Origin of the sequence: Terrimonas ginsenosidimutans (genome assembly GCF_022012415.1) — a bacterium.
In the GTDB taxonomy this organism is placed as follows: domain Bacteria; phylum Bacteroidota; class Bacteroidia; order Chitinophagales; family Chitinophagaceae; genus Terrimonas_A; species Terrimonas_A ginsenosidimutans.
In genome coordinates this window covers 1-41061 of the sequence record NZ_JAKLTR010000030.1, presented here as the reverse complement: position 1 = coordinate 41061, position 41061 = coordinate 1, and the positions used below count along the sequence as shown (strand labels likewise).

Below are 41061 nucleotides of genomic sequence, written 5' to 3'. Positions count from 1 at the left end.
TATTGTATAAGCGCATGGCCATTGATAGCGCATCCCGGCTTTAAGCCGGGAGGGTCGCAGGTTCGAATCCTGTCTTCCCGACTGAAAGAAAAAGACTCTTGATTTATCAAGGGTCTTTTTTTATTGTATAAGCGCATGGCCATTGATAGCGCATCCTGGCTTTAAGCCGGGAGGGTCGCAGGTTCGAATCCTGTCTTCCCGACTGAAAAAAAAGACTCTTGATTTATCAAGGGTCTTTTTTTATTGTATAAGCGTATGGCTATTGATAGCGCATCCCGGCTTTAGGCCGGGAGGGTCGCAGGTTCGAATCCTGTCTTCCCGACTGAAAGAAAAAGACTCTTGATTTATCAAGGGTCTTTTTTTATTGTATAAGCGTATGGCCATTGATAGCGCCTCCCGGCTTTAAGCCGGGAGGGTCGCAGGTTCGAATCCTGTCTTCCCGACAACTGGAATGTCAAAAACAATCAGTCCTTGTAAGTCTTAATGATTTGCAAGAAAATGGATCAAAGAAAATCAATGCAAAAAATATAGCTGTCTTCTGAAGAAGACCAAACGTAAAAAATTTGATATTCATGAACTCGTCAACGACTATGCGGCTGTATTGGAAATGATGGAACAAATAATGCGTACGCAATTCAAGGCGATCCCGTTGCCATTGAGAGAGCTTGTAGCCGAGATTGATTTACCGGCAGATATGCCAAAAGAAATGAAAAGGTTACTTACTGAGCCAGGTAATATGTATGAATTCGTGAAAGAAATGATACAGTTTACGGAAAGTCTGACAATAGATCAGAAAAAATTCAAGGAACATCTAAAATAGTTGCACAATGTTGTTGATATGGATGGAATGTATAAGGGTGTTGGGATCGAATGATTTGACGGTAGTTCTGTCACCGATAAAGAAAGATTTTTGATTACTTACGCAAACAAGTTTATCGTGAAGGACCAAGAGAAATTGCGGTATGAGCTATTTATAGACATGTATCATCTTTTTCCGGTCATTGTGCGCAGGACACGAATTTGATAGAGTCAATAACAGACCAACACATTATTTTACCTGAGGTCCTCGCAGGATGCCAGATAAGCAAGATGATCTTTGGTTGCGCCCTTATGTGGCTGGCCTTAAGTACTCTTAGCCGAATACGCTTTTCAATCTATGATCTCCAGTTGATACCGGTGACCGGATATCAGTAGCCGACTGATGAGCTACCTTTCTTACTATCCGGCGAAGTCGTGCTGCCCGCATTTTCATAATTTTGAATATCTTAGCCAATACGCCATCTACTGCACAAACCAACTGACCATGAGAAAACTTATCCTGGCTGTTTTGAGCCTTTTCCCTGTGTTGAACGCATCTTCGCAGCAATCGGAGATCGACAGTCTCAATCAATTACTTTCTAAAGAAAGAAAAGATTCCGCCCGCTTCGAGCTGATCAACGAACTCGGATTGATCTATGCTTTAAGCCGGCCTGATACTGCGTTGAAGCTGGCACAGCAGGCGCTGGATATGGGCAGGAAAGCCGGCAACCGCTTACAGGAAGCAAAGGCTCTCAATACGATCGGCAATATTTTCTGGACGATTGGCGATAATGCAAAATCCCTTGACTATTACCTGCAAGCGTTGAAAATGGCGGAAGAGATTCCAGACGACCTGTTGCAAGGGAGGGCGACGAGCAATCTTGGCAATGTTTATGCGGCACTGGGCGACGAAATGAAGTCGGTAGAGTATACCAAGAAATCCCTGGTAATCTGGGAAAAGACCAACAACCTCAATGGCCGCTGCATCAGCCAACTGAATCTTGGTGATAGTTATGAAAAACTAAACATCCTGGATTCTGCCCGCATTTATACAACCCTTGCAAATGACCTTTCGGTTAAAATCAAGAGACTCGATGTCGCTGCCTTGTCCCTGTGTAACCTTGGGAACATTTATATGAAAATGAAACAGCCCGATATTGCAATCAGCTATTTCCGGGCCAGCATGCCTCTTTGTAAACAGATAGATCATGTTGGCGGTATCAGTGCGGTGGCAATTGGCATGGCTGATTATTTTAAACTGAAAGGACAACATGATTCTACTGAATACTACGCCAAACTTTCGCTGAATGTGGCAAAGAATGGAGGTTTTATGCCTGAGGTACTGGACGCAAGCAGTTTTCTTGCGAACTATTACAAAGAGCAACGCATTATTGATAGCGCTTTTGTTTATATGCAACAAATGATCGCTGTAAAAGACACTCTTTTCAACGAAGAAAAAGCGCGGCGGGTGCAGTTGCTGAACTTTGAAGAAGCCGTTCGTCAACAGCAACTGGAATCAGAGCGACTCGCTTCAGACCAGGAAAGAAAGGCCAATATACAATATGCAATTATCGGCATTGGCGTTGTCAGTTTTTTGTTGATCTTTTTATTGCTGAGCCGTTCTGTTATTGTTACCGAAAAATGGATCAGGTTCCTTGGCATCCTGGGTTTATTACTCTTCTTCGAGTTCATTAATTTATATCTCCATCCTTTTCTTGGTAACCTTACTCATCATTCCCCATTGCTGATGTTGTTGATCATGGTGGCCATCGCGTCCCTGCTGATCCCGCTTCACCATAGGATCGAGCATTATATCACCCACAAGATGACCGCAAAGAACCGGTTGTTGCGATTGGCAGCTGCACAAAAAACAATCGCAGAATTGCAGGTAGACGAAGAGCCTGAGCATAAGGAGTGATCCATTACTTTGTTTGACATGGCTCAATCCTACAGCACAGGTGGTACCGTTTGGGTATCTTTGAAAACAGCGTTCATGTATGAACTTGAAGGCATCCGAACAAGAATGGCGCCGGTAGTGGAGTTGGAAACCTTATTGATCGAATTAGAAGCAAATACACTTTCTGATCACTTTTGGATGAAATAGACTCTGATCAAACCAATTATGAGATATATCATGTTAATGAGTCCGAAAGTGGGCGTGAGGTATTTGTAGGTTTGAAGAAACGTTATTTTATGTATTTTGATGTGATGGGGTATGTGGTTGATGAATTCGGCGGGTATCGCTCTGTAACCTGGGGTGGTGGCACCTATGCACGAGGAACTCTGATAAAGCAGATCGCATATGTGATTAGACGCCTGCTTATAGACCTAGGCCCTGACATAGACAACCAGGGAGAACCAGACCTTCAGGCGAAGGTGGAGAAAAAACGGTACTCCGATCTTGGTGTTTGAAATAGTTTTTAAGACAAAAAGACAATTAATTTCATTCAGTCAGACGCTGGCTTTTTTTCGTTGTCCAACAGCGAAGATGTATCCTTTATGCCTGTTTCTGCTACCAGGGGGATGAAGAATTTGTTGGCGATGGCGAGCCTCAAAAAGATTTTAGTTTTTCATTCATTTCCGCAAGCCCTGCGGTTTTTAACAACTCGCTTGAAATATCTCCAAGCTCAGCCAACGCTTCTTTGGGAATTATTTCCAAAATATTCGCAGACTTATCGGCTGAGCACAGATTAGAGCGGCTTAGGAAAAGAAATGTAGACATTGGACACTTCCATTTTGTAGATGCTTTTTGTGAAAAAGCCGGATGCGAATAATCCTGATGCTGTCTGGAAAGATCGGAATCTCGGATTTGAAAGAGTCATGAATGCCTCATTCATGTCAGTAGGTGAGGAAGGGAATTGCCTAATGATGCAAAACGGCGGGATCATGATCGAATTATACCAATTGCCAGCGAGCCCAATAATTGAAATTCGTGAAAGGGAAGATGGACATATTGATCACATTGCTTTTGACGTCGAAAACATAGACGAAGCTTTTTCTCAATTTAGCGTCGCAAGAATACCTGTTATGGAAGAACAACCTTTATTCCTGAATTTTGGTCTCACGGATGCAAATACTTTCATATACCAGGATCGGACGGCGAGGGGTTGGAGTTTAACCAGATACTGAGCCAGCAAGAGAATACCATTGTAAATTGAAACTAAAAAAGGCCAAAAAATCTACGCTAAGGAACGTTCTTTTTTGGCCTTACTTTCAGCCATATCATTTATAGGTTTTGATCATATTCCACCACCAGGATTTTCAGGCACAGGCGTGTTCAGTAATTGTTGTTCCCAAATAAAAGTTGTTCCAACATTACCGAAATGATTGCTGACGATTTCAGCGAAGGCTTCAACAGTTTCAAGTCTTGCCCAGTCACGCTGGAGTTCAGCACCCACCACTCGTGATGTAATGGGAGTTACACCCGCCTGAACCATACGAAGTACAGCCATATCATGCGATTCGCGAGTGACGCCGCCTGAAGCATCTGTTACAGCGTAGACTTCATATCCTTCACCAGCTGCTTGTATAGCAGGGAAGGCGAGGCATATCTCGGTCCACAAACCAGCCATGATGATCTTTTTCTTTCCCTGAGCTTTGACCCACTCGATCACTCTTGTATCTTCCCAAGTGTTAAGGGTAGTGCGATCGATAGGCTGCTGATCGGGAAATACGGCCTGTAATTGTGGGATGATATGCCCCCCGCGATCTGCTATGACAGTTGTAAGCAGCGTAGGTACGCCAAAAGCTTTGGCTGTTTTTGCCAATGTTACCACATTGTTTATCAGGCTCTGTGAATCATGACTACGAAGACCCGCAAACTGAAAGGGTTGGTGATCGATCAGGATCAATATAGAATTGTTTGGGGTCAGGAGGGCTCCGAGGCCGGCTTTGGAGTTGTTGTTAAGTTGCATGATGTTATTGTTGTGTTTGTTTGTCAGATTGACAACACAAAAATGCACCAGCAACTTCGGGCTGGAAATGAGGTTTGGTAAGAATTTTACTTGACATTTGTCAAGCCTCCAATAATCGATTATTTCTCCATTAATTGTTTTCGCACTCGACTGAGCGTTTCCGGAGTGAGGCCAAGATAAGAAGCTATCATATTCTGAGGCAGGCGAAGCAGAAACTGTGGATAGGTATTCATCAGGTCACGGAGCCGTTCTTCGCCAGTATAGCTGATGTATGCCTGTATCCGCCTGTGGGTAGCAGCATAATGCCGTTCATCCAGGATTGAAGTGAACTTCATATACGTTGGCGATAACTGTTTCATCTGGTTCAACTGTTCGTTCGTGGAAACCAATAGGTCGCAATCCTCGATCGCATCTATATTATATTGCGATGGCGTCAGTTGTGAAAAGCTTTCCCGGTCACAGATCCACCAACCCTCCAATGCAAACCGAACAATGTGTTCGTTTCCTTTGTCGTCGATGGAATATATGCGTAAAGCTCCGCGAGTGACAAACGCCATATACTTGCATATGGTTCCCTCGTGTAGCAGAAATTGCCTACGACGTAAGCTTTTTTGTACGAAAGCATTTTTTATAATCAGTGCCTCCTCTTCAGATAGAGTAGAAGAAGTGATATTTTCGATGTGTTGGCGTAGTATGTCAAACATAATCTCAGACAGGAGTGAAAGTTTTTTCTTACAGGTGACTTAAATATAGTAATTTTTTAGACATACGCAGCAGTCTTTATTATACGCGTTACCGCTGGATTACATACTACCTGGACGCTTCATGCGTTCGTAAAATTATCGTTTATATGAACTCAGACTGGTTCTTGTGGTAGTTATGATTGTTTGGAGTGTTATAGATTTCAAAAAAACCTTTAATAGGTTATTGATCACTTAAAAATGGTCACCGGCGCGTCGAACAGGGAATTATTTAGATATAGGACATAAAATTTTGGGGTAGGTTGTTTGTAAAAGCAAAATATAATAACAATCCCTACTAACTACTGTATTTTGAAATTGGAGTAGAGAATTCTGAATGCTGTCAGGTTTGAAGATAGATAATTGAAATCTTTTTTGGATGGGGTTTTCATGGCATCCATAAGTACTGATATTCTTTTATAATCCTATTACGATTCTTAATTTTGAATAAGCTCTTTACTTTAAAGGTGAGTAAATCGGTGGGTATCTATTCCATGGGCTATCAAATGTTCGATTTATAGTAATTTAGTAAGCGTTTTCAAATCGTGTCTTCCCGACTCAAAGAAAAAGACTCTTGATTTATCAAGGGTCTTTTTTTATTTTACAGGTGGCATTGTCCTCTCCTGCCGCCACCTGTGCATTATGCCCGTATATTCCATCAAATAGAGATGATAGACAGCGCATTCATTTTTGTTGCGTGTTCCGATGTAACAGTACTCCAGTACCATTAAAATTGTTTTTGTTTGAAGAGGCCCATTCGCGAGCCTTTATAGTTCTTAAATAATGCCGAAAACAAAAAGTAGATGGTATGTGACATTGCAGTTGTGTTTCTTTGTTTAGCAAAATTCCGTAGATTGGCTTTGCGGTGTGCGTCGGTAATGGCCGACGGTCGCGATTCTTATGGAGATAACCATTGCCATTTTTAGTTTGCTGATTGCCTGGTTCACCTACCGGAAGACGTTTCACGCGAAGTCCAGGGAGGAGATCGAAAATTTTGTGACGCACTATCGTGCTACCCAGGCCATGTCAAGGAAGGTGCAACAGAAACTGAAGGATTATGCCAACAATACCCCTGGTGGCTGGGACCGGCAGATTTTTAATGACGTTACCTTCCGGCAATATCTGTCAATGATCGAGCGGTCCTATGAAAGCAATCTTTCGGATAAGCTTTTGCAGGATGCGCTGGAAGGGAAGCCGTCCAAAAACTTGTTGGTATCCATGACCAAAGATTTGGAAACACAGTTGTCCGAACTGACAAAACTGTATATAGAGTTTGACCGGTGAAAAGACCAGTTACCAGTTTTCTTCATCCGGCGTCTTGTCTGAACTTTCGCACATCGGAATTAGTGTTAGTTGTCCGTAAAAACGAGTAATAAGGCATAATAGCGCAAAAAAGCCGTCTATATTTTTGAGACGGCTTATTTTTCTGATACTAATATCCCTGTTCCAGTAAATTTCTGATGTCATCTTTATTGTAGTAAACTGTACCGCCTATTTTTTTGTTCGTAGTTTTCGGCTAATTCTTAAAGACACCAGCTTGTTGACAGAACACCCAGTGTCTTCCGAACATCTGAAGTTTTGTAACCTTCCGGGCTCTCTCCGTGAACCTTTAGCTGGGATTGAAGGAATATTTAATGAGGCTTTTTCGCTCGCGAGAAAAGCAACCACCGCTGGAATTTCTTCGGCTTGACATATCTGCCGAGCGCTAATCCAGGTTTGATTCTTGTCGGAAAATTCAGTGCCATCAGGATTCATTTCTGTGTCTATAGAGCCTGGTTGAACAGTATTCACGGATACTCCTTTTTACCCAGATCCCCATGACCAACCACGCGTATATGCGGCTACTGCTGCTTTGGATGCGGCATAATCTGCGAAACCTGTTTATCTGGAACAGGCGGTTTCAAGTCATCGGAATCAGGGTTTTAAAATCCGCAATTCTATCCAGTTACCTTTAATCCATCAATGAGGTCATCTTTCAGTGTTAAATGAAACTTCAGTACTATAGGGCTTCCAGGAAATGTACCAGATACTTCTGCGGTAAGCACTCCGGTTGCCCCTGTCTCCTCATACTTCAGAGGCTTCATCGAAGATCGATACTCCTCATTCGAATGTTCAATCCATTTTCCAATTTCTTCTTTACCCTTATGGGTTTTGCCTTCGTCATGAACAATGGCCGATCTTGTGAAACAGTCTACGAAACTTTTGCTATCGTAGCTGTTGTGAGCCGCAATAAAGCGATCTACTAATTGGGGTAATTTCATAATTGTCTGTATTTATTGTTTAAAAATGTTGGTACGGCGCCTTTGGTAACTCTCGTTACCAGAGCGATTTCCCGGATAACTCGTTGTTGTAACTAACTGTCTGTTTCATAGCTTATGTTGTTTGTTAAAGAACAAATCTCGTGAAGTGGGAACCTCCGGAGAATGGCCGGATACGACTGAAATATGTTCAGATTTCCTCACCGGGGCTATTACACAAGCACCATTCATTTGACAAACTGCGTCTATGTCTTTATATTTGAGTGAGTTGTATTTTGATAAATATCAGCAAGCATCCTGGTTCAGTCAATGAAGAAAATAAAACAGCATATTCAACAGTTGACCATAGATCTTTTAAGATCCAGGTTGGATATAAATACCACGAGCAACGGCTTGTACGTGTTCGATACCGATGCAGAAGAAATGGACATTTCTTATCTCTCTCCTTACAGGTCGGATCATAACTCGATCCATTTAATAACGGAAGGAGAGGTGAAGGTGAAGATCAATTTGATAGACTATACCTTGAAAAAAAATGATCTTGTGTTGTTCACGTCGAATACGATACGTCATTTTGAAAGCGTAACCCGGGATTGCAGAGCAAAAAACCTATTGTTTTCGGATGACTACCTGCTAGGATCAGCAATACCATCGAAGACTGCGGGTGGTTTCGATTATCTATCAGGGATCATTAACCCGGTGGCGACACTCCAGCAACATCAGGCTGAATTGATCGTGGCACAACTTACTTCACTTGGATTAAAGGCGCGATTCGCGCAAACAAATTCATTCTATGCCAATGATATTTTACGATTCCTTTTTTCTGCACTCATTTTAGAAGTTGGCTCATTATATCAAATAGAGAGCAATCCATACGTTGTATCCGGTTCGCGAAAGGAATCGATTGTGCATCAATTTCTCAAACTTGTAATGAAAAAGTTCAAAGAAGAAAAAAGTGTTCAGGCTTATGCTGACATGTTACATATCACCCCAAAATATCTGACCACGGCAACGCGTGAACTGACGGGTAAGTCGGCGGGGAACCTTATTGATGACATGGTAATAGTAGAGGCAAAACTGCTCCTCAATGAGTCGGGAATGCCTATCGCCCACATAGCTGAAACTTTAAACTTCAGCGATCAGTTCGTATTTAGCAAGTTCTTCAAAAAACATACTGGCCAAAACCCAAGTGGCTTCCGCCGGTCTGTTTAATTCTGAAACGAATCAAATTCTTTTTGCAAATTCAAAATGACCTTAGCGTTTTCCAACTCAGCCCAGCCTGATTTATTTACATTGCTAAACGACAGAGCAATTCATTGTCGTCATGAATAGGAAAACCGTATTGGGTGTCGTGATAGTTTCTATGCCATGCTTTTTTCTTCAGATTACAGACTTTCTATCGCTGCACAATAACCCATAACATCAGGGGTGTTTTAAAGAGAGTGTACAAAGATTATACACTCTCTCTGGTTTCTCATCCTGTTACTTTTAGATGCTGTATTTGCCCATCAACAATAACAAAATGAAATTTTAGTACAGCAGGGCTTCCTGGAAATGTACCTGAACATTCTGCAGACAAGACACTTGAGTTGCCGTCCTCTATATAACCCACAGGTTTCATTACAGACCGATATTTCTTATTGGTTTCTTCGATCAGCTCCTGGATCTGAATTCTTCCAGTATACGGCATCCCTTCTTCAATCATAACTCCTGTTTCAGAAAAACAATTTGCAAAGTCTTCGCTGACCAAATTGTTTTGCGCCTTTATCAGATCTGTAACTACTTTAGGTAAATTCATTTTTATACTCTTTTATAATGTTTAAATTGTTGGGACTGTTCCTCCGTCAATAACGTACTCAGTGCCACTCAGGTAATTTGCTCGCGGTGACACTAAGAACCCGACAAGTTCAGCGACTTCTTCGGGCTCAGCGGGTCTACCGTACGGTATTCCACCCAAAGCCTGCATGACACCTTGCTGAGCTTCTTCAACTGTACTATTTGCATTTCTTGCAATCTCGCCTAACCATGCAACTGATGCTGTTGTATTTATCCATCCTGGCGAAACAGTTAGCACACGAACACCTTTTGGTGTAACTTCATTTGATAAACTTTTACTGTAGTTTCTTAATGCTGCTTTTGCAGCAGCATAGGGTAAAGTAGAATCATACAGGGGTAATATGCCCTGGATTGAAGCAATGTGAATAATAACCCCGCTTTTTTGATTGATCATTTGCGGTAAAAATTCTCTATCCATTCGGACAGGAGCAAGTAAATTAGACTGCAGAGTTGATTCCCAATCTTTATCAGTTAGTGCATTAAAGCCACCTGAAGGAGTTGTCGAAGAACCCAGGTTATTCACCAGAATGTCCAGCCTCCCATATTTATCCAGAATTTCCTTTGCGACATTGGCTGCTCCTTCGGGCTGGCTCAGATCAGCAGCAATGAAATGCAGGTCAGTATCTGGGTGATCAGGTTTGTTCCTTGCGGTGATGACCACAGTTGCACCTGCGGCCTTTAAGCGTGTAGCGATGGCTTGTCCGGCACCTTTGGTGCCACCTGTCACCAGTGCAATTTTACCAGATAACTCGTTGTTGTAATTAATTTGTTGTTTCATATTGATTTTTTATTGTGCAAATCTCAGGTGTACATAAACATCAAACAATTACGGACTTACGAATCGTATAGGGATAAATTTATCCCTATACCGCAAGTATCAGACTTGATGTATTTTTGTAATCATGTACGAAAAAAAGACTCTCCCTACTCTTAACTGCGGACTTGACCTTGTCGGTGAAGTACTCTATGGCAAATGGAAAATCCGTATACTATGGTTCATTCACCAGGGCAACCTCCGTCCCAGCGAATTGCAACGGAAAATCCCTGACGTTACAAGACGAGTGCTAAATGTTCAACTGAAAGAACTCGAAGACCATGAAATGGTCACTAAGAAAATTTATCCGGTCGTGCCACCCAAGGTAGAATACAGACTCACAGACTTCGGTAAATCAATCATTCCCTTAATTCAAGCCATCGGTTCCTGGGGCGATGAAAATCAAGAGCGATTGCGCCGGGTCATTTTAAAACACGCAGCATCTCTTTCCGACAAGCCCAAAAAACCATTTGAGGAGGATGCACCGGTTATCATTGCGCGATCATCTTAACTTTCGAATGAATCACACCGAGGGTTCTCAAATGTTTGTCGTAGTTCTTATACTCCTGTTGATCATTCCACAAATCTCGGTAATGGAAGTGCTCAGGAAAATGGCCAGACAGGACCTAAATATGTTTAAACTTCTTCATTAAGACGGCCTGAGAGACCATTTTGTAATTTGATCTTGATAGTCTTTACCTGAAAGTATTTGGTGCGTATGAATTAATCTCTTCAGCGTCGCTAAAGCGACCATACTATCTTTTTGAGAGTAAGATGTGTAAGGTCAATTTTTCTGGTGCAGAAGCGATTTCGAAGTGTCAGTTTGAAAATCCCGTATAGACAAAATGAACCGGTATTAAATCCCAGAATGAGAGAAAGCGCCAACTGTTTAGAAGTTTGAATATTTACTGAGCTCTTTCACTCTTCCGCCATATCCATATTTCTGTAGCATCCTTATCGGAGGTAGCAAGTATCACTATTCGACCACTTAGAAGATGATTGTTCATCAAAAATGATACTTCGTAATCCCATCTACGGGGAGTAAATACATTACCAATCTTCAAGTATTTATTATCAATTTTGAACTTTAATTTCTAAATCTTTTCGGGATCCGAACCTGTATGTTGAAGCAGAAAATACAAAGCTATTGTAGTTATCTGCACGATTTCATAACTCAGTTCTAGCAGGGGCCGAATATGGTACATCCAATCTGCGAGCGTTCAGTGTTTTGCTAATACCAATTTGTAGATTTATAATTGTATAACATCCGCTTCCCGCTCCCGCATGATCGTTACTGTATCAAGGACAAACTGATCAGGATTTTTTTACCCACTTACTTTTACTTGCGGAACTCGATTGGTTTATTAGTCAAAGTGTTTTTGCGGAGGTTGCCTTGGAGAAGGACTGCGATGTCAATGGCAATGAAAGACCCCTCGGTGAAAGTATTGATGCTCGTGTGCTTAAAAAAGTAATAGAATTAATTTTTGCGACTAAAGTTCTTGTGATGATAATTTCCCAGAATTGCTCTTTCTCTTAATGGGAGGCAGTTTCTTTTTGTATATACTAAGAAGTTTTAATAAGATGCTTATCCAGGTTCTATCCGTCATATTTACCAGGCACAGACGTAACCACGGATTTTTATTAGTGTGGTCTGGCGATATAATTGGCAGTGCTGGCCAGAAATGACGTTTCGCAATTTTGTATCCGTAGCTAATGATGACCGCTGGTAAAATCTATTGGTGTAGATGGAAATACACTTTTATTACGGATTTGTGAACGATGTTCATATCTGTATTTTTCTTGGATTCTACTAACTCATTTGAATGAAAAATTTGCTATCTGTAAATTTTATGAGGCAAAGATGACTGTAGAGCCTGTTTGATAAAAGTTATTTCAATGTAATACATAACAAGAATAAAACCAATTGTAAAGGAAATTTTCTATAGAAAATTGCCAAGCCGGTGCATCAAGCATCTGAATTATCAATAGGTGAAAAGGTGGCATCTTCCAAACCATAAAGTCGTTCCGTGATAATTTTGGAATAGCAATTTTTATTCGAGACAAAATTGGAATATTTGTTTATATTTGAACATCGTTCAGTTCTGATTTTTTTGAGTTTTTAAGGGAGCACATTTAAGGATACAGTAGGAAGACTGTTGACCGGGAGGATTTGAATTAGGGAAGAAGCTGCCATGGTCGTTTCAAACACCATAATTCAGAGTTGGACTACGTGAGGTCTGCGAACCCCCAGGATTATTATGATTCTTCAAGCCGCCTTGAATACCCTTAATCATGGAATATTCCAGGCATGAAAACCAGAGAAGTGGGAAAGTACAATAGTAATTGTCTAGGTGATATAAGAGACTGATAGGGAACTGGTAAACAAGGCCAGCTCGACTTGGAAGGCGTTACAAAGTGTATATAACCGAAAAGAGATTAAGAAGGGTATATGATAAAGAATATTCAGGTTGCCAAGCGGATGTTACCGGAGGAAACGGGGAATAAAATATTACGACGTGAACTAATTAAACAAGGCGGGCTGGCTTTATCAGGTTTGGCTCTATCCTTTCCATTAACATCATTTTTAAATTTTAACGAAATGAGAGATGACAAAAACTTCGATGTAATCATCGTTGGTGGAAGCTACGCAGGACTTTCTGCAGCAATGGCTTTGGGACGAGCATTAAAAAGAGTTTTAATTATTGATAGCGGTTTGCCCTGTAACCGACAAACTCCTCATTCACACAACTTCATTACCCAAGACGGAGAAAAGCCAAGTGTTATTGCGGATAAAGCAAGAGGGCAGGTGTTGAAATACGAAACCGTAAAATTCTTAACTGACCTTGCCGTTAATGGAACAAGGAAGGATGATGGCTTTGAGATTTCTACTCGTTCAGGAAAAGTATTCTCGGCAAACAAACTGGTTTTTGCGACAGGATTGGAAGATACAATGCCAGACATTAAAGGGTTTTCTGAATGTTGGGGAATTACTGTACTTCATTGTCCCTATTGCCACGGATATGAAGTAAGGAATCAAAAAACGGGTATTTTGGCAAATGGATATGCTGCATTTCATTTGGCCCGACTCATAGGTAATTGGACAAAAGATTTGACAATATTTACCAATGGGAAATCTCAACTGACGCAAGAGCAAACTGATGAAATCCGAAGACATGATATTTCAATAGTTGAAAGAGAGATTATCTCATTTCAACACACAGACGGAGTGATTGAAGAAATAATCTTTTCAGATAGTTCGACTTTTCAATTAAAAACTATCTATTCAAGACCTCCCTTTAGGCAACATTGTAGAATCCCGGAATTATTGGGCTGTGAATTGACGGAACAAGGTCTTATCAAGGTAGATGCGTTTCAGAAAACAACTGTAGATAATATCTTTGCCTGTGGAGATAGTACCAATCCTCTTCGATCTGTACCTTTTGCTATATCATCAGGGAGTAATACCGGAGTGTTCTTAAATAACGCGATGATAGAAGAAGACTTTTTAAAATAGCAATATAAGGTACATATAACATTGGTCTGCCGCTATGGCTCTTGTTGGTAATAATTGAGCGAGCGTCTCATTGCTCGCCGATGCCGGGGATTGATGTTTTATAATCTAACGAGCAACTGCTCTGTAGTCCGTCAGTATAGTTTAACATAGCTATTATCCTTGGCGAAGATGTTCAGCCAGGAGCGGAATCCCATGTGTATTATAATTTACAAATTCAACTCAGAAGTTCCTTCGCTTTGCATTCCGGGCAATACAGCGGTTACGTTGGTATCGCAAGGAAAGAGGAGAGTCAGGATCAATCCTGGAGAATATATTGTCTGGCCAGCCGATTTGATCATTTTTTCATTGCAGGTGCTACTTATATTTCGAAGTGCTGGGCCGGTAAAGACAGTTCGGCTCGTATTTACGGATGAGTTTGCTCTTAGGAATGTGATGAATGCTAGGAGCCCGTAACTTCCTGATAGATTCTTCTTTTCCCTGGAGCAGAACACGGAAAATTGACTTCCACTCCTCGTAAAGAATTTCGATCACTTTTTGAGAAAATGAGGATATATCCTTTTCCTGGAAGAAACGGCATCATTTGCTCAACGTTACTAAATATTGAGTTTAGAAAAATGGTTCATCTTGAGAAAAGGTATAACCGCAACTGTCCCCGGGAGACAGGCTAGGGGCTTACTCTAAAGTCAACCCCTATTTCTGCTGGCTTGCCAGTTTTTTTTTGACCCTCATCATTATAGTTCCAGGAACTAATCGAGGCAGAAATGAAAGTAGACGATTCATGAATCCTACAACCTTACTACCTTTCCCTTCTAAAAGAAGTTTAACCCCCTGCTCCGCAACAGCACGTGCCGGCATCGGCTTATTGGCTCTAAAAGCATTAGTTGTGCGCATGGCTTCGCTATTGAAACCTGTGTCTACCGGACCGGGACAAAGTGCCGTCACGACAACCCCTGTATGTTCCAGTTCTGCAGCAACAGTGTCCGAAAACGCAAGGATAAAGGCTTTAGTTGCGGAGTAAACAGCGTAATAAGGAAAGGGTAGGAATGCCAGTAAGGAGGATACATTCATTATCCTCCCGGTCCCATACTCTGCCATTTCTCTTGCAAACAACTTGGTCAATACAACTACGCTGGAAACATTCAATTCGATCATCTTAAGCTCATCCGCTGCTTCTATCTCAATAAATCTACCATAATGCCCTACGCCTGCATTATTGATCAGGGCTGTTACCAGCAATTCTTGCCGTTTTATATCCTGATACAGCTCAGTCGCGGCACGTGCATCGGTTAAATCTTTGACGATATAATAGACCGACACGCCATATTTTTGGATGAGTTCTTCCCGCATTTGATTAAGTTTTTCATGGGATCGGGAGACCAGTATCAGATTCTTGTTTTTTTGGGCCAACAGGAAAGCCATTTCATAGCCGATTCCTGAGGAAGCACCTGTTAGCAATATATACTCTTTCATGTAGTATTTTTTAGTGGATAAGGATGGTTGTTTTTATCTATTCCAGTGGGCATTTATTCTTTGTCATCGATTCGCGGAGGAATCAACTTGTACATCACCGGCGTTACAATTCTGGCAAGCACGGTCGAACTGATCAATCCGCCAATCAGTACAATTGCCAGGGGAGATACAAGTGGGTTGGGGTTTAATGCGATCGGAAGAAGCCCGCAGATGGCGGTGATCGAAGTAAGAACCACGGGCAGGAAACGTGTTTCACCCGCTATATTAATTGCTTCATCAATACTATGACCTTCTGCCCGAAGCTGGTTGGTAAAGTCGACAAGTAACAATGAATTTTTTACCTGGATGCCAGAAAGCCCGATAAAGCCGATGATCGATACGAGTGACATGGGATTGCCGGTTATCAATAAGAATATCACGCCGCCTAAAATACCCAGCGGAATGATGGATAAAACGATGATAATTCCTTTGAATGTTTTGAACTGCAACAGTAGAACGCCGATAAACAGAAACCCACTCAAGAGTATTACTGCCAGAAAATTTCCACCGAGTGCGTCGCCTTCGGATTCCGCTTCGCCTGATAATTTGTAATAGTACCCCGGCGGAAGTTTGAGCTGATCCAGTTTTGGTACTATATCCTTTAAAATGTCGTTTGCGTAAACATTGTCTTTTGTAAGAGAAGTGACTTTAGCAAATCTCGCTTTGTTGAAGTGATTGATCGCTGTTGGAGAAGACTCAAATGCAATGCTGGCGATCTGGTCTAGTTGTATCGGTATACCTTGGATATTATTTACATATAGATTCTTCAACACATCAAGGGTTGAAAACTTTTCCCGTGGAAGGGTGATTACGACATTTCGTGCATCACCTTTATCGTCGATATAATCGCCGACATTGAGCCCGGCGACAGCCATTCGCACAACTTTATCTATATCGCTGGTGAGTACCCCTAATGTTCTTGCCTTTTCTCTGTTGATCACGATCTTTACATCAGATTTATTTACATTCAGTTCATTATTGATGTAAAACGTTCCCGGGTGTTTGCGAAGGATGTCTTCTATCTTAAAAGATAATGCCTGTAATGTGTCCTGATTTTCACCAAACACGCGGACTACGATGTTTGCTTCAATGGGAGAGCCCTGTTCGAAATCTTTCACCTCCACTTTAGCGTAAGGGAAATCTTTGAATTGCTGACGTAGTTTCCTGATCAGGTCTGTTTTGAGTTTAGGTGTTGCTTCGTCTTCCAATTGAACGAATATCTGTGCAAAGTCAGACTTGATATCTTGCTGGTGCACGTTATAATAGATCTGCGGATTTCCTTTGCCGACATTGGCTGTATAGTATACGATCTCCTTGTGATTTTTAAGTTCTCTTTCGATCAGTTTAGTCACACGGTCACTTTCGGGGATATCCGCTTGCAGTGGCAACTTCACATTGATTAGGAACATTGGTTTTTCTGATGTGGGAAAGAGTTTAAAGCCAGCGAGGGGAAATAACAGAAAGGCCAGCACACTCAGGGCGAGTGAAATAGCGATCGACACTTTTGGCCATTTCAGAGCCTTCGGCATGATCCTGCGGTAAGAGAAATTCAGGAACTTTTGTAAGTTTCTCAGGAAGAAGTTTCCTTCTCCATGAGTGTGTGTTTTCAGCAATCTGCTTCCGATGAAAGGAACTAGCGTAAGGGCAACGAGCATGGAAGCCAGCACGCTGGTGATAACGGCCATCGGCAGGCTACGGAGAAATTCACCGGCTACATCCGGCAGGAAGGCGAGAGGAAGAAAAGCGATCACTAGTGTAGCCGTACAACCCACAACGGCCATTCCTATCTGCTTCGTTCCTTTCAGGATTGCATCCTTTTTGGAGTGGCCTTCTCGCAGCCATCTTTCAATGTTTTCCACCACAACAATGCTGTCATCTACCAGCAGACCCAAAGCTACCACGAGGCCAACGATACTTAACTGGTTAAGGGAGTAGCCCAGCAAATTCAGGGTGATCAAACCGAGTGCAAGCGACAGGGGGATGGAGATCATCACGATCAGGGAAGCTCTGAATCCCAGGGGTAGAAGGGTGATCACAACCAACGCGATGGCCAGTATGAAATCAAATCCGAGATGTCCTAGACGCTGTGATACCATGTCCGCCTGATCAAAATTTTTCACCAGGTTTATATTTTCCGGCAGATCTTTCACAAATTCATCCAGTACGGGCATGTATTCGTCTTTTACGTTACTGATGTTGACATTATCTTTCATCGCAGCAGTAACAAGTACACATCGGTTTCCATTGATACGAGTGATGTGATTGACCGTGCCATCTTTATAACTCACCTCGGCCACATCTTTCAGGTAAATAATCTTACCGTTTGCATTATAAATAACTGTGTTGGCGACATCATCGACGTTTTTTAATTTTCCGCTTGTCTTTACGTTGAAGACTTTACTGTCGAGATTTATACTTCCCCCGGGAATATTGGCCGCTTCACTCTGCAGGCTTCCAATCACGACGTTTAGTGGAATTCTCAGCTGGGCCAGTTTATCCAGTTGCATATCTATACGGATCTCTTGTTCCGGAATGCCGGCATATTTGACTTCCTTGAGATTGGTGATTTTCTCCAACCTGCTTTTCAACAGATCAGCTTCGTCGCGTAGGGCTTTGGCCGAAGCGGTATTGGAGACAAGGGCAACCTGGAGAATTTTAACGTCGGCCGAAGAAACCTTTTCTGTTTTGATGAGATAAATGTCTTTGGGAAGTTCGCTGTTTTTCAGGGAGTTGATTTCTGTGGAAATCTCCTGGTATTTATTATCTACATCTACTCCATATTTGAATTTGGGTTGGATTACTGCAACACCATCCTCAACATAGGTCAGTATCTTATCGATATTCTCCAGCCCGTATATCTTGTTTTCTATCGACTTCACCACCTGCTCCTCCATATCTTTAGGGCTGGTACCAGGGTAGATCACGGTAATGATGTACTGGGGTGGATGCGTGGTAGGATCTTCCGATCTCGGCATCGTGAAAAGGGTCAATACACCTACGACCGCCACGAGTAGAAAGATGATCAGCGTGAACTGATAATTCTTTACAGAAAAGTTTGTGATTTTCATGTCGCGGTTTATTGAATGATTTTGATGGAAGATTGCTCATTGAGGTAAGCGCTGTTTGACACGACAATCTGTTCGTCGTTGGAAAACTTGTCTTTCAGGTACACTTTATTGTTGTCAAACTTCAGTATGGTGACCGGTATCTTTTTAACCTTGTTAAGCCCCTGCGTTGTAAACACGTACCCTTTATTTCCGTCGGCTTCGACAAGGGAAGCATATGGGATGACCATCATATCCCCGGTATTTTTCGTTTCGATCTCGGCTTTGCCGAATAATCCGACAGCAGGTGTTATAGCTCCGAGTGCCATCTTTAACTCTATCTGGAAAGAACTGCTGGCAATATCAGCCGCCTGTGACTTCCGGAATACTTTAGCCGGGAAGACTTGCTCGGGGAAGGCGTCCAACGTGACTGAGGCTTTATCGCCGATCTGGATAGTGGCCCATTCTTTATCCGTTACGCCTACTCTGAGGATCCAGTCGGAAGCTCCCGAACTTTCATTGATGGCGAGTACCGGCATTCCAGCATTGACTACCTCTCCTTCGTTGGCCAATTTCTTCGCAACGAAGCCGTTTGCGTCAGCATAGATATATGCGTACCTCTTGTTAAATTCAACTGCATCTACCGTCTTTCGCGCAATATCCAAATTGGTCTTTGCATTCTGCAATTGTTCGAGTGTGGCAACGCTATCGCGATAAAGGTTATCTGCCCTGGTAAAATCTCTTTTTGCTTTTTCATAGCCGAGACTGGCCTGCGTTGCCTGAGCGTCTATTTCTGTTATTTTAAGCGTGGCCAACAACTGTCCGCGTTTGAAAAACTGGCCTTCAGACACTTTTATACTTTCGATGATCCCGCCGATTTTGAAAGAATAATTTACTTCATTCTCCGTGGTTAGTAAGCCGGTTGAAGCGATTGAGAAAGAAGATGTCAACCGCTCAACGGCTATGGTCTTTACAGGAATCGTTTCATTGGCAAAGGTTGTCGCTTGCTGCTGATCTTTTTTTTCTACGCAAGAAGAAAGCAATGTTGTACCGGCTAGAAGCCAGAAAACAATTTTAGTTGTATACATAAGTTTTTTTTTATTTGATGAGCAATCCGGCATTGGCCCTTTCGATCTCTGATTGCCTGATCCATGTGTCATACAGGGAAATATTTGCCTGCAGTTGTGCTGAAACGAGTTGATTTTGCGCATCGAGCAATTCGATGAAGAGGGCCGAGCCTTCTTTGTATAGTCGTAACATATCTCTGTAATATTTCTCGGATGCATCAACCTGAGAGAGTGCTGCCTGGTAATTGATCACAGCGGCTTTGAACGTATTGGCGGATATTTTTACCTGTAATGCCAATTGCTGTGATACATAGCTGGTTTGAGCTTTGATATTATTCAAGTCGGCCTCCGCCTGTTTTACTTTATGTTTGTTTTTGCCACCAGAAAAAATGTTATATTCAAGAGAAAGGCCCAGAAAATAATACCTGGTGTTACTGTTGACCTTGAAATCAAAGCCCTGCGAACCGACGTCAAGGAAGGAATTCAGCTTTGGTCTTTTGTAAGAGTTGGCGAGCCCTACCAGGTTTTCGCTGATCGCTGAAGCGGTATTTAATTTGAGTAACTCTTCTCTGCGATTTACAGCTGTATCGCTTAGAATATTTATATCAGGAATGGCAGCGAGTGAGTCGGCAAGGATTGCGGAATTGAGGGGTTGATTAAGGAGAAAATTGAAATAGGCTTTCGCATTTTCCTGTGTCTGTTTTTCGGTATTAAGTTGAGCATTTATCTTAGTTACCTCATTTGTGCTCCTGATAACAGAAGTACGGTTTACTTTTTCATTGTTGAAAAGCGAAGTATTGATACGCTCATTTTCTTTCACCAGCGAGAGGGCGCTTTCATAGATACGGATTGCCTGCGTTGCTTTTAGATAATTATAATATGCGATCTTGATGTCTTTTGCGAGTTCTCTTTTGTAAATGCCGATTTCTGTTTTTTGCAGATCATATTGTTGTCCCTTTATCTTTTTATTATAATTCAGTTCAGCATTTATTATGGGGTAGATGGTATGAAGCCTGGCATCATAAAAATTATCCGGATTCAATAGGACGCTTTGGTTTTTAACCTGCGGAAAATTATTGCTTGCAGTCAGTTGGTTAAGTGTGGCGTAGACAGGATTCATCAGATCACCAATGGGGATATCCACTGTTCGCCCGCCACCAGCAAGCGTATAGGTGCTGTTGAAACTCACAGTCGGAAAAAATAGTGATTTTGCCTCCTTCAATGCATAAAGATTCTTTTCAAGAATGAATTGTTGCTGCTTTACGCTTTCGTTGTTACCCAATCCGAACTCTACATATCGTTCCAGATGGGTTTGGGAGGAAGCGGCATAGGGAACTGCCACAGCGAATGATACAGCCGTGATAAAACGTCTCATTGATCGTTGTTTTTATAATGAACATTGTTCAGTAAAGGCGCAAAAAAAACTTATAGTCTGGTAATTAGTTTTGCAAACTCTGCAAAGCCTTCGGACACGATGGTCTCAGGGTTCTTTATGTTTACGCCGATACATCGTTTGCTGATCTCCAGGCTGCACATGCCGTGCACAAGGCTCCAGACCATGAATGCCAGCGGTTCAGACTTATGGCCAGTGAAATGACCTTCGGAAATACATTGTTTTACTGTAGTATGCAACACATCAAACGCGCCCTTCCCTTCATTCCATTCGCCTTCATTAATGGCATCGAGGAACTCCATGGGCGCTTTCAGGTTAAACATTAGGTCATACATATCCGGATTATCACCTGCGAATTGAATATATACCTTGCAAAGGGCTTTTAGCCGTTCCAGAGGATCGCTTACGTTATATAAAACTTTAAAGTCACCGCTGAGCTGAGAAAACCCCTGGCTATGCAAGGCATACAATATGGCATTCTTATCTTTAAAATACAGATAAACAGTCCCTACGCTGTAATCGATGCTTTCAGCGATGCTGCGAATGGTAGTTTGCTCGACGCCCTTCTCAACAAACAGCTTCTTAGCTGACTTCAATATCAGGTTTCTCAAATCTTCTTTTTCCCTGGCTTTTCGATCTGCAATCCCCATATCATTCAATTATGGCACAAAATAAATGAACATTGTTCATTTATCAAAATTTATTTTTCAGATGAGTCTTTCGGAATTACTGATTTGACCGCAATATTGAATGCAGCTACAGGGCGGTTTTATTTAAATACACGACCTCCGTGTTATGTCAAACTTAATTTTCTTCGGGCAGGCCCACTGCTTCACCGTATAAACGTGAAGACTGTTTTTTACACGTCTTGCAGTCTGAAGAGTGCGGGCGTTGAGATGCGCAAAGCGGGGCATACTTCTGTGACCTATTTCTCTTTCCAATTGTTCGATATAAGTTTGTGCGACAGTCTTGTTCGGATGTCAATGACGACCAATAACACCGGGCAACAGCTGTTGCTATCTGAATCATTAACCGAAATTATGAGCGCGCATATGGGAAGCTATAAACGAAGGGACTTGAATGACCGTTATTACCAATTGGAAATTTTTGAATGTCCTAAGGAAATCATACTCTTTGCAGCGGGGTTAGGGAGCGATAACGTCACTATCGAAAATTTCTCGCACTATGGCAGAAAGCGTGCTGACTTTCGATTTGAGATACTCACAGGAGAGTTATCGTTGAATCCATTATTGAAAAAGTTTGATGTCGATATATCAATTACCAGGATTGATTTTTTAAGGTTTATTGATGTGTGGGACGAACAAGGCTGTTATGCGGTTTTTCATGACATCACTCCACTGAAATTCAAGGCAACTGATTTACCGGAAAGTCAACGGTACCCCGCGTTACTGAATTTTGGTTGGACGGTTGAAGTAGCGGTTCCCGGTGCGGCTTCAGATGGATGGGCCAAGATCACCTCTCCCAATAAGAAAATCATAGAGCAGATAGAACAGGAACTGAATATCTTCCGTTAGCAATGCGGCTGTAAACGGCATTTCATCATATTTCTGTGTCGTTCATTTTTTCTTGTTACATTTTCATCAGTAAAGAATCAGTATGAAACAGATTATTCTCGTGGAAGACGATCCCGCCATCACCGATACGCTCAGGCTCTTCATTCAGGCAATGGGTTTTGAACTTACCGCTTATCGTGACGGCAATGCTATTCTTTCCGGATTGAAAACCTTACCTGATCTATTCCTGCTCGATAAACAATTGCCCGGCATAGATGGTCTTGATATTTGTCGTTTCCTGAAGTCAAAAAAAGAAACACAAAACATCCCGGTTGTCATAATGTCAGCAAGTCCGTCAGTTATCCCCCTCTCAAAACTTGCAGGTGCGGACGAAGTTATAATCAAGCCCTACGAGTTGATTGAAATGCGTGAACTGCTCTTTAAATTTATTCAATAGCCTTTATTTTTAGTGACTGGTATTTTTTTGCTCATTTATCTTTTTGTTATTTTCTGTTCTTTAACTGTTATACTCTCTAAAGGATTTTTGATACACGAATATCTTTTTTCGGCTAACTGACATGAATTATTTACGGCCCATTTATTGCAATAGAATTTTCACTTTTGTGAATGATAAGCCTGCACAATGGTGATGGGGCTGTTGCTTTTGATGATAATGTGTGGTGGAATGCTTTACTGGTTGATCAGGCTTTTTCTTACATCAAACAGGGTATACATGAAATCACCATTCATCGACATTATTGAGGGCATTACGCCAGATCCTAATCTGCTGATGTGGAAACATGAAGATGCGGATAAGGAGATCAAGAACGGAGCGAAGCTTACTGTACGTGAATCGCAGGTTGCTGTTTTCCTGAACGAAGGTCAACTCGCAGATACGTTTCTGCCGGGTCTTCATACGCTCGCAACCGAGAATATTCCGATCTTAAGCCGGCTCAAAGGATGGAAGTATGGATTCAACAGTCCATTTAAAGCCGACGTCTACTTTATCAATACTCGCCAGTTCGTTAATCTTAAATGGGGAACGCCGGCACCGGTGCTGATGCGTGATCCGGAATTCGGCCAGGTCCGGATCAGGGCGTTTGGTACGTTTGATATACAGGTAAAAGATATCGCCGCTTTTTTCCGGCAGTATGCGGGTTCTTATAAGACATTCTCCATTTTTGAATTGCAACATGAGTTGCGTGATTTTATTGCGCCAAAATTCGGAGAAGTACTGGCTCAACAGAATATTTCGGTGAAGGATGTGGCAGGTAATGTGACAGAACTTGGCCGTAAAGTAGAGCCCTATCTGCGGCCATATTTTGCACAGTTCGGAATTGAGCTGGTCACGTTTACTATCACCTGCGTTACTCTTCCCGAAGAAGTTTCTGCGCATTACGATAGGATCACCAATATGAATATGGTGAGTGATATGGATAAGTATACCCGGTTCAATACGGCACAGGCCATCGGGGAAAAAGGTACGGCACTGAACGAGGCCACTGCAAATACGGTAGCAATGGGGATAATGATGAATCAGGTTCAGCAGGGTCAATCGTCCACTCCGTCCTTCACGGATAATATCGCCGGAAGACTGCAGCAATTGAAAACACTTTTTGAGAATGGCCTGATCGATGAATCGGAATACAAAGCCAAAAAAGCTGAACTGATTGAAAAACTGTAAATCATGTCAGACGGAAAGAAATCTCTTACATTACTGGAGAAGATGAAACAGAAGGCCATGATGCAGAAATCTTATGGGGGAGAATTTATTGAGGAGTCTGCAAAGCTTACTGCCAGGGTTTGCCCGAACTGTGGTGCTGGGCGCGCCGCTCATGATGGGTTGACACATTGCGCCTATTGCAGTTTTGAATTTCTTTCTGTGAAGCTGACTGATGGCATCAATATCAAAAAACAGGATAATTCCTCAAATACATAAGCATGCCCGGATTTTTTGAGAAGACAGCAAAAGATGGTCAGAATAGTGAAGCTATAAAGGAAATACAGGAAACCCGGGACCGGTTCATTGTTTTCATTGGCAAGCTGGAAGATAAATTGAAAGAGTTTGGTGAGGCTTCGATACCGGAACTGCAATCATTGCTTGATACGGATACAGATGAGTTCAAGAGAAGTTATCACAGAATGAGAGCTGCAGTGCTTGGACAGATCGAAAGCATAAGGAAAAAGGCGGTCGATGTGAAGGAGGAGAAAATCGATACGCTGTGGTATTCCTATAATGATCAGAAGATCCCTAAGATGTGTTACCAGTTTCGTGATGAGTGTTACGAAAGGCATCACCAGCTTGATGCGCTTTGTTCGGCTTACAGGGAACGGGTGGAAGATACCGGCGTGGAAGATTTCGAAGTAAAGTATCAGCGGATCCTGGATGAGCACGATGCTATCAAGGGTAAGTTCCGTTGTACACAATGTGGAAGCCCGATCACGATTGACAGGATCTATTTTACCACTACCTATATCACGTGTGTGGCCTGCCAAACCAGGAATACGTTTGAGCCAGGGTCACAGGCAAGGTTGCTGGAACATGTAGCCCGAAGTCTTGCTGAGCAAAGAACAAAGCAATTGCTGAAAGAGCACGATGCGATACCGGAGAAAGTGCATGATCTGTATTTGCAGGCCCATCGCCTGGAGTTAAGCCTGATACATGAAAAGGATAAAGGTGTTCTTGCGCAAAAGAGAAAGCAGATAGACGAGCGGCGGAGTCAAAAAGAGGTGTTGGAAAAGAAACGCCCGGATCTGTACTACACCTATCTGCGGGCGATGTTTGATGAATGGAACAGCCTCAACCCGGCACTGGCGGAGGAACATGAAAAATTCTATACAAGGTTATTGACCGATTACAAACAGTATAAACTTTAAGCGATCAGACTATGAGCAATCCCTTATTAGAGCCGATCCACGGCGTTTCTTTGTATGATTATGCAGCAATATCTGCAAAAATGGCTTCCGGTATTGATGTAAAGGAGATCTGTAAAAAGCTTGGCATCGAGCCCGCAGTGTTCGAAGAAGCGTCTGCATTGTGGGTAACGCGTATGCAGGAAGATGGTACCTGGGAGGTGACAACACAATTCGGGCAGTACTTCGGAGACGCGGAGAATCATCCAAAGCTGAAAGACCTTCAGCCGGAAGTTAGTGATGAAGGAAAAGATAACCTGCAGAAAATGACCACAGACCGATACTTTTATGAAGAGTTGAATGGCGCAAGACAGGCGGCATACGAATACGGTTATGATGGAGCACAATGGATCCAGGACAATTTTGGTATCTCACTCGGAGATTTTCAGGGCGTGGCGATGAAATGGATGCAGGTGCAGAACCAGGAGATGAGCGGAGGCAATTATGAGAACATTCAGCATTATGTTGATCATCAACAAAAAAAGCAACAGGAATATGCAGCAAAGTTTGCTGCGGAACAGGGAGGGAATGTGGCGGATGATGTGGAGTTTTAAGGGACGAATAGAATGTATTTAAGTAAGCGCCCGGATCATAGTTCCGGGCGTTTTAAATTGAAGTAAATGAGAAGATAAGGAACTGAACATGAGCATTCACTATCCTCCCTCTTCAAATCAGTGCAGCTAACTATCCTGTTTATTCTTCTTCCCACTGCGTTAGATCGTCAACAGGAGCTGGTAATCTTCCTTCCAGCCATTGGGCCAGGTCGTTGGGGGTGAAGTCCGGTGTTGTCGATTCAATAACCCAGGATAAGAACTCCCGTGCTCCGCCATTGAGATATGGGGGAGGAGACACCGGGTAAAATGCAGTTGGCAGCCGCTCTTCAACCGAGATATAGTTTACAACAAATGCGAGCTCCTGTACTACTCTCCACGATAATGGATGATCAATGTCCAATTGAAACTTTATCCACCATAAACCGCTGTCTGTCCTTCCTTTTGCAATAGAGTGACCCATGCCCGGAAGCTTTTGCATGAAAGCGATAAGGCTGTCAAAATATCCCATATTTTAAGGATTTTCCCGAAAGTTCATTCGATGGTCATCGGTCATCGGCCATCGAGCTAGTGTAGAAAGATATCTTAACTAAATGACATTGCTGTTAAATCCCCTGAAAGAGGGATTTACCCGTCTTCCAACAAAAATTACTTTTATCTCAAGGTCTAAACAACAACAATATGAAAAAAATAATTCTTTCTCTGCTTATCATCGCGCCGCTGATGCTGATGGCGCAACGTTCTTCCACCGAAGATTTTGGAAAGTTTACCAATGCGGAAGGCGCCGCTATTAAAGGCAGCTCATTAGCGCGCGGATTCGAAAGGCAAATAGAAGTCGACAACCTTGTTGCCGCTTCAACGAATAATAATACTTCTCTAAGCTTCTCCATGCCCGCCGGCGCTGCAACAAATGAATTCCGGAATGCACTTAACAATGGAAAGAAACTAAAGTCCGGGGAGATCGTCGTTACTGTACTGTCTGCAGATCGGCGCATAACAAAGCACAAGATCAATATGGAAGACATCACCGTATTGTCTTGCGAGGATAAAAACGGGAATACATTGTTAACGCTCGATGCAACACGTATTGGGTGGACGTATTACACCAGTGATCGTTCGGGTAAGCAAACCATCAGCAGCAAGAGTGGGTGGGATGCTGCTAAGAAACAAGCCTGGACGGGATTCTGAAAATTAAAACTCCTGCATTATGAAACGACTTGAATATGCTGTAGTCTTTGTACTTGTATCATTCCTGGTCACATCGTGTAAAACAGTTCCGGTAACCGGCCGGAAACAGTTAAATCTTGTTCCCGAGTTCATGCTGAATGAGATGTCATTTACTCAATACGATTCAGTAGTGAAAGTTAGTCCAACGCTTTCTTTATTTGACAGCAGAGCAATGATGGTGAATAGAGTAGGATCGAGAATACAGCGGGCTGTCGAAAGTTATATGCAGCAGAATAACCTTAATAAAGATCTGAAGAATTTTCAATGGACATTCAATACGATCGATGAAAACCTGGTAAATGCCTGGTGCATGCCGGGAGGGAAGGTGGTGGTGTATACGGGACTGTTGCCGGTTTCTCAGACAGAAGCCGGGCTGGCGGTAGTGATGGGTCACGAAATTGCACACGCCATCGCACGCCATGGTAATGAACGAATGAGTGACGGATTGCTGGTCGGTCTGGGAGGGCTTGTATTACAGGAAGCGCTCAAAAAGAAAAAGGAGGAAACCCAGGCGTTGTTCCTGGCTTTATATATGATCGGATCAAACCTCGCGCTTGCGCTTCCTAATAGCCGCATGCAGGAAAGCGAAGCAGATAAGCTGGGGCTGATCTTTATGAGTATGGCGGGATATGATCCGTCAGAAGCTGTTCCTTTCTGGGAGAGAATGGCGTCAGTTAACAAGAATAAGGTGCCGGAGTTTTTGTCCACTCATCCGGGCGATCAGACCAGGATCAAAAATCTGCAGGCTTTGATCCCGGAGATAAAAAGCAAGTATTATAGTGAAAGACAATAGGGCTTCTTATGGTATCTGCGATTTCTTCTGATACAGTTGGGGAGTGGTACCCGTATACCGGCGAAAGTCTTTGATGAAATGAGCCTGATCAAAGAACTTATGCTCATGACAAATATCCATCAACGACTTTTGCTCATTAAGGTCGTTCAGCACGGAATGAAAGCGGATGATCGAAGCAAATTTCTTTGGGCTGGCTCCTACAAGTTTCCGGAAACGCTTCTCAAGCGGACTTTGACTGATCAGTAGTTTCTTACTGAGCGCCGCCATTTGTACGCTTCCTTTATTTGCGCAGATCAGCCTGACCGCATCCTTTATAACATGATCCTGTTGGATATCCTTCAGTTGTAAAAGGAAGAATCTTTCCATGATAGCAATCCGCTGCTGATCCGTTGTAGCTGCGGCCAGTTTTTCTTCCGCCTGTCTTACTTTTTGTTTGTCAAAAATATTGTCCAGCGAAATGCTGAGATCAAATAATTCGTTTGCCGGACAAACGGTGAAATTTCCGAGGCCTGTTTCAGTAAAGTAAACCAGTACTGTTCCTGTCTCCGCATGGCTTTTAAAACTACGGACGCTATCCAGTATGCCCGTGATGCCAGCCCCTGACAATGTCATTTTCTCCTTGTCGCGGATCACCGAAAGACTGCCGCGATATTGAAATCCTAATACCAGCCCGGTTCCCGGAAAAACCTGGTATGCCTGCTCCCCACTACTCTCGGAGATCACAAACTGCCGAATATAGGGCCGCAGCCGCTCGCATGGTATGATCGTTTCAAACTTCATCAATATGCCGAAGTTGAGATAAATCGGGAGATGATACTTCTTCAGTAGAACTATTAATTGCAACTATGTTGCAAAGTAGTTATCTTTGACCTGCTGAATTTTTCACAATCAACTCTTACTATGAGCAAACTGCAACTGTACGATGTGATCATTGTTGGTGGAAGCTATGCTGGCCTTTCGGCTGCAATGACCCTTGGCCGCGCGAAAAGATACGTTCTTGTGATCGACGATAATAATCCCTGTAACAGGCAAACTCCGCATTCCCATAATCTGATCACGCATGACGGCGAACCTCCTGCTGAGATCAGGCGAAAAGCTCTTGAGCAGGTGATGCGTTACGACACAGTTTCTTTTTATGATGGAACTGCGATTGCAGTGAATAATCGTCAGACCTATTTTGAGACCCATACATCGCAGGGGGATGTATTCAGTTCCAAAAAAATAATTTTCACTACCGGCGTAACCGATATCATGCCTTCCATCAAAGGTTTTGCAGAGTGCTGGGGTATTTCGGTATTGCATTGTCCATATTGTCACGGATACGAAGTAAAGGATACGCCGCTTGCCGTTATCGCCAATGAGAAGATGGCCTATGAATACAGTAGGTTGATCCATCACTGGAGTAAGGATTTGAAGCTTTTTACCAATGGGAAATCCACCCTTGCGGAGGAGCAGACCGCTGCTTTGAGATCGCATGGCATTGAAATCATAGAAGATGAGATAACAGAGCTGCAACATAAAGGTGGCGAATTGAAACAATTGATCGTGAAAAGCGGAAAAGCATATCCCCTGACTGCTGTTTTTGCGAAAGCCCCATTCACGCAACATTGTACTATTCCTCAGCAGCTGGGCTGTGAGTTGAATGAACAAGGTTTGATCAGGGTTGATGATTTTCAGCATACCAATGTTCATGGCATTTTTGCCGCGGGAGATAACAGCACGCTATTCCGATCGGTGGGTGTGGTGATTGCCGCTGGTATTAAAGCAGGTGCAATGGCGAATCATCAATTAATAGAAGAGGAGTTCCGGTAATGATCACAAGGTACAATGGAATTATGAGGAACACAAGGTGTGAGAACGGAAATGCACCGCCATCAGGTGGTTCAAATACAGTGGAGCCTATGGGTCATTGCGTTTTTAACAGCGATGGAACCATGCAGGTTCCTGGCAATGATAAAAGGGCGGCAGGCGGGGATCAGTAATCTTCGCTAGACAAAGCTTACATAAGATGGATTGATATTGCCTTCGGGATCAGTCCGGATTTTAAAACTTATTTGAAGAAAGTGTACCATCTTTTCTTTTTTACAACATGCCAGTTGCTTTGCTTAATAATGCCCATGTAAGTTTTTTTCAACCGGTCAATATCAAAATAGGGTGATTCCAGTTCAAATTGTTTCTTATAATGATACACTTTGAAAAAACCTTCTACCGGCCAGATATCGATCAGTTTTGTCATTCGCAGGTACTCTCCATAAACGACAGTTTCGGATGGCAAAGCTGACTGATGTAATTCGGCAAGAAAGCTTTCGAATGTATAACCTTTCGGTTCAAGATAATGCTCATGAAAATGCTGCCATACTTTGGCTGACCACAGATACGGTGAAGGTCCATAGTCCCATCGTTTACCATGTGTGCCGAAGTGGTCGCGGACCGAGCTGAGCGCCTTTACATAGAAAAGTTCTGAGGAATCATGACCGATGATCTCCATCGTGTCAAGAAAAGATTTCCCTTCATGCATGATAGTATACGGCGTGTTGTCATCATACATGAAATCGCTGACATAAAAGTCACGGATAAATTCACTGTCCGAATCAATGCAAAGATAATTATGGCATACTCCAAGCTTGTAAAATTGGGCTTTAACGATCTGCTGATAGACCCAGCCATGTGTCATATTTTTGCAGGTGACGATCTCGCTGTCCTTTATCAGTATGATGTTTCCTTTGATCCTCTTCCGGAAGAAATCATGATCCATATCGTTTACTGACATGTATACAGGAATATCATCCCTGTTGAACTTCTCAATAGAGCGAAGAAGATTCTCTGCCCGTTCATAGTCGGGCTTGTATGTTTTGATATAGAGAACGATTTTTTCCAAAGCTTTATGTGTATGTAGTGAATGCCTGTGTTGTTACGGTGTAATGTTCAATGCCTTGTCGAGATCCGCATAAACGGCCGTCTTTGAAAAATGTTTTTTAAAGTAAGCCCTTCCCAGTTCGCTTTGTTTTTTATATTCCGTATCGTTGTTGAGCAGCAGCATAATATTCCCGGCAAAGCTTTTTGCATCATTTGCGACAAGGCAACCGTTATTGCTTTTATCGGGAATGCCGTCTATACCGCCGGTGGTACAAACTACGGGCAAACCGAATGCCATTGCCTCTATTACTTTGATCTTGATCCCGGTTCCAGAGAGCATGGGACAGATAGAAACGCTTGACCTGTTGTAGTAATCATCCAGCTTCCCGGCAAACTCAATGCGGGTGATATTGGGGATGTTTTGCGGAACATGCTGAAGTATATTTCCGATGATGCAAATATTCAGATCTGCAGGAAGTAAAGGGTACACCTCATCCAGGAACCATTTGACAGATCGTTGGTTATGGGGGCTATGTGTTGCTACATAGATCAGGTCAAACTCGGCAGGCTTAGGCTCAGGCATCGGATCATCCTTCATCATTGTAATAAAATGGACCTTGCCGGGGAAGAACTGTTTGAAAAAGTAAGTCTCTTCCATCGAGATCGCCCAGATCTGATCAAACTGTCCAACTCTTTGCAATTCATCTCCCATTGCCGCACCGATATTGATCCCGGGATCATGCTGGTGCTGGGATGTAAGCAGGTCATGGGTGTCAATGATCGTAACCGCATGCTGCAGAAAAGGATTATCTCTGATCAGGTCCGCCCAGTAAGCATAGCTGATAATGATGTAATCATATTTATTCTTTTGCAGAATAGCGTCGAACTGATCACGCAGATGCAGCGTGGTATGATTAGGGATTGAATGTTTTGCTCTTCGCAGCTTCTTTTCAAACAGGATGTGTTTGATCTTGTAAGAAAAAAAATAATGGAGCGAATTCGTTTTGACGGGTTTTCTTCTCAGCACCCAAAGATTCGTGGCGAGTGTTGCTTTTTCAAAAGCCTCAATGGTTTCCTTTGTATAACGTCCCCAATGTAGTTTGCTGATAAAATCAACCTGCATGCTTCTGTCACGGAAATAGTTCAACAGGCCTAATGCTCTTGAGATGCTGCCGCTGTTCCGGTCGGCAGGATTTAATGGAAAGAAATAAAGTACTTTTTTCAAATGAGTAATATTAGTATGACCGGTTAGTGTGTGGAGCGGTGTAAAATAAATAAAAACGACCACATAACGTCTCTGGCAGAAAGAGCTATATACTATATTTGATATAATGTCTTTATACCGGTCCATAGATATTGTTATTCCATCATACAGATTGGACATCTCCTTTTTGGATCCTTTGATCAGTATGGATCAGCCGGCAGGCTGGACGATCCGTTTTTTTCTTATAGCGGATAATCCGGATGTGAAGATCCCCGCCGTGATTGCCGCGTGGCAGCAGGAGGGAAGGATCCGGCTGATCGTAAATCCTGAGAATCTCGGTCCGGGCGGCACCCGCAATATCGGGATCCATGCCGGTTCGGCTAAATGGATCCTTTTTCTTGATGATGATGTACTGCCAATGCCGGGTCTGCTGGAAGCTTACACCAGAGCGATAGACCAGTATCCTGACGCTATTGGTTTTGTAGGGGTGACCGAATTCCCCGAACCGATCAATGCTACTACACACGCACTGATCATCAATGGGTCGATCGGTCATTTTGATCTTGCAAAATATAAGCCGTCCATGGTATGGTCTCCTACGGCGAATGTGATGCTCAACCGTTCAAAAATGGATCCTGCCTTGTTTGACGTGTCCTTGCAAAAAAGCGGGGAAGATATTGATTTCATGGTACGGAGCAGCTTTTTGTATAATGAAGAGTACAGGTCTGTTCCGGAGGCTATAGTGAAACATCCCTGGTGGAACAATGGTAAAGTTCAGACAGGTCGGTTATTCAGATATGGCGGCGGAGGCAGCGAGATCGCAAGGTTGCCGCATATCTACCGGTACACCTATCTTGATTTTGCCAATTCGATGGAGATCTGGGCTTTATTGCTTATCCTTCTTCCGTTGGGTATCACGTTTGGGTTTGTGCATTCCCTTTTTGCAATCGGGACGAGTGTGATTGTTGCGGAGGTTTTTACGAACCTGATCAGGGCATGGGTAAAAGCGAGGGTGTTCTCTGTGGCAATAGCATTTCAGCTGACCTGGATCAGGACGGTATATGAAGCGGGTTATTTATACGCGGCATTATCCGCCAATACCTGGAAAGGTATTATGCGAAGGGCCGACCTGGGCTTTGTAAAACCCAATCCCAGTCCATTCCGGCTGAACCGTTATAAGATCCTAAAGATGATTTTTATGGGGGTATTGCTCACGCTGTATTATGTATTTTTCGCCTGAGCTTAGCTACAATGCCTTACTTGAGATAGGTGTTGTAATTGGTATAGCGTCCTTTCTGACCTGAAGATAACCATCTGCGCAGGTAGTTGTGCCGCTATTGACGACCTGGAGATAGATGCCATGATTAAAGGCTGCCCTCCCCCGGTCATTATAAGTATGGTGAAGGTGATATCCGATCGCCAGAAGCTTCACGCGTTTCTGAAGTATGCCGGCATTTACCAGCCGTGCGGCAAGTTCAATGTCCTCATGCCCCCAGCCCTGCATCTGGTTATTATAGCCATTCACGGCAATAAAGTCAGCACGCCAGTAGGCACAATTTGATCCGTGAATATTATCGGAACGTCTTCTGCGTTTGGTGAGAAAAAACGCCAGCAATGGGAGACGGAGCGCGTTGATGCGGTTTTTAATGCCGTTTGAGAATATGGATGGAGGGGCATATTTTTTTAAAAAGAGAAGCTCTTTTGTTTTTTCTTCACTCAGCAGGACCCGGCTTGCCCGGATATAGGTCCCCTGTTCCTGCACGCGTAAATGGTCTTCAATAAACTTAGGGTGAAGGATGATGTCTCCATCAATTTGAATTATATAAGCGCAATCGGTATAAGAAATGACCTGGTTGATGATCTCCGTTTTCCTGAAGCCGTCATCATGTTGCCAGAAGTGGCGCACAGGTACAGGGCATTTTTCCCGGAAAGCGTCGATTACTTTTCTCGTTTCATTCCCGGATCCGTCGTCAGCGATAATGACCTCATCCGGCATACGGGTTTGATGCAGTATACTTTGGAAAACTAAATCAAGCGCTTCCGGCCAGTTATAGGTCGAGATGAGCAGGGCGGCTGAAGGGTCGTTTTTTCTCAAGCAGGTGTCAGGTATTTGTTAATTCCGTTAATACAAAAACTATGCTGCAAACGAATCGTTTCCTCCAACAGGTGTTCATTATGTGCCAGTCGGGGTTTGGGGTTGATGGGGTGATACAGGTGAAATGCGATGCCGCCCAGCTTCAGGAATCGCTTTTCATAACCGGCGTTCAGCAATCGGGCGACGAACTCTTTGTCTTCCGAACCCCAGCCGGTAAAGTCTTCATTGTAGCCGTTCACGCTGATGGCGTCGTCTTTCCAGAAGGCCATATTGCAACCATGTATTTCATACCGTTCCAGGCCTTTATTCTTATAGTTAGTCTCAAAAAGTGGCCAGAGAATGGGTACTCTGATGCCGCTTGTTTTATTGGTGACGCCTTTATTCCGGATGGAAATTTTGCTTTGCTTAAGGTGCAGCAATTTTTTGGTCAAACTATCATCGAGGTAGATCCTGCTGGCTCTCACAAAGCTTTTCTTTTTTGCAAAACGTAAATGATCGGCAATAAAGTATTTATGCAAAAGAATATCGCCATCTATCTGTATGATATAGTTTCCGCTGGCAGCGGCGATCGCTTTGTTGCGGATAGCGGCCAGCCGGAAACCCTGGTCCTCATGCCAGATATGTTTGACCGGCACTGGGGATCTGTTTTTAAAGGCGTCTACCACCTGCCTGGTTGGAGATCCTGAGCCGTCGTCTGCTATAACGATCTCTCCGGGCAATTCTGTTTGAAGTAAAATACTGTTAAGGCAAAGCTCGAGGGCTTCCGGCCAGTTATACGTGGAGATAATAATTGAGGAAGATGGTGTTCCCATAGTTGATGGTTTAATGAAGGTACGTGATTGCCATCATTCCCAACAGCCTTATTGTTTTCTGTATAAAAGATAAATACGAAAAGCCCGGCATCGTAAGTATACGAGCCGGGCTCTCTCTCTATTCTCCGTCCTATTTACTTAATACTATTTTCTTGATCTTTCTGTTACCTGTGTCACTTATATAAAACGTCTTTGTACCGTCATTTTCTTCGATCATGGCAATGCCTTCCGGGGTGAAGAAAAGAGCCTGGCTGGCTGGCCCTTCCGTATCGCCGGAATTGTTGCCTCCGAAGATCACCGACTCAACTCCGGCTTTGGTGTATTTCTTTATATGATTATTTCTTTTGAAAACCACGTAAGCGGTTTCTTCCTGATCGACCACTATCTGGCAGGGGGCAGTATTCACGCTGAGTATGCCGCCGATCGTGCTGACAAAGCCTCCCGTACTGATCCTGCGGGTCTTTCCGGCTCCTTTTTCTGTTACGTATAATGTTCCATCAGCAGCAAGATGCAAGCCGCCTGGAGAGGGAATGCCTGCTTTGAGCAGTTCGCCATCTTTGGAAGAATTCGTGCCATCACCTGCGTAGTCGGAAACTTCGTTTGTTACAAGGTTGATCTTGCGGATCTTATTGTTTCCGTTGTCTCCTACATAAAGAACAGTTCCCGCCGGGTTTACGGCTACTCCATAAGGCAGGGCGAATGAAGCCGCAGTTCCTGTCCCGTTATTACTGCCTGCGGTGGAGTTCCCTGCGATCGTACTCACTATCCCGTTGGTGCTGATCTTTCTGATGGAATGATTGAACTGGTCAGCTACATATAAAGTACCCGCCTGGTCTATTGCAATGGATGAGGGCATATCGAAGCGCGCCGTGTTGGCCTGACCGTCGGCGGATCCTTTTATGCCGCTGCCGGCATAGGTGGTTACCTGCCCGGCAGGTGTGATCTTCCTGATACGGTTCAGGTCGGTGACATACAGGTTACGATCCGCGTCCACCGCTATGCCAAGGGGTTGGAGAAACTGCGCCTGCGTTCCCATGCCGTCTGCACTTCCTCCGGTACCAGAACCGGCAAATGTGGTCACAACTGTTTGGTCATAGATCAGGGCTTTTTCTTTGGTGAATGTTTTGCCGTTTGCAGTTACCGTCACATCATAGGTACCGGTTTTAATATTGGCGGGAAGGTCTACGACCAATTGATTGGCAACTGCAGTTTTTACGACGGCCACCATGGTCCCGATCTTTACCTGGTTGTTTGCCGGTATTCTTCCAAATCCTCTGCCATTCAATGTTATAGATGTGGTACCAGGAAATGCTGATGCTGGTGTGACGGTTACTATCTCCAGGTCACCTGCTGAATAGCGGAAGGCACCTGTTTTTGTAGCCGATCTGCCATTAGCCTTGACGCTTACATCGTAAGGTCCGTCTACAAGAGCGAGCGGAACTTCAGTAACCAATTGGGTGATCGCGGCGGTCCTAATGATTGCGGGTACCGTTCCGAACAGCACTTCATTATCCTCCACTTTGCTGCCAAATCCCGAGCCATTGATGATGATCATAACAGTATTTGGATTAACATCCCCTGGGCTTACCTCATTGATTTTCAGTGATTGATTCTGGCCACCGCCGCCGCCGGGGGTTGGATCAGGATCCTGATTGTCCGGTTTGCTACACGAGAAAAGAATGACCATTGCGGCCACCGCAAGAATTTTTTGCATGGTTGATAAGGTTTGTGTTGTTGAAAATGCGTAGTGCGGTGGTAGGTTGGGATGGCAGCAATAGGGTAAAGCTAGCTAATCAGGGTCTTGCTATTGGTGCGTGGTGAACTAACTGTTTTTTTATCAAAATGAACTGAGGGATTGAACTGCTGAAGCTGCAAGCGGTTTCAGGAAATCGGTATTTTTGCGCCCTTATAATACAATTGCATGTACGATATCTGTTGTGTAGGACATATTACGCTTGATAAAATTGTGACCCCCGGCCGGCAGGTGGAAATGCCCGGCGGCACTTCCTATTATTTTTCCAACGCTATCCGGCAAATGGATGTGCGTTACCTGCTGGTAACGGCAGTTGCACCCTCCGAGAAACGGTTTGTGGAGATGCTTAACTCCCAGGGGATTGAAATCAAGGCATTTGACAGCGAACAAACCGTTTGCTTCGAGAATATTTACCGGGAGGATATGGATCACCGGGAACAAAAGGTCTGGGCTCAGTCAGACCCGTTCCATACAGCACAACTGGAAGGGACCGAGGCCCGCATCTTTCATCTTGGACCTTTACTCGCGGGTGATATCCCTGGCGACCTGATCCGCTTTTTGTCGGAAAAAGGAATCGTATCAATGGATGCACAGGGATTTTTACGGGAAGTGCGGGAACATGCGGTGTATCCTGTCGACTGGCCCGCTAAAAAGGAATTGCTTGCTTACGTGGATGTATTGAAGGCCAATGAAGAGGAAATGCACGTGCTCACCGGAGAAAAAGACATCCGGAAAGGCGCCGCGATCCTCGCAAGCTGGGGAGTAAAAGAAGTACTGATCACGCTCGGCAGTAAAGGTTCCGTCATATTAACAAATGATCAGTATTATGATATACCAGCCTTTATTAACGGCCCCGCTATAGACGCTACAGGTTGTGGAGACACTTATATGGCAGGATACCTGTATCAAAGAGCGAAAGGTGTTGCTCCTGATCAGGCCGCCGTATTTGCGTCAGCAATGGCTGGTTTGAAAGTAATGGCGTCCGGACCGTTTACGGGTACGGAGGTGGATGTTGAAAGAATGATCGATAATAATTCTAATTAAAAAGTCAAAAAGTAAAAAGCTTCAGTCAGGAGAGTCTTTCCCGACTGAAGCTTTTTACTTTTTGGGTTTTTAATCAGAACAGTATGAACCCGTTATTTCTGCCACCGACCTTCGCTCCGAAGTTGCGGATATTATACGTAAATGTTAACAGGAAATAACGGCGAAGAATGATCGATTCTGTATCCTGAATATAGTTCTCTCTCACACTGCGCATTACGCTGATATTCTGATTCAGCAAGTCGTATACAGACAGCTTCAACTGACCTTTATCCTGTTTAAGGAAAAGGACATTCACTGCGGCATTCCAGCGGAATGATGATTTTTGAATACCGGGAGCCACCTGCGGATTATAGAAATAATCAAGTGTACTTTCCCATACAATGTGTTTCGGCATACGTACAATAACTTCTGTGCTTGTGGAATGTCTCCAGACTTCTAGTGATGGGTAAGCGTTGGATTCGTACGTGGTTTTATTAAAGCTCGGGCCATACCGCTGCGTAAATTCAAACTTATCATTCCAGTTCAGTGTGAAGTTCGCTGATGGAGAGAGGCTGGTCGTGGTGGCATTGCTCCGGTTCTGATTTATTATGACAAATGTTCTCCCTAAGTTCGCATTAAGGTTCATACCTGTAGAGAACTTCAGGACACTGCTGAATTTATATTGCTTACGTACATTGAGATTAAGGGAGGCATTCCAGGTGCCATCCACGTTGATCGGTCTTGTGGTCTGCACTCCGTTGTCACTCACCGATCTTTCTCTGATGATCGCGTCCTGGTTGTAAGTAAAGTTTGTATTGAAGTTAAAGGTGAGCTGTCTCTTTATATTGTTGATATAGGTATAAATGCCGGCACTATGCGCAACAGTAGGGTTAAGATCCGGGTTACCAAAAGACTGGTAGAGTGGATTTGTATTATTTACGACAGGCTGAAGATCTGTTGCGTTTGGCTCTCTCAGGTTCGCATTATAGTTCATGCTCCATTGCTTATAAGTTACATTCAACGAAGGCATCACATACGTATAATTTTGCCTGATGGTAGGATTTTTTCTGAACTGATTGTCGAGGTTCAGGGTACGAAGATTGGCTCCTGCCGTGAAGTTGAACTTAGCAGTTGGCGCGAATCGTAAGCCACCATAAGTAGTGTTACGCCATCCTGATCTTTCTAATCCATTGGTGAGATCAGGATCCGGAATGATGTATTCTCCTGTCAGCGGATCAAACTCATACGTGTCTATATAATCCTTATTGCTGAAATATTCAGTGGTCTGGTTCAGGCGTAAAGACATCTTTTTGGTCAGTGGTTCGTTGTATCCCAGATATGCCCTTGTATTAAGCGAATTCTGATCCTGCTGGCGTAACTGGCGAAGGGAAGTGGTCGACGGATTTTTATAAAATATATTCTCTGCATCATTGAACTGCGGAGTTTCGGCGGAGTTATAACCGACCGTTATCGAAGCATATAATGTCCTGCCTTTTTTTCGGAATTGCTTATTAAGGTAAAGTTCGTGACTTGTGGCAAATCCGTCACTGCTGCGACGCAGTTCATTTGTGCTTTCGTTCAGCTTTGGCTCAAAATTGCTGAATGATTCGATCTGTGTCAGTGAAGTTGCATCTGAGTTGGTGAAAGTGAATGAAGGTCTGTATTCCAGCGTGGATGAAAATGAATCAATCTTGATCTTAACAGTACCGGATATGCGATGTGATTTGTCATAAGCTTCGCCGCTGTTGATCGTCCGGGTGGTAAGTGTGGTGTCGTTAAAAAATTGCTCGTTGTTGATCCGCTGACCCGTTGTTGTTTTATTTTCTCCATAGAAATACTGCATGCTCAGCGTTGTTCTTTTCCCAAGTAGCGTGTTGACATTTATACCGCCACCTGAAGAGCGCTGAATTCCGCCGCCTCCCATCCCGCCGAAAGAAATATCATTGATCGCAAAACCTCCTTCACTACTAATAGAGAGCATGTTGACGTTACTCCGGGAGAAGCCACCGATATTCATAACATCCTGCATACTGAAGCCGGACCGGCTAAGATTGTTTGTGTAACCGAGCAGGCTTACCTGCAGGGTATCACGGAACATGTTCACTATTCCGCCGCCTTCAAACCGGTCTTCTGTACCAGCCCCTGCATACAATTTCCCAAACCATCCCTGTTTAATTGCTTTCTTTAATTTCAGGTTGATCACCTGTCCAACTTCACCGGCAGTGAGATCAGGATTACGAAGCAACTCTTCTTTGTCATCAGTGACCTGTACTTTGTCGATCAGGTTCGCCGGAAGGTTTTTCGAAGCGATCTTCGGATCACTGCCAAAGAACTCTTTGCCTTCAACCAGTAATCTGTTTACTTTCCGGCCATTGACCATGATATTTCCATCACGGTCAACATCAACACCGGGCATCTTTTTCAGCAGGTCTTCAACGAGGGCTGTTGGTAAGGTTTTGAATGCGGCTGCATTAAATTCAATCGTGTCTTTACGGACCACTACTGGCGGGCGTTCTGATATTAGCAGTACCTCCTCCATTTCTTTTACATCAGCCTCAAGTTTCAGGGTACCAAGTTCGAGTGTTGGAGATTCTTCCGTAAGGGTGAACTCTTTTCGCCATACGGCGGATCCTGTTGCCGTAACTACGACCCTGAGCTCTTTTTGAAAAGGAAGAGAGGGCACTTTGAACTTTCCCTGTTCATCACTTAAGCGATAGGTGATGATCGCAGTGTCCCTTGCGCTGAACACTGTTATCGTTGCAAATACGATAGGCTTCTTGCCGGAGGTATCGGTAAGTGTACCCGACAACACGCCTTTTTGTGCAAACGAGATGGCTGGCAGTACTAGAATGGCCAGTAGCAGAACGAGCAGTTTGGTTTTTTCCATGGCTATACTTATGCAGTAAAAATAAAGGAAAAAACGGTATAACTAAACTTTTAGTTTTACGAATATTATGTTAATTGTTATTAACATACGTCCTGATGTGATAAGGTCCGGAGTGATAATGGAGATGGTGAGTTTATTACATTTTAAGGTTAAAACGTTTGAAGATTTCTTTTGTAATTGTCCTGAAATTCTCCGTCATTTCATCCAGAGTGCAGCTAAGCATTTTGATGTTAAGCGGCAAGGTCTCTTTCATTTCCACGAAATCTACCTGAAGGAAGTTTTTATCATCCGCATCCTCAGTACCTTTCATTTTCCTGAAAATAGCTAACGAGGTGTCCTCATCTTCGCCGACAAAGAATTTTCCATATTTTTCAAAACCGGATCCGGTTTTGATATTCAACGTAATATAAAATCCTCTTTCCATAGTACACGCATTTCTGCATACTTCTTTCAACTAAAGTGCCAAAGAAGGAGAAGGGGGATGATCGTTGACCGTTGACCGTTGACCGTTGTCCGTTGACCGTTGTCCGGAATTCAAGCGAGGTG

At 43.4% G+C, this 41061-nt stretch carries 41 protein-coding genes; 20 read left to right on the top strand and 21 right to left on the bottom strand.

Translation table 11 applies throughout. The features are described 5' to 3' along the window. The first annotated feature begins 622 nt into the window (after positions 1-622). The 4 genes from LZZ85_RS27285 (at position 623) to LZZ85_RS27270 (ending at position 3210) form a co-directional block, all read left to right on the top strand. Positions 623-820 (top strand): hypothetical protein, encoded by a 198-nt coding sequence (locus LZZ85_RS27285; protein ID WP_237877108.1) that lies wholly within the window; start codon positions 623-625, stop codon positions 818-820. A gap of 483 nt (positions 821-1303) precedes the next feature. Further along, positions 1304-2716, top strand: coding sequence for a tetratricopeptide repeat protein (locus LZZ85_RS27280; protein ID WP_237877106.1), 1413 nt, complete (start codon positions 1304-1306; stop codon positions 2714-2716). Between the two features lie 18 nt (positions 2717-2734). After that, complete coding sequence (locus tag LZZ85_RS27275; protein ID WP_237877105.1) at positions 2735-2902, top strand: hypothetical protein; 168 nt, start codon at positions 2735-2737, stop codon at positions 2900-2902. 71 nt (positions 2903-2973) lie between these two features. Further along, positions 2974-3210: a hypothetical protein gene (locus LZZ85_RS27270; protein ID WP_237877103.1), complete on the top strand. Its 237-nt coding sequence runs from the start codon at positions 2974-2976 to the stop codon at positions 3208-3210. A gap of 139 nt (positions 3211-3349) precedes the next feature. Here LZZ85_RS27270 and LZZ85_RS27265 read toward each other — a convergent pair whose 3' ends face one another. Continuing rightward, positions 3350-3520 carry a hypothetical protein gene (locus LZZ85_RS27265; protein WP_237877101.1) on the bottom strand — a complete coding sequence of 57 codons (171 nt, stop codon included), beginning with the start codon at positions 3518-3520 and terminating at the stop codon, positions 3350-3352. 29 nt (positions 3521-3549) lie between these two features. On the opposite strand from LZZ85_RS27265, the gene LZZ85_RS27260 reads away from it, so the two are divergent. Continuing rightward, entirely contained in the window at positions 3550-3927 is a 378-nt protein-coding gene (locus tag LZZ85_RS27260; RefSeq protein WP_237877099.1) for a VOC family protein, read from the top strand. Positions 3928-4037: 110 nt separating this feature from the next. Here LZZ85_RS27260 and LZZ85_RS27255 read toward each other — a convergent pair whose 3' ends face one another. Together LZZ85_RS27255 and LZZ85_RS27250 are read right to left on the bottom strand one after the other, a co-directional pair. Next, the gene (locus LZZ85_RS27255) at positions 4038-4712 is read right to left on the bottom strand and encodes a hydrolase (RefSeq protein ID WP_237877096.1); all 675 of its coding nucleotides are present in this window, start codon (positions 4710-4712) and stop codon (positions 4038-4040) included. A 119-nt stretch (positions 4713-4831) separates the two neighbouring features. Beyond that, complete coding sequence (locus LZZ85_RS27250; RefSeq protein WP_255724369.1) at positions 4832-5416, bottom strand: Crp/Fnr family transcriptional regulator; 585 nt, start codon at positions 5414-5416, stop codon at positions 4832-4834. 936 nt (positions 5417-6352) lie between these two features. Between LZZ85_RS27250 and LZZ85_RS27245 the strand changes: the two genes are divergently transcribed. Continuing rightward, positions 6353-6736, top strand: a complete 384-nt coding sequence (locus LZZ85_RS27245) for a hypothetical protein (RefSeq protein WP_237877092.1) — start codon at positions 6353-6355, stop codon at positions 6734-6736. 207 nt (positions 6737-6943) lie between these two features. Here the strand turns inward: LZZ85_RS27245 and LZZ85_RS28895 are convergent, their stop codons facing one another. Both LZZ85_RS28895 and LZZ85_RS27240 read right to left on the bottom strand, forming a co-directional pair. Continuing rightward, the gene (locus tag LZZ85_RS28895; RefSeq protein WP_432422782.1) at positions 6944-7243 is read right to left on the bottom strand and encodes a Rossmann-fold NAD(P)-binding domain-containing protein; all 300 of its coding nucleotides are present in this window, start codon (positions 7241-7243) and stop codon (positions 6944-6946) included. Positions 7244-7389: 146 nt separating this feature from the next. Further along, entirely contained in the window at positions 7390-7713 is a 324-nt protein-coding gene (locus LZZ85_RS27240; RefSeq protein ID WP_237877090.1) for a nuclear transport factor 2 family protein, read from the bottom strand. Between the two features lie 306 nt (positions 7714-8019). Here LZZ85_RS27240 and LZZ85_RS27235 point away from each other — a divergent pair, with 306 nt between their 5' ends. Further along, complete coding sequence (locus tag LZZ85_RS27235) at positions 8020-8922, top strand: AraC family transcriptional regulator (RefSeq protein WP_237877088.1); 903 nt, start codon at positions 8020-8022, stop codon at positions 8920-8922. A gap of 262 nt (positions 8923-9184) precedes the next feature. On the opposite strand, the gene LZZ85_RS27230 is transcribed toward LZZ85_RS27235, so the two are convergent. Together LZZ85_RS27230 and LZZ85_RS27225 are read right to left on the bottom strand one after the other, a co-directional pair. Next, positions 9185-9508 (bottom strand): nuclear transport factor 2-like protein, encoded by a 324-nt coding sequence (locus tag LZZ85_RS27230; protein WP_237877085.1) that lies wholly within the window; start codon positions 9506-9508, stop codon positions 9185-9187. A 21-nt stretch (positions 9509-9529) separates the two neighbouring features. Further along, positions 9530-10324 carry an SDR family oxidoreductase gene (locus LZZ85_RS27225; RefSeq protein ID WP_237877083.1) on the bottom strand — a complete coding sequence of 265 codons (795 nt, stop codon included), beginning with the start codon at positions 10322-10324 and terminating at the stop codon, positions 9530-9532. A gap of 124 nt (positions 10325-10448) precedes the next feature. Between LZZ85_RS27225 and LZZ85_RS27220 the strand changes: the two genes are divergently transcribed. Then, positions 10449-10871, top strand: coding sequence for a winged helix-turn-helix transcriptional regulator (locus tag LZZ85_RS27220; RefSeq protein ID WP_237877081.1), 423 nt, complete (start codon positions 10449-10451; stop codon positions 10869-10871). A 1938-nt stretch (positions 10872-12809) separates the two neighbouring features. Further along, complete coding sequence (locus tag LZZ85_RS27215; protein WP_237877079.1) at positions 12810-13874, top strand: NAD(P)/FAD-dependent oxidoreductase; 1065 nt, start codon at positions 12810-12812, stop codon at positions 13872-13874. A 690-nt stretch (positions 13875-14564) separates the two neighbouring features. On the opposite strand, the gene LZZ85_RS27210 is transcribed toward LZZ85_RS27215, so the two are convergent. The 5 genes from LZZ85_RS27210 to LZZ85_RS27190 are packed head-to-tail and all read right to left on the bottom strand — an operon-like array spanning position 14565 to position 21537. Further along, the gene (locus LZZ85_RS27210) at positions 14565-15344 is read right to left on the bottom strand and encodes an SDR family NAD(P)-dependent oxidoreductase (RefSeq protein WP_237877077.1); all 780 of its coding nucleotides are present in this window, start codon (positions 15342-15344) and stop codon (positions 14565-14567) included. Between the two features lie 53 nt (positions 15345-15397). Next, entirely contained in the window at positions 15398-18451 is a 3054-nt protein-coding gene (locus LZZ85_RS27205) for an efflux RND transporter permease subunit (RefSeq protein ID WP_237877076.1), read from the bottom strand. Positions 18452-18459: 8 nt separating this feature from the next. Next, positions 18460-19515 (bottom strand): efflux RND transporter periplasmic adaptor subunit, encoded by a 1056-nt coding sequence (locus LZZ85_RS27200; RefSeq protein ID WP_237877074.1) that lies wholly within the window; start codon positions 19513-19515, stop codon positions 18460-18462. Positions 19516-19525: 10 nt separating this feature from the next. Then, positions 19526-20869: a TolC family protein gene (locus LZZ85_RS27195; protein ID WP_237877072.1), complete on the bottom strand. Its 1344-nt coding sequence runs from the start codon at positions 20867-20869 to the stop codon at positions 19526-19528. Positions 20870-20919: 50 nt separating this feature from the next. Beyond that, entirely contained in the window at positions 20920-21537 is a 618-nt protein-coding gene (locus tag LZZ85_RS27190) for a TetR/AcrR family transcriptional regulator (RefSeq protein WP_237877070.1), read from the bottom strand. A 195-nt stretch (positions 21538-21732) separates the two neighbouring features. On the opposite strand from LZZ85_RS27190, the gene LZZ85_RS27185 reads away from it, so the two are divergent. The 6 genes from LZZ85_RS27185 to LZZ85_RS27160 all read left to right on the top strand — a co-directional run bounded on the left by LZZ85_RS27185 (position 21733) and on the right by LZZ85_RS27160 (position 25868). Further along, complete coding sequence (locus tag LZZ85_RS27185; RefSeq protein WP_237877068.1) at positions 21733-22422, top strand: hypothetical protein; 690 nt, start codon at positions 21733-21735, stop codon at positions 22420-22422. 82 nt (positions 22423-22504) lie between these two features. Beyond that, positions 22505-22858 (top strand): response regulator transcription factor, encoded by a 354-nt coding sequence (locus tag LZZ85_RS27180; RefSeq protein WP_237877066.1) that lies wholly within the window; start codon positions 22505-22507, stop codon positions 22856-22858. A gap of 276 nt (positions 22859-23134) precedes the next feature. Next, positions 23135-24085, top strand: a complete 951-nt coding sequence (locus LZZ85_RS27175) for an SPFH domain-containing protein (protein ID WP_237877065.1) — start codon at positions 23135-23137, stop codon at positions 24083-24085. A gap of 3 nt (positions 24086-24088) precedes the next feature. Beyond that, positions 24089-24340: a hypothetical protein gene (locus LZZ85_RS27170; RefSeq protein WP_237877063.1), complete on the top strand. Its 252-nt coding sequence runs from the start codon at positions 24089-24091 to the stop codon at positions 24338-24340. Positions 24341-24342: 2 nt separating this feature from the next. After that, positions 24343-25278 carry a hypothetical protein gene (locus tag LZZ85_RS27165; RefSeq protein ID WP_237877061.1) on the top strand — a complete coding sequence of 312 codons (936 nt, stop codon included), beginning with the start codon at positions 24343-24345 and terminating at the stop codon, positions 25276-25278. An 11-nt stretch (positions 25279-25289) separates the two neighbouring features. After that, a complete protein-coding gene (locus LZZ85_RS27160; RefSeq protein WP_237877059.1) occupies positions 25290-25868 on the top strand; it encodes a DUF6620 family protein in 579 nt (192 codons plus the stop codon). 139 nt (positions 25869-26007) lie between these two features. On the opposite strand, the gene LZZ85_RS27155 is transcribed toward LZZ85_RS27160, so the two are convergent. After that, complete coding sequence (locus tag LZZ85_RS27155; protein WP_237877056.1) at positions 26008-26376, bottom strand: hypothetical protein; 369 nt, start codon at positions 26374-26376, stop codon at positions 26008-26010. A gap of 170 nt (positions 26377-26546) precedes the next feature. On the opposite strand from LZZ85_RS27155, the gene LZZ85_RS27150 reads away from it, so the two are divergent. Both LZZ85_RS27150 and LZZ85_RS27145 read left to right on the top strand, forming a co-directional pair. Beyond that, the gene (locus LZZ85_RS27150; RefSeq protein ID WP_237877054.1) at positions 26547-27053 is read left to right on the top strand and encodes a type VI secretion system tube protein Hcp; all 507 of its coding nucleotides are present in this window, start codon (positions 26547-26549) and stop codon (positions 27051-27053) included. Positions 27054-27072: 19 nt separating this feature from the next. Next, the gene (locus LZZ85_RS27145) at positions 27073-27885 is read left to right on the top strand and encodes a M48 family metallopeptidase (RefSeq protein WP_237877052.1); all 813 of its coding nucleotides are present in this window, start codon (positions 27073-27075) and stop codon (positions 27883-27885) included. 6 nt (positions 27886-27891) lie between these two features. Here the strand turns inward: LZZ85_RS27145 and LZZ85_RS27140 are convergent, their stop codons facing one another. Beyond that, positions 27892-28665, bottom strand: a complete 774-nt coding sequence (locus LZZ85_RS27140; protein ID WP_237877110.1) for a helix-turn-helix domain-containing protein — start codon at positions 28663-28665, stop codon at positions 27892-27894. A gap of 120 nt (positions 28666-28785) precedes the next feature. Between LZZ85_RS27140 and LZZ85_RS27135 the strand changes: the two genes are divergently transcribed. Beyond that, positions 28786-29697, top strand: coding sequence for an NAD(P)/FAD-dependent oxidoreductase (locus LZZ85_RS27135; protein WP_237877050.1), 912 nt, complete (start codon positions 28786-28788; stop codon positions 29695-29697). A 238-nt stretch (positions 29698-29935) separates the two neighbouring features. Here LZZ85_RS27135 and LZZ85_RS27130 read toward each other — a convergent pair whose 3' ends face one another. Then, positions 29936-30763: a DUF6492 family protein gene (locus tag LZZ85_RS27130; RefSeq protein WP_237877048.1), complete on the bottom strand. Its 828-nt coding sequence runs from the start codon at positions 30761-30763 to the stop codon at positions 29936-29938. Between the two features lie 33 nt (positions 30764-30796). Next, entirely contained in the window at positions 30797-31966 is a 1170-nt protein-coding gene (locus LZZ85_RS27125) for a glycosyltransferase (protein ID WP_237877046.1), read from the bottom strand. Positions 31967-32072: 106 nt separating this feature from the next. Here LZZ85_RS27125 and LZZ85_RS27120 point away from each other — a divergent pair, with 106 nt between their 5' ends. Next, positions 32073-33185, top strand: a complete 1113-nt coding sequence (locus LZZ85_RS27120) for a glycosyltransferase (protein WP_237877044.1) — start codon at positions 32073-32075, stop codon at positions 33183-33185. Between the two features lie 6 nt (positions 33186-33191). Here the strand turns inward: LZZ85_RS27120 and LZZ85_RS27115 are convergent, their stop codons facing one another. The 3 genes from LZZ85_RS27115 to LZZ85_RS27105 all read right to left on the bottom strand — a co-directional run bounded on the left by LZZ85_RS27115 (position 33192) and on the right by LZZ85_RS27105 (position 36566). Next, a complete protein-coding gene (locus LZZ85_RS27115; RefSeq protein WP_237877042.1) occupies positions 33192-34040 on the bottom strand; it encodes a glycosyltransferase family 2 protein in 849 nt (282 codons plus the stop codon). Then, positions 34037-34852 carry a glycosyltransferase family 2 protein gene (locus LZZ85_RS27110; RefSeq protein ID WP_237877040.1) on the bottom strand — a complete coding sequence of 272 codons (816 nt, stop codon included), beginning with the start codon at positions 34850-34852 and terminating at the stop codon, positions 34037-34039. The genes LZZ85_RS27115 and LZZ85_RS27110 overlap by 4 nt, the downstream gene beginning before the upstream one ends. A 130-nt stretch (positions 34853-34982) precedes the next feature. Next, positions 34983-36566 carry an NHL domain-containing protein gene (locus LZZ85_RS27105; RefSeq protein ID WP_237877037.1) on the bottom strand — a complete coding sequence of 528 codons (1584 nt, stop codon included), beginning with the start codon at positions 36564-36566 and terminating at the stop codon, positions 34983-34985. A 207-nt stretch (positions 36567-36773) separates the two neighbouring features. Here LZZ85_RS27105 and LZZ85_RS27100 point away from each other — a divergent pair, with 207 nt between their 5' ends. Further along, positions 36774-37649 carry a PfkB family carbohydrate kinase gene (locus tag LZZ85_RS27100; RefSeq protein WP_237877035.1) on the top strand — a complete coding sequence of 292 codons (876 nt, stop codon included), beginning with the start codon at positions 36774-36776 and terminating at the stop codon, positions 37647-37649. A 73-nt stretch (positions 37650-37722) separates the two neighbouring features. Here LZZ85_RS27100 and LZZ85_RS27095 read toward each other — a convergent pair whose 3' ends face one another. Both LZZ85_RS27095 and LZZ85_RS27090 read right to left on the bottom strand, forming a co-directional pair. After that, positions 37723-40515 (bottom strand): TonB-dependent receptor, encoded by a 2793-nt coding sequence (locus tag LZZ85_RS27095; protein WP_237877033.1) that lies wholly within the window; start codon positions 40513-40515, stop codon positions 37723-37725. Positions 40516-40651: 136 nt separating this feature from the next. Continuing rightward, positions 40652-40939 (bottom strand): hypothetical protein, encoded by a 288-nt coding sequence (locus LZZ85_RS27090; RefSeq protein ID WP_237877031.1) that lies wholly within the window; start codon positions 40937-40939, stop codon positions 40652-40654. Positions 40940-41061 lie beyond the last annotated feature (122 nt).

Bases quoted from the DNA above. Each gene is read 5' to 3' on its own strand.
- LZZ85_RS27285 (WP_237877108.1), top strand. From the start codon at position 623: ATGCGTACGCAATTCAAGGCGATCCCGTTGCCATTGAGAGAGCTTGTA.
- LZZ85_RS27280 (WP_237877106.1), top strand. From the start codon at position 1,304: ATGAGAAAACTTATCCTGGCTGTTTTGAGCCTTTTCCCTGTGTTGAAC.
- LZZ85_RS27275 (WP_237877105.1), top strand. From the start codon at position 2,735: ATGGCTCAATCCTACAGCACAGGTGGTACCGTTTGGGTATCTTTGAAA.
- LZZ85_RS27265 (WP_237877101.1), bottom strand. From the start codon at position 3,520: ATGTCTACATTTCTTTTCCTAAGCCGCTCTAATCTGTGCTCAGCCGAT.
- LZZ85_RS27255 (WP_237877096.1), bottom strand. From the start codon at position 4,712: ATGCAACTTAACAACAACTCCAAAGCCGGCCTCGGAGCCCTCCTGACC.
- LZZ85_RS27250 (WP_255724369.1), bottom strand. From the start codon at position 5,416: ATGTTTGACATACTACGCCAACACATCGAAAATATCACTTCTTCTACT.
- LZZ85_RS27245 (WP_237877092.1), top strand. From the start codon at position 6,353: ATGGAGATAACCATTGCCATTTTTAGTTTGCTGATTGCCTGGTTCACC.
- LZZ85_RS27240 (WP_237877090.1), bottom strand. From the start codon at position 7,713: ATGAAATTACCCCAATTAGTAGATCGCTTTATTGCGGCTCACAACAGC.
- LZZ85_RS27235 (WP_237877088.1), top strand. From the start codon at position 8,020: ATGAAGAAAATAAAACAGCATATTCAACAGTTGACCATAGATCTTTTA.
- LZZ85_RS27230 (WP_237877085.1), bottom strand. From the start codon at position 9,508: ATGAATTTACCTAAAGTAGTTACAGATCTGATAAAGGCGCAAAACAAT.
- LZZ85_RS27225 (WP_237877083.1), bottom strand. From the start codon at position 10,324: ATGAAACAACAAATTAATTACAACAACGAGTTATCTGGTAAAATTGCA.
- LZZ85_RS27220 (WP_237877081.1), top strand. From the start codon at position 10,449: ATGTACGAAAAAAAGACTCTCCCTACTCTTAACTGCGGACTTGACCTT.
- LZZ85_RS27215 (WP_237877079.1), top strand. From the start codon at position 12,810: ATGATAAAGAATATTCAGGTTGCCAAGCGGATGTTACCGGAGGAAACG.
- LZZ85_RS27210 (WP_237877077.1), bottom strand. From the start codon at position 15,344: ATGAAAGAGTATATATTGCTAACAGGTGCTTCCTCAGGAATCGGCTAT.
- LZZ85_RS27205 (WP_237877076.1), bottom strand. From the start codon at position 18,451: ATGAAAATCACAAACTTTTCTGTAAAGAATTATCAGTTCACGCTGATC.
- LZZ85_RS27200 (WP_237877074.1), bottom strand. From the start codon at position 19,515: ATGTATACAACTAAAATTGTTTTCTGGCTTCTAGCCGGTACAACATTG.
- LZZ85_RS27195 (WP_237877072.1), bottom strand. From the start codon at position 20,869: ATGAGACGTTTTATCACGGCTGTATCATTCGCTGTGGCAGTTCCCTAT.
- LZZ85_RS27190 (WP_237877070.1), bottom strand. From the start codon at position 21,537: ATGGGGATTGCAGATCGAAAAGCCAGGGAAAAAGAAGATTTGAGAAAC.
- LZZ85_RS27180 (WP_237877066.1), top strand. From the start codon at position 22,505: ATGAAACAGATTATTCTCGTGGAAGACGATCCCGCCATCACCGATACG.
- LZZ85_RS27175 (WP_237877065.1), top strand. From the start codon at position 23,135: ATGAAATCACCATTCATCGACATTATTGAGGGCATTACGCCAGATCCT.
- LZZ85_RS27170 (WP_237877063.1), top strand. From the start codon at position 24,089: ATGTCAGACGGAAAGAAATCTCTTACATTACTGGAGAAGATGAAACAG.
- LZZ85_RS27165 (WP_237877061.1), top strand. From the start codon at position 24,343: ATGCCCGGATTTTTTGAGAAGACAGCAAAAGATGGTCAGAATAGTGAA.
- LZZ85_RS27160 (WP_237877059.1), top strand. From the start codon at position 25,290: ATGAGCAATCCCTTATTAGAGCCGATCCACGGCGTTTCTTTGTATGAT.
- LZZ85_RS27155 (WP_237877056.1), bottom strand. From the start codon at position 26,376: ATGGGATATTTTGACAGCCTTATCGCTTTCATGCAAAAGCTTCCGGGC.
- LZZ85_RS27150 (WP_237877054.1), top strand. From the start codon at position 26,547: ATGAAAAAAATAATTCTTTCTCTGCTTATCATCGCGCCGCTGATGCTG.
- LZZ85_RS27145 (WP_237877052.1), top strand. From the start codon at position 27,073: ATGAAACGACTTGAATATGCTGTAGTCTTTGTACTTGTATCATTCCTG.
- LZZ85_RS27140 (WP_237877110.1), bottom strand. From the start codon at position 28,665: ATGAAGTTTGAAACGATCATACCATGCGAGCGGCTGCGGCCCTATATT.
- LZZ85_RS27135 (WP_237877050.1), top strand. From the start codon at position 28,786: ATGAGCAAACTGCAACTGTACGATGTGATCATTGTTGGTGGAAGCTAT.
- LZZ85_RS27120 (WP_237877044.1), top strand. From the start codon at position 32,073: ATGTCTTTATACCGGTCCATAGATATTGTTATTCCATCATACAGATTG.
- LZZ85_RS27110 (WP_237877040.1), bottom strand. From the start codon at position 34,852: ATGGGAACACCATCTTCCTCAATTATTATCTCCACGTATAACTGGCCG.
- LZZ85_RS27105 (WP_237877037.1), bottom strand. From the start codon at position 36,566: ATGCAAAAAATTCTTGCGGTGGCCGCAATGGTCATTCTTTTCTCGTGT.
- LZZ85_RS27100 (WP_237877035.1), top strand. From the start codon at position 36,774: ATGTACGATATCTGTTGTGTAGGACATATTACGCTTGATAAAATTGTG.
- LZZ85_RS27095 (WP_237877033.1), bottom strand. From the start codon at position 40,515: ATGGAAAAAACCAAACTGCTCGTTCTGCTACTGGCCATTCTAGTACTG.
- LZZ85_RS27090 (WP_237877031.1), bottom strand. From the start codon at position 40,939: ATGGAAAGAGGATTTTATATTACGTTGAATATCAAAACCGGATCCGGT.